The organism is Microbulbifer sp. ABF4_143 (assembly GCF_056160225.1).
Genome location: NZ_JBSWWT010000003.1, coordinates 115,343 through 170,654, shown reverse-complemented (window position 1 = coordinate 170,654; position 55,312 = coordinate 115,343). Strand labels below are relative to the sequence as shown.

The window sequence follows — 55,312 nt, the reverse complement described above, 5'->3', positions numbered from 1 at the left end:
CGCGCGGCCTTCAAGAGCTGGCGCAACACCAGCGCCGCCGAGCGCGCCGCTTTCCTCAACGCCATTGCCGACGGTATGGAAAAGCGCAAGGAGGACCTGATCCAGGCGGTGTCCCAGGCGCTGGGCTGCCCGGCCCATATCACCAAGTGGCTGCACGTGGACGGCCCCATCTACGCGGTGCGCTACTATGCCGAGCGCACCGGCATCATGGAGCAGACCGAGAAGGTCGGCCACTCCCTGCTGATCCGCGAGCCCATCGGCGTGTGCGGCTTTATCACCCCCTGGAACTACCCGCTGCACCAGTTCGTCGGCAAGGTGGCGCCGGCGCTGGCGGCCGGCTGCACCATGATCGCCAAGCCGTCCGAGATCACCCCGCTGCAGGACTATGTGATGGCGGAAATCATCGACTCCGCCGGCCTGCCCCCGGGCGTGTTCAACCTGGTGCCCGGCGCCGGCCCCATCGTCGGCGCGGCCCTGTCGGCGCACCCGGATATCGACATGGTGTCCTTCACCGGCTCCACCCGCGCCGGCGTGGAGGTGGCCAAGGCCGCCGCGCCCACAGTCAAGCGCGTGACCCAGGAGCTGGGCGGCAAGTCGCCGCTGATCATCACTCCGGACGCGGATCTGGAAGCCGCGGTGCGCTGGGGCTGCGAGGATGTATTTATCAACAGCGGCCAGACCTGCACCGCCCTGACCCGTATGCTGGTACCGGCGGAGCGCTACGAGGAGGCGGTGCAGATCGCGAAAAAGGTCGCCGAGGAAGTGGCACTCGGCACAGGCCCCGACGCCTTTATGGGGCCGCTGTCGTCGGCACGCCAGCGCGACATAGTGCGCGGCTATATCGAGAGGGGTGTGGCCGAGGGCGCGCGCCTGGTAACCGGCGGCGCCGAGGCGCCGGAGGGCTTCGAGAGGGGTTTCTATGTCAAGCCGACGGTGTTTGCAGACGTCAGCAACGATATGGCCATCGCGCGCGAGGAGATCTTCGGGCCGGTCACCTGCCTGATTCCGTACCGGGACATGGACGAGGCCATCGCCATCGCCAACGACACCGAGTACGGTCTCTCCAGCGGCGTCTGGGCCAAGGACGCCGAGAGTGCACTGCCGATCGTGCGCCGCATCGAGGCGGGCCTGTGCTTCGTCAACGGCGGCGAGTTCAATTACGATGCGCCGTTCGGCGGCTACAAGCGTTCCGGCAACGGGCGCGAATTCGGCGAAGCGGGCCTGGAAGAGTTTATCGAACTGAAATCCGTGCAGCTTCCCGCATAAAATCCCACGCCACCCGCCCGCAGGGTGGCGCGGTTGACGGCCCATCCCCGCCCCGCTATCTTTGCCCCCACATCCAGAGAGTGGCTGACGCCAACGCCAACCTGCCGACCGGGGCAAGGTGGTTTCCCTTTCGCAGTATGCAGAGGGGATGGGACTCGACAGTGCCAATTGAAGGCACCGGGTAATCCAACCGGATAAGCGAACCGCAATTCGCCGCTTCCACGTCAGCCCTCCAAGCGTTTTACTCAAAATATGAGTATTGGAGGGAGCATGTCCGAATCACAAATTTCCGGCAACGCCAGTCACAGAGACGTTATCGAAATCCAGATCGCCACCCAGCGCGAACGCACCGCCGTGCGCGCCGTGCGACGGGCCGACCGGCAGCTGCTGTGGCAACTACTGTTCGACACCGCGGAAGAGGCCTTAAAATTCGCCACCAACTGCCGCGCCAGCGAGCAGCCGGTAACGGCCCAAAAGGCCTGCGAACTGGCGGGATGAACTAGAATCGATGGGCACGCTTCGCTTTGCCCATCCTGCGCCCCGTCCCTCTTGTAGGACGGGCAAAGGAGCGAAGCGACCTGCCCATCAAGTGCCACAAGCACGCCCAGCTAAGAAAGCGCTAAATCGAGGAGCCGATAACAACACCATGTCCAAGCCAGAACAATTCTTCCAGCACCTGCGCGACGAACTGAAGCAGATAGAGGCGGACGGCCTCTACAAGCGCGAGCGCATCATCACCTCCCAGCAGGCCGCGCAGATCCAGGTCAACAACGACACCGAAGTGCTGAACTTCTGCGCCAACAACTACCTGGGCCTGGCCAACCACCCGGACCTGATCCAGGCGGCCAAAGACGGCCTCGACCAGTACGGCTTCGGCATGGCGTCGGTGCGCTTTATCTGCGGCACCCAGGACATCCACAAGGCGCTGGAATCGCGCCTGTCGGAATTCCTGCGCACCGAGGACACCATCCTCTACACCTCCTGTTTCGACGCCAACGGCGGCCTCTTCGAGACGCTGCTGGGCCCGGAGGACGCGATTATCTCCGACGCCCTGAACCACGCCTCTATCATCGACGGCGTGCGCCTGTGCAAGGCCAAGCGCTACCGCTACGCCAACAACGATATGGCGGACCTGGAAAAGCAGCTGCAGGCGGCGGACGCCGAGGGTGCCAAGACCAAGCTGATCGCCACCGACGGCGTCTTCTCCATGGACGGTGTTATCGCGGACCTGAAGCGCATCTGCGACCTGGCGGACAAGTACGGCGCCCTGGTGATGGTGGACGACTCCCACGCGGTGGGCTTTCTCGGCGAGCACGGCCGCGGCACCCACGAGTACTGCGATGTGATAGACCGCGTCGATATCATCACCGGCACCCTGGGCAAGGCCCTCGGCGGCGCCTCCGGCGGCTTTACCTCCGGGCGCAAGGAAATCGTCGACATGCTGCGCCAGCGCTCGCGCCCCTACCTCTTCTCCAACTCGGTGGCGCCGGCGATCGTCACCGCGTCGCTGAAGGTGCTGGATATGCTGATGGAGGGCGGCGAGCTGCGCGAGAAGCTGCGCGAAAACTCCACCTATTTCCGCAAGCGCATGAGTGAGGCCGGCTTCACCCTGGCCGGCGCCGACCACCCGATTATCCCGGTCATGATCGGCGACGCGGCCCTGGCCCAGCAGATGGCCGACAAGATGCTCGAGCGCGGCATCTATGTGATCGGCTTCTTCTACCCGGTGGTACCCAAGGGCCAGGCCCGCATCCGTACCCAGATGTCCGCCGCGCACACGAGAGAACAGCTCGATCAGTGTATCGACGCCTTCGCGGAAGTGGGCAAAGAGCTGAACATCATCTAATTCCGATCGCGGCCATGGGCCTCTTCTTGTAGGAGCGGCCCATGGCCGCGATCAACTTATTCGCACGGCACCGAACAAATGAAAGCACTCTCAAAATTAAAATCCGAGCCGGGCATCTGGCTCACCGAGGTCGAGCCCCCGGTCCCCGGCCACAACGACCTGCTGATCAAGATCCGCAAGACCGCCATCTGCGGCACCGATATGCATATCTACCACTGGGACGAGTGGTCGCAGAAAACCATTCCGGTGCCGATGGTGGTCGGCCACGAGTATGTGGGCGAAGTGGTGGGCATGGGCCAGGAGGTGGCCGGCTTCGAGATCGGCGACCGCGTCTCCGGCGAGGGCCATATCACCTGCGGCCACTGCCGCAACTGCCGCGCCGGCCGCCGCCACCTGTGCCGCAATACCTACGGCGTGGGCGTCGACCGCCAGGGCGCCTTCGCCGAATATCTGGTAATCCCGGCCCTGAACGCCTTCAAGATCCCGGACAATATCTCCGACGACCTGGCGGCCATCTTCGATCCCTTCGGCAATGCGGTGCACACGGCCCTGTCCTTCGACCTGGTGGGCGAGGATGTACTGATCACCGGCGCCGGCCCCATCGGTATTATGGCCGCGGCGGTGGCCCGCCACGTGGGCGCGCGCCATGTGGTGATCACCGATATCAACGACTACCGCCTCGAGCTGGCGAAGAAAATGGGCGCGACCCGCACCGTCAATGTCAGCAAGGAGAAGCTGCCGGAAGTGATGAAGGAAATCGGCATGACCGAGGGCTTCGACGTGGGCCTGGAGATGTCCGGCGTGCCGGCCGCCTTCCGCGATATGCTCGCCGCGATGAATCACGGCGGCAAGATCGCGATGCTCGGCATTCCCGCCGGCGAGATGGGTATCGACTGGAGCCAGGTGATCTTCAAGGGTCTGATCATCAAGGGCATCTACGGCCGCGAGATGTTCGAGACCTGGTACAAGATGGCCAGCCTGATCCAGTCCGGTCTCGACCTGACCCCGATCATCACCCACCAGTTCGATATCGACGACTTCCAGAAGGGCTTCGACACCATGGGCTCCGGCGAGTCCGGCAAGGTGATCCTGAACTGGCGGTAACCCTACCCCGATCGCGGCCCATGGCCGCGATCCAACTGCCCGCATCCGCGCCCACCTTTACCCCCTTTGCATTTCCCGCTGCGGATCGCCCCAAATGAACCTCCGATGCGGGAGCACAAATCCCGGCGATGCAACAGGAGTTTTCAAAAAGCTGCTGCCGGACAATCCCCTGCTATCGGATCAGTGACACCTGTCGCTCGTAGGTGTAGGTCTGCAGACCGAAATGCCCGTAAGTATAGGTATAGGTGGCGTCCTCCCCGGCAATTCGGCTGGCGTGCACCCCGCCCACGGTGCAGTAGCCGGTCGCGCAGACTATCTGGTCCGACCAGCTCTTGATGGAATAGACCCTGCCGGCGATAGGCTTGCCGTAGAGCCAGTCGAGAAAGGGACTGGATACCGACAGACCGTCACGGCCGCAGGTGCTGGTGTAAACGTTGAACGGATAGGTGCCACAGCTCCACAGGCCTCGGTAGGCGCCGGCGACGCCGACAAACGCATCCACCTGATCCTGTGCGCCCAGCTTGATGATCTGTTGCGCCGCCAGGGTCACGCCCATGGAATGCCCGATCACATCGATCTTCCCGGTGCAGGATGTGGCTATGGCGCTGCTGATCGCATCGCGCACCGGGGTTTCCTCCGAACCGCTGTGATCGTTGCAGGCCGCGCAGCTCTTGGATCCCCAGCTCGGGCGGTGGATCTGGCTGTCGTTGTAGCCCCAATCCGTCAATTCCCGATAGGTATTGTCCCAGTCCGATGGCGAACCGGTATTGCCGTGCACCAGCACCACACTGTCGACACAGGCGGCCTGCACCGCGCTGGCGTACAAAATTGACAGGAGCGAAATCAGGTATCCGGCGCGGACACCCACGAGGGACAGGAGTTTCATTATTTTTCTCTCTTTTGTTGTCGCCCTGTCACCGCATTTATCCCGGGCGACGTCGATGGATGGAGATCGACAACACAGCCCCACACCCGCGGGGCGCAACTACACTCTGGGCAATGGAGCGCGCCCGGGCTATACGACCAAGGTTGTAGGGGCGTACTGGTGCAAGCGGGGAATCAAATAATGGCAAGAGTAATCGGGGTAATCGCCTTCGCGATACTGCTGCTCAGCGCGGCCGGCTACCTGTACTTTTCCGGCAGGGACTACCAGATCAGTATTCCGGAGTCGCAGATACAGGCGAGGCTCAGTGACAAGCTGCCGCTGACCCGTACCTATCTGCGCGTCTTTGCCCTCACACTGGACAGGCCGCGGGTCGAGCTGCTCGAGGACAGCGGCCGTATCCGGGCGGGGCTGGACCTGACGCTGAATATCAAAGTCGGCAGCCAGGACAGGCCACTGAACGGCTCGGTGGACGCATCGGGACGCCTGAAATATATGCCCTCAGAGGGCCGTTTCTATCTGGCCGACCCAGTCATAGAGCAGCTGTCGATACAGGGGCTGCCGGAAAAATACGCCGACAGGGCCGGCAGGGTCGTGGAAATGGCCCTGGCCGAATACTACGCGACGCGCCCGGTCTACACCCTGAAGCCCGGGGATGCGAAACAGCGTGCGGCCAGACTGGTGTTGAAGGATGTGACAGTCAGCGGCGACAAGCTGGTGGTCACCCTGGGTATATGACAGCGCCGGCAAAAGCCAGGCGCAGCCGCGCCCCCATGCCCTCTGACCGATATCCACCTGAAACCGCCAGCGGACCCTCTATTCAAATTTAATCCACTATTCGGCCTGTTTTTTTCAATCGTGGATAAATTTCTTTTTCTTTGTCACATTCCATCCTTCCCATCCGTCATCCCAATGACGAGACGACAAGCGACCGCAACGGATTAGACGAGCAGTAGATGAACGACACAGATTGGCTGGCCAAGCGCTTTGAGGAATCCCGCAACCACCTGACAGCGGTGGCCTATCGCATGCTCGGCTCAGCCGGCGAGGCCGAGGATGCGGTTCAGGAGACCTGGATCAGGCTCAGCCGATCCAAAGCGGAAAGCATTGACAACCTCAGCGGCTGGCTCACCACGGTTGTGGCGAGAGTGTGTCTGGATATGCTGCGCTCCAGGAAATTGCGGCGCGAGGAGCCGCTCAGCGGAGAGGCCCGCGAAGAAGCCCCGGCAGAGACGGCGAAAAAACCCGAGGCAGACTTCGCGATGGCGGACTCGGTCGGGCAGGCACTGATCCTCGTTCTCGACCTGCTCACTCCCTCCGAACGGATCGCCTTTGTCCTTCACGACCTTTTCGACCTGTCCTTCAAGGAAATCGCCCCGATCATCGACCGCAGCGAAGCGGCCACACGCCAGCTGGCGAGCCGGGCGCGCAGGCGCGTCAGGGGCAACAGCGCGCCGCAAGAAGATAGCGGGCACCGGCGGGCACTGGTCAGCGCATTCCTGTCCGCGTCGAGGAACGGCGACTTTGAAGCGCTGATCAGGCTGTTGCACCCCGACGTCACCCTCAGGGCCGATGAAACCGCGATCAAGATCTCGGCGGCCAACAAATCCAGGGGTGCCCCGCAATTCAAGCGCGAAATCAGGGGGGCGGATGGCGTGGCCGACACCTTCAACGGCAAGGCGAAAGCCGCTCAGCTCGCCCTCGTCAACGGATCAGCCGGCGCGACCTGGGCACCGGGAGGAAAACCCCTTGTCGCTTTCTGCTTTTCCATCGAAGGCGGAAAAATATCGGCGATCGAAATTGTTATGGATCGCGACAGGCTGGCCGATTTTGACATTGAAATTGTCGATATGGAGGTGCCGGCACATTCATAGCAGCTACCCAACAGAAAACCAAAGTCACCTTTTCAATTCCGCAACAGAGGCAAACCGTGAATATTCTCCTGTGGACTCTTCAAGCCATTCTCGCGCTGCATACCGCCACGGGTGCACTGTGGAAGCTTTCCAATCCGGCGCAGACAGTGCCCTCCCTCCAGGCGATTCCCCATGGGGCCTGGCTGTCGATGAGCGCCCTCGAACTGCTTTTCAGCCTGTGTCTGATCGCGCCGCTATTTCTCAGACCCCTTAGCATCCTGGCCCCGATCGCTGCCCTGTGCATAGCCGCTGAAATGCTGGTTTTTTCCGCGCTGCATGTCTATTCCGGTGATCCGAACTACGGTCCCATGGTCTACTGGCTTGTCACAGCTGCACTGTGCGCCTTTATTGCCTACGGCAGGCTTGTACTAAAGCCTCTACATATTTGAGAGAGGGAAAAAAATGCGCACACAGAAAAGCTCCGCACAGGAAGGCGAGTCACCCTCGCGGAGGATCGATGCGAGAATCGCAGAGCTGGATGACTGGCGGGGCTCACTACTCAGCCGGCTGCGGACTTTAATCCAGGAAGCCGTTCCCGAAGTCATCGAGGAGTGGAAGTGGAGAGGGGTTCCGGTGTGGTCGCACAACGGAATTCTCTGTACCGGCGAAACTTACAAGGACAAGGTGAAGATGACCTTCGTCAAGGGAGCGGCCCTCGAGGATCCATCGGGCCTCTTCAACGCCAGCCTCGAGGGGAACACCCGGCGCGCCATCGACTTCCAGCGGGGAGCGCCGCTGGACGAGAAGGCCCTGAAGGCGCTGGTTTGCGCCGCCGCGGCCCTGAACGCGTCCAAAAGCAAAAAGCACTGAGCTGCCCACCTGGCCGGGGAGGGCAATCCCGGCTCAACGACTGCTGCTTTTCTGCAACTTGCCGATCAGCCAGCCGCTGCTGGTACCCTGTACCAGCAGCGAAAACAGCACTACACCAAACACCATCGACTGCACCGTCCACCAGTAGGGCAATTCCGTCGGCAGCGACAGCACCAGCGCCACCGCGATCACGCCGCGCAAGCCGCCCCACCCCATGATCACACGCCAGGCCTTGGGGATCGGCGGCCCGACAAAATGCGCCATCGGCGCCATCAAAAATATCGCCAGCGCGCGCGCGCCCACGGCCGCGGCGATCGCAATCAGCATCGCCAGCCACTGGTGCGTAAACATCTCGAAGGTGATCGTCAGCCCCATGATCACGAATATCAACGCGCCGAACAGCAGGCCCAGCCACTCCCAGGTGGGCTCGGCGTGCACCAGGTAGGTCTCTAGCTGCTCGCGCAGGCAGGCGCGGGCGACGATGGCGCAGACCATCACCGACATGATGCCGGACACATGCACCAGATGCTCCGCCAGATAGAAGCTGCCGAAGGCGGCCAGTACCAGGGTCATCAGCCCGGCGCCGGCGGAGCGCAGGAAAAGCACGACGATCGCCGTCACCAGCCCGCACAGCAGCCCCACCGCCAGGCCGCCGAAGAAAGTCACGGCAAAATACAGGGCCACATTGCCGGCGCCGTACAGCGGCTCGCCGGTCTCTGCGCCGCCCTCGATCACACTGTGGCTGGCCACGCCCAACATCAGGGAAAAGAGCACCACCGCCGCCGCGTCGTTGAACAGGCTCTCCCCCTCCACCAGCGTCAGCAGATCCTCTTCGGCGCCGCTCTGGCGCAACTTGGCCACCACAGACACCGGGTCCGTGGCCGCCAGTATCGCGCCGGTCAACAGCGCCGCTATCCAGGGGAAGCCGGTCGGGTGATTGATACCGAAATAGGTCAACAGTGCGATCAGCAGCGCGCAGACAACGACGCCCAAGGTCGCGAACAGCAGTATCGGCCCCAGCCAGCGCTTTAATACCCGCGGCTCTATCTGCCACGCGGACTCGAAGATCAGTACCGGCAGTATCACGAAGAACACCAGTTGGTGCAGGTTTTCCGCACGCAGACCGGTATCGAAATCGATCAGCGGCAGTAGCATACCGGCGAGCACACCGGCGATCAGGCAGCCGAGGGTGCTGTCGCTGCGCAGCAGGCGCGCCATGCCCAGGCCGACAACCGCGGCCGAGGCCATATAGAGCCCCTGCCCCACCAGTGTGGTAACCCCTTCCATCACTCCGCTCCACTGTCGGTCGCTATCACCGATTTGGGTTTCACCTCCTCAACCAGCGCGGCGAGGGGCACCGCCATGCCGCGCTCGTCGATCACCTCCACGTGGTGGCGGCGCAGCCCGCGCGGCTCGGCCACGCCGCAGGAATGGGCAATGGTGCCCACCTCGTAGACCAGGTTGCGTGCGTAATTGTAGACGCGCTCCGCCTTGTCCATCGGGTCCAGGCCCTGCTGCAGGTCCGGGTTGTGGGTGGTCACGCCGGTGGGACAGGTATTCCTGTTGCACTGCATCGCCTGGATGCAGCCCAGCGCGAACATAAAACCGCGCCCGCAGTTGACGAAGTCGGCCCCCATCGCCAGCGCCCAGGCCACCATCGACGGCGTCAGCAGCTTGCCGGCGCAGATCACCTTGACCCGCTCGCGCAGGCCGCAGTCCGTCAACATATCCACCACCAGCGGCAGGCTGCGGTTGAGCGGCAGGCCCATATAGTCCATCAGGCTCTGCGGCGCCGCCCCGCTGCCGCCGTCGGCGCTGTCGATGGTGATAAAGTCCGGCGCGTATTCCAGGCCGCGCCGCTGTATCGATTCACACATCTCGCGCAGCCAGTCGCTTGTGCCGATCACACACTTGAAGCCGGTGGGCTTGCCGGTAACGGCGCGGATGTGATGCAACATGTCCAGCAGGCCGTCCACGGTATTGAACTCCGGGTGGCCGTTGGGACTGATGGAGTCCACGCCCACGGGAATACCGCGCACCCGGGCGATTTCCTCGGTGACCTTGATACCGGGCAGTATGCCGCCCTTGCCCGGCTTGGCCCCCTGGGAGAGTTTCAGCTCGAACATCTTCACCTGCGGGCGCGCCGCCAGTTCGCGCAGCTTCTCGTCCGACAGCCGGCCCTCGGCGTCGCGCACGCCGTATTTGGCGGTACCTATCTGGAAGACGATATCGCAGCCTCCCACAAGGTGGTGGTTCGACAGGCCTCCCTCTCCGGTGTTGAGCCAGATACCCGCCCTGGCCGCGCCCATGGACAGCGCAGTCACCGCCGGCACCGACAGGGCGCCGAAACTCATACCGGAGATATTGAAGATAGAAGCGGTCGTGTAGGGCTCCCGCGCAAAACCCTCGCCGACGGTGACCTCCCGCGGCGGCACGGCGTCTTTCTCCAGGGTCGGAAAGGGGTGATTCAGGAATATCACATCGCCGGGCTGGTTCAGCGGCCGGGTGGACCCCAGGGCCAGAGTCGAATCCACATTCTTAGCCGCGCGATACACCCACCTGCGCTGGGCGCGGTTGAACGGCATCTCCTCGCGGTCGAGGGCGAAGAAATACTGGCGGAAGAATTCCCCCAGGTGCTCGAACTTGTAGCGGAAACGCCCCAATACCGGGAAGTTGCGCCGGATGGCCTGCTTGGTCTGGCTGATATCCGACAGGTACATGTAGAGCACATAGAGCGCCAACAGGACCAGCGCGAACGCAAACAGCAGCGCAAACACCTGCAGCACATGAACCGCAAAGTTGCGGATAGCGACCACCGCCTCAAGATCCATCTCACCAATTCCCCTGCCGTAGTGGGTCCCATTGTATGCCTTTGCCGGGAGGCTTGCACAAGCGGGCCTGCCGATCATAGACTGTATATTTATACAGATACCGATACCAGGCCGTGACCAACGAAGACCCCGACAACCCCGCCCGGATACACAAGGGCCGCGGCGCCGCCAGCAACCTGGCCGGGCGCTTCGTGCCCCGGGTCAGCACCCGCGAGAGCGACGGCTGGCAGAGCGAGGCCGAAGCGCCGGAGCGGCTGCTGACCGAGGCCATCGAGGAAAAAGCCAAGACCATTATCGCCAGCAACCGCTCGCCGGACCTGCCCTTCAGCCAATCGATCAACCCCTACAGGGGATGCGAGCACGGCTGCGTCTACTGCTACGCCCGCCCGTCGCACGCTTATATGGACCTGTCCCCGGGGCTGGATTTCGAGAGCAGGATCTTCTTCAAACCGAACGCGGCGGAGCTGCTGGAAAAGGCGTTGCGCAAACGCAGTTATCGCTGCAGCCCCATAGCGCTCGGTTCCAATACCGATCCCTACCAGCCACTGGAGCGGGAGAAGCGCATCACCCGGCGCCTACTGGAAGTGATGCAGCGCTACCAGCAGCCGGTGACCATCGTCACCAAGAGCCAGCTGATACTGCGCGATCTGCCGCTACTGGCTGAGATGGCCGCGGACGGGCAGGCCCAGGTGGCCATCAGCGTGACCACCCTCGACAACGACCTGAAGAGAAAACTGGAACCGCGCACCGCCGGCCCGGCGGCGCGCCTTCGCACCATAGAGCAGTTGAGCCAGGCCGGGATTCCCACCGCGGTAATGGCGGCGCCGATGATTCCGGCATTGAACGACTGCGAGCTGGAAGCGATTCTCGCAGCGGCAAGGGATGCCGGCGCGGCACGCGCGGCCTATATACTGCTGCGCCTGCCGTTTGAGGTGGCGCCCCTGTTCCGCCAGTGGCTGGCCGCCCACTACCCGGAGCGCGCGGAGCACGTAATGAGCCTGGTACAGCAGAGCCGCGGCGGGCGGGATTACCAGAGCGACTTCGCCCGACGGCAGACGGGTACCGGGGTCTTCGCGCAGCTGTTGCAACAGCGCTTCCGCGTCGCGATCAAAAAACTGGGGCTGAACCGGCGCGAGTTGAGGATGGACTGCAGCCGCTTTCGCCCGCCGCCCCGCTCCGGCGACCAGCAGTCGCTGTTTTGAGTCCGGAGGTTTTCCCGCGCCGTTCGCTGATGGACAATAGCCGCGCAGCAACCGTGGGAACAGCACTTTGAGCGACTGGTTTGTCTATCTGATCCGCACCAACAGCGGAGCACTCTATACCGGAATCACCCGCGATGTGGAGCGCCGTTTCGCCGAGCACCAGAGCGGTGGCCCCAAAGCGGCCAAGGCGCTGCGCGGGCGCGGCCCGCTCACGCTGGAATTCCGGCAGGCGGTGGCGGACAAGTCCGAGGCGCTGAAGCTGGAAATGCAAATCAAGAAGTGGCCAAAGGAAAAAAAAGAGGCCCTGATTGCCGGCGGCGTGGGGTTGTCACCGCCGGCAAATGGCTCAGGGCCTCAAGGGGATGGCGCAGAATAGGGTCTGTTCACCCCGGCGCGCTACAGCGGACTGCTGTAAAACTCTGTTTCCAGATCCGGCTCCGAAGTGGCCGGGCCGGTAAATGCCAGTGCGCAGACAAAGATCATCGCAGTGGCGAACAAAACACGCTTGCACATCGCTTACACCTCTCCGTCAATGTCCGGGCGATTTTCCCGCACTGCCGCCGCCATCCGCCTGTATCCGGCGCAGTATATCCGGCAGGGCCGCGGCAAATGCGCCCACCGAAACCGCCGCCGTCAGAATCAGGTAGGTATCCAGTGAACTGTCCATAGCCGCGGCAAAGACCACCAGTACACCGAGGAAATAGCTGGGCACATTGTCCACGCCGGTAATCCATTTCATCAGCTGAATGCTGATCGCGGCCAGGAACAGGGTCGCCGGCAGCGCCATGATGCCGAGGCTCGGGTCCAGCCTGAGCGCCACCGACTGGGCGACTATGCCGAAGCCGAGCCCGGTCACCGCGCAGGCGAGATTGTAGGCACCGTCGCGCAGTGTCGATCCGCGCGTATAGTAGGCGGCCCAGCCCCCGAGCGCGGCCCACACCGGCAGGCCGACGAACAGGCAGAGCGCGGCGGCGCCGGCCAGCAGGGCCGCGGACAGCGGGGTCTTGGCGAGCCTGAAGAATTCGATCTGTTCAGCGCTTTGTTCGCTGGCAATTGCCTGACTCATTGACCATCTCCTTCCGAATGCGAGTTTGCGACAGGTATCCCACTTGCCCAAAAAGGTCCGGGCCTGCCGCAGGGGATTTCAAACCAAGCCCCGCGCGATACGTTTCCGGCCATTGAATTCTGCACACCGGTGCATTTCACCGGTAGCAGAGAACTTCAGAATCCTTGCCCAAAATTCCGGGCGCGGCCGGCTGCAGGGGCTGAAAAGAAGCGGGCGTTCTAACGCGATATCCACGGGTTATATCCGTGGTCGTTTGCAGTCTCGCCCTTTCGACTGACAGCGGCTGTCAGGAGATGTTTTTTTGGTGCCCGGCTCGGGCAAAATAGGCGCCCTTCCGCGCCCCTCTACCGGAATTCAGGCCCGATGGAACTGGCGATTTCGCTGCTGTTGATTTTCTTTGCGGTCGCCATGCTGGAGGGCTGGGTGGACACCCTCGCCGGCGGCGGGGGCCTGGTCACGCTGCCGGCGCTGCTGCTCGCCGGCGTACCGCCGGCCAGCGCGCTGGCCACCAACACGAGCCAGCCTGTCGTCGGCACACTGACGGCCAGCCTGACGCTGTTCCTGAAGGCCGCAAACGGATCCAGCTGGTGATCACCATCTGTTTGCTGATGTCAGTCAGCCAGATGGCCCAGCATTTCGGCTGGATCAGCCTGGGCTAATGGCTGCAGCCGCGGCGTTGGCAGCAATCACCAGGGAATCTCGCTGCCGTCGTAGTTGATAAAACGGCCGCTGTTTTCCGGGTTGGTATCCAGCAGTACCCGCTTCAGCCCGGCCACACTCTCCTCCGCGGAGATCAGCGCCTTGGGGCCGCCCATCGCCGTCTTCACCCAACCGGGGTGCAGCGCAATCACACTGATACCCCGCTCGCGCAGGTCGATGGACAGGCTCTTCACCACCTGGTTCACCGCGGTCTTGGAGGAGCGATAGATATAGCCACCGCCGGAGCGGTTGTCGGCGATGCTACCCACCTTGCTGCTGAGCACCGCGATGACCCGGCGCCGGCTCGCGGCGACATGGTCGGCGAAGGTCTGCGCCATCATATAGGGCGCTATGGTGTTGGACTCCAGCACCCGGCGCCACTCGTCCAGATCCACATGGCCGAAGCCGACGCCCTTGGGGCCGTAGTAGCCGGCGTTGTTCAGCAGAATATCGATGGGCTCGTCCTGCAGGGCCTTGGCCAGTGCCGCCATCTGTCCGTAGTCGGTCACATCCAGCTGGAACAGGCGCAGATTGGGGAACTGCTCACGCAGGGCGCGCAGTTCCGAGGCATTGGGCAGGTCGCGGCAGCAGGCCAGTACCTGCCAGCCGTCGGCGGCGAACTGGCGGCACACCTCCAGGCCTATGCCGCGGTTGCTGCCGGTGATCAGTATGGTGCCGGACACGATGTCTCCTTCGATGGTATTCTTTCTGGCTCAGATGATAGCAACCCCGGTTCGATGTTCTACTCACTCAGCGATCTCTTCTGGCTCTTCCTGCTCGCCCTCGGCGCCTGGTACTTCTGGGCCGGCATGGCGGCCAAGGAGCAGGTGCGCCGCGCGGCGGCGGAACACTGCCGGCAGCTGGGGGTACAGCTGCTGGACGACACAGTGGCGCTGGTGCGCACCCGCCTGAAGCGCGACGGCCTCGGCCAGGTGCGGCTGCAGCGCAGCTACGAGTTCGAGTTCACCTCTACCGGCGAACACCGCTACGCGGGTATCGCGGTGCTGCACGGGCGGCGCATCACCCAGATCCAACTGTCCCCCCACCACCTGGCCTGAAATCGATGCAGCGCGGAATCTATCGCCACTACAAGGGCAACCTCTACGAAGTGCTGGAAGTGGCCACACACAGCGAGAGCGGCGAGAAACTGGTGGTCTACCGGGCGCTCTACGGCGACTACGGCGTCTGGGTGCGGCCCCTGCAGATGTTTACCGAAACGGTGCAAAAAGACGGAAAAGCCATCCCCCGCTTCGCCCTGTTACAAGCGTTTGACTCGCCGTAAATGACGCCATAAGGTTGCGTCACCCAATTCTCCCTACCGATACAACAGACAGGTCACTCGGTGAACAATAAAAAAATAATGATCTACGGTGCCAACGGCTATACCGGCGAGCTGATTGCGCGCGAGGCGGTGGCCAGGGGCTACCGCCCGCTGCTGGCGGGGCGCAACGCGAAAAAACTGCAGCCGCTGGCGGACGAACTGGGCCTGCCGGCGATGGCCATCGGCCTGGATGCGACGGAAACCCTGGAGAGCAGCCTGCGCGATATGGACCTGGTCATCCACTGCGCCGGTCCCTTCTCCGCCACCGCCGAACCGATGATGCGCGCCTGCATCAACGCCGGCACCCACTACCAGGACATCACCGGCGAGATGCAGGTCTACCGCATGGCCCACGCGATGCACGCCCAGGCCAAGGCCGCCGGCGTGGTGCTCTGCCCCGGCACTGGCTTCGATGTGATTCCCACCGACTGCCTGGCCGCGGCGCTGCACAAGGCGATTCCGTCTGCGACCCACCTGACCCTGGGCTTCGATTCGGATTCCCCGTTGAGCCCCGGCACCGCCAAGACCTCCATCGAGAGCCTCGGCGTCGGCGGCGCCGTGCGCCGCAACGGCAAGATCGAGATTATCGGCCACGGCGAGCTGACCCGGCAGATCGATTTCGGCCGCGGCGAAAAGTTCGCCGTCGCCATTCCCTGGGGCGATGTGGCCACCGCCTACTATTCGACCGAGATCCCCAATATCGAGGTCTATATCCCGATGAGCCCGCGCCGGGCAAAGAAACTGAAGCGGCTGAACCGCTTCCGCTGGCTGCTGCGCATGAACTGGGTGCAGAGCTGGCTCAAGGGCAAGGTGGAAAAATCGGTGCGCGGCCCCAGCGAGGAGAAGCGCTCCGCCCAGCAGACCTGGGTCTGGGGCGAGGTGCGCAACGACCGCCGCGGCGAGCGCAAGATAGGCCGGGTGGTGACCGCCAACGGCTACGACGTGACGGTACACGGCTCCCTGGCGGTAGCGGAATTCCTGCTCGACTACCGGGGCGAGGGCGGCTACTTCACGCCGTCGAAGCTGTGCGGCCACGAGTTGGTGGAGAAACTGCCGGGCTCGAGTGCGATCAAGATAGGGATCGACTGAGTATTTGGTGCGCGCGGCGCACCCCACCTCTATCCCCGTAGGAGCGGCCCGTGGCCGCGATCGATCTCAGCCAGTAGCCACACCGGTCGCGGCCATGGGCCGCTCCTACAGCCGTCCCGGAATGTCAGGTTTCACGCTTCTGACATAAATCGGTCAAGTCTGCGCAATATTCGCTTCGTAACTTGGCCGCATGCGAAGCTTACCCCTGACCCTGAAAAGTTTTGACGTATCACTGGTTCTGCATATGGCGGAGCGGGCCGCGCGACCGGCAGCGCGCAGGCGCTACCTGTGGCTGTCGAGAAGTGGCGACGGCTGGCTGTATCTGCTGTCACCGCTGATCGTGGCCCTGTCCAGTTCCGCCGCCGCGGCGGTGCAGTTCTTCTACCTGTGCGGCACCGCCTTCGCGGTGGAGCGCTCCCTCTACTGGGCCATCAAGAACACCACCAGGCGGCTGCGCCCGCCGCAGGCGATTCCCGGCATGCGCTCGGTGATTGTCGCCCACGACCGTTTCAGCCTGCCTTCGGGACACACGTCCGGCGCCTTCCTGTTCGTGACCCTGCTCTGCCAGGCGCTGAGCCCGCTGTGGCTGCTGGGCTACTTCTGGGCCGCCGGTGTGGGCACCTCGCGGGTGGGCCTGGGTGTACACTTCCCCACCGATGTCTGCGCCGGCGCCGCCCTCGGCACCAGTGTCGGCCTATTGATCAGCGGAGCCTTTTTGTGAAGATTCTCTACGGCGTACAGGGAACCGGCAACGGCCATATCTCCCGCGCCCGCGCCATGGCCGCGGCGCTGCAGAAACACCCGGAACTGGAGGTGCAGTGGCTCTTTTCGGGCCGCGCCCCGGAAAAATTCTTCAGCATGGAGCCCTTCGGCGACTACTGGTGGCGCGAGGGCCTGACCTTCGTGCACCGCGAGGGCAGGATAGATTCCGTCGCCACCGCCCGCCAACTCAATCTGAGGCGGCTGCTGCGGGATATCCGCGCACTGCCGGTGCACGACTTCGACCTGGTCATCAGCGACTTCGAACCGGTCACCGCCTGGGCCGCCAGGCGCCGCGGCGTACCCAGCCTGGGCCTGGGCCACCAGTACGCGTTCAACTTCCCGATCCCGGCGCCGCGCTTCAACTGGATGGCGCGCGGTATCATGCGCGCCTTCGCGCCGGTGCAGAACAGCCTGGGCATGCACTGGTATCACTTCGGCCACCCGATACTGCCGCCGATCGCCCAGCCCCACGGTGCGGCGAGCAGCGGCGACCATATCCTCGTCTACCTGCCGTTCGAACACCATGTTCGGCTGCTGGACGAACTGGCCAAAGTGCCGCGGCAGTTTATCCTCTACGGCGCCCCGCTCGACCTGCCGGCGGCGGACAATATCCGCCTGAAGGCGCCCTCGATAGACGGCTTCCGCGAGGACGTGGCGACTTCCACGGCGGTCATCTGCAACAGCGGCTTCGAGCTGATCGCCGAGACGCTGACCCTGGGCAAGCCGATCCTGACCCGCCCCCTGGCCGGCCAGTTCGAGCAGGAGGCCAACGCCCAGGCGCTGCGCGAACTGCAGCTGGCCCAGGTGGTCGACGCGGTGAACGCGGAAACCATCGGCACCTGGCTGGACGACGAGCCCGCCGGCGTGCATATCCAGTGGCCGGACGTGGCCGGCAGCATCGCGCGCTGGCTGTCGGACGGCCGCCGCCAGACGCCCGCCGAACTGGCCGATCGCCTGTGGGAACAGGTGGTGCCGGGGCGCGCCGACAAGGGCGACCAGGCGGCGCCGGCCACCGCGGACTGAGTCTCAGCGGCTGCGCAGATACTGCCCCGGCGCAACGCCGAAATGCCGCTGCACTGATTACAGCCTCACTTCGATTTCCGTGCCGCCCTCGGCGCGCGGCGCCGCGGAGATCTCGCCCTCGTAGCTCTCGACGATATCCATGACCACCGCCAGGCCTATGCCCTGCCCCGGCTGCTGCTGGTCGGCGCGCACGCCGCGCCGGGTGACTCTGCGCCACTTTTCCGCGTCCATGCCCGGGCCGTTGTCGGCAATGCGGATATGCAGCTTGCGCCCGTCGCCGTCGTTCTCGATTTTGACTTTCAGTTCGCCACCACCGTATTTGTAGCCGTTGTCCAGCAGGTTGCCGAGCAGCTCCATCAGGTCGCCCTCGTCGCCGTAGAAAAGCGTCTCTTCATCGCACTGCAGCTGCACCTCGCAGGGTCTGTCCCGGTAGACCTTTTCCAGCGCGTCGAGGATTTTCCGCACCAGCGGCGCCACCGGCACGCCGCGCAGTATCGACTTGGGCGAGCTGGTGACGGCGCGGCTCAGCTGGTAGCTGATGATGCTGTCCATGCGCTGCACCTGCTCCACCAGTGTTTCGTAGGTCTCGCGCGGATTGCCGGAGAAGTTCAACCCTTTCAAAACCGCCAGCGGCGTCTTCAGGCTGTGGGCCAGGTCCGCCAGTGTATGCCGGGTTTTCTCCCGCTGGCGGCGCTCGTTTTCTATCAACAGGTTCAGGTTGTCGGTGAGCGGTTTCAGCTCGCGTGGAAAGCGCCCCTCCAGCCGGTCGCTGCCGCCGCGCTGCATCTCCTGCAGCGCGCGCGCCACCGAGCGCAGCGGCGCCAACCCCCAGCGCAAAACCAGCCACTGGGCCAGTACCAGCAGCAGCGCGCCGAGCCCCAGCCAGCGCCACAGGGTCGAGCGGAACTGTTCCACCTGGGCGGCGAGCGGCGCCGCGTCTTCCATCACCACAAAGGTAAACTGGTTTTCGTTTTCCAGCCCCCAGGCAACCCCCTGGCGGAAGCTGATGTAACGGCCCGCATCGCCGGGCAGCATCACCCGCCCGTAAGCCTGGCGCCCCTGGGGCAGCGGGTGGGACGGCAACTGCGGCAGTGCCAGCGCCGAGGCGGAGCGCCAGATGACGCGGCCGCGCTGGTCCGTCACCGCACCCACGAGGCCGGAGTCCGGCTGGTTGAAGCGCTGTTCCGGCAGGACCGGCGGAAAGCGCAGGCGGTCGCCCTCCGGCTCCGCCACCGCCAGCAGCGTATAGACGTGCAGCTGCAGTTCGCGCCGTTTGGCCTCGTCCAGGGAGCTGCGGTAGGCGTGTTCCAGCGCACCGGAAATCATCAGCAGAAAGGCCACCAGCACGAGGATGGTGACCAGCGAGAGGCGCCCCTTGAGGGACGTAAGCCGGGAGGAAAGCACGGTATTCGCGACCGGGACTTACTGGGGCGCAACGAAGCGGTAGCCGCGGCCGCGCAGGGTTTCGATAGGCTTCAACTGCGCCGCCGCGTCGAATTTCTTGCGCAAACGGCCGATAAATACCTCGATCACATTGCTGTCGCGGTCGCAGTCCTGTTCGTAGATATGTTCGGTCAGAGTCGTCTTGGACACCACCTCGTCCGGGTGCAGCATCAGGTATTCCAGCACCTTGTACTCGAAGGAGGTCAGTTCCAGTTCTGTGTCGCCGACGTTGACCCGCTGCGAGCTGGTATCCAGCACTATGGGCCCGGCCTTGATCGTGGGCGAGGAGAAACCGGCGGAGCGGCGTACCAGCGCGTTCAGTCGCGCCAGCAGTTCTTCGGTGTGGAAGGGCTTCACCAGATAGTCGTCGCCACCGGCCTCCAGGCCCGCGACCCGCTCCTGCCAGTGACCGCGGGCGGTGAGGATCAGGATCGGAAAATGCTTGTCCTCGCCGCGCAGTGTCTGTATCACCTGGATGCCGTCCATCTTCGGCAGGCCCAGATCCATCACCGCGACGTCGTAGGGGTATTCGCGGCCCAGGTACAGCGCTTCCTCCCCGTCCGGCGCCTCGTCGACGGTGTAGCCGGCACCGCGCAGGGACTCCGCCAGCTGCTGTCTCAGCAGCACCTCATCTTCCACCAGTAGTGCGCGCATCTTGCCCCCTCTTTCTGAAACCCTTACGAAATCCAAGCGCCAAATTTCAAACGGGCGCTAACGCATCCACTCGGTTATGCCGAGCACCGCCAGGCGCCCGTGTAGTAGTAATGAAACAGCTTCTAGCGGGAAATGCGCCCGCTCTGCTTGTCCACATAGACCACATAGACCTGGCTTTGATCCGAGAGCCCTTTGACCCGGTACATGCTGCGACCTTTCCGCTGCACTTCGGAGATCGCCAGGATCTTGCCGCCGTAGCGCCGTTTCACGATGGACGCGGCCTGGTCGCGGGAAATTTCCTTTTTCTGCACCCGCAGGTATTCCGGGCGGAAATCCCCCCGCTCGAACACCGCCGCCTGCGACGGCAGGGCGGAAATACCGAGCAGCAGTGCGCATACGGCACAGGCCGTCCGGATTGGGGGGCAGATTGATTTCACTGTGCAGCTCCTGTGATCCCGAAACTCGCTTGTCAACGGCCGAATGCCCGGGCCCGTTAAAATGCCGGCGAGACATCGACGCGGACCCTGATTCTATCGCCAGGGTGATGATCGGTGCGAGTCAAATAGTGGCGACCATTATAGCGGTAGCGCACGTCGTATCCGACCAGCTCGCGGCGGGTGGTGTACTCGTCCACCACCTGGCAGCGCTGCTCGGTGACGAAGTGGGTGGGCGCGTTGGCACGGCTGATCTGGGTACCCACCAGTGCACCGACGGCGGCGCCGGCCACCGTGGTCGCGCCGCGGTGGTGGCGGTGGTAATAGCGGCGCCCGTGGTGGCCGTGCTTGCCGAGGTTGTTGCCGATGGCGGCGCCTATCAAGCCGCCGATCACCGCGCCGGCCGGGGAAGGCGGTTGCCGGTAGGCCACCTGCTCGTCCCAGCAGCGGGTGCGCGGCGTGCGCACCTGCACATCGGTGTACACCGGAGTCACGTCGGTCACCGTGGCGTAATCGTAGCCATCGTCCAGGTAGTCGCCGGGATAGTAACCGCTGTCGCCGGCACTGGCGCAGGCGCTGAACCCGACCAGGGCGGCGACCACGGCGCCGGCGAGAAGCTGTTTGTAGAGGTGCATGATCCATCTCCCGTTGATCATCGACGGGAGCAGGTTAAGGGGGCGGGACTGAATCGAAGCTGAACTGAGGTTTCCCGAGTGCCTCGGCTTGCGCCGGGCCGCGGTTGCGGCCGAGGAAGTCCGGGTCAGCCCCCGCGCCGCAACCTGCGCAGGCGCCGGCGCTGCTCCGGGGTCAGCTGGCGCCACTTCTCGCGCAGTTGGCGCCGCTGCTCCGGCGACATCTGGCGGAAGCGCTTGCGCGCCTCGAGGATGCGCGCGCGCTTCTCCGGCGGCAGGGCCATAAAGCGGCGGTAGGCCTTGCGCAGCTCCGCGCGGCGCTCCGGCGGCAGGGCGCGCCACTTGCGAAATTCTGCGCGGGCGCGGCGGCGCTGCTCCGGGTCCATGGCCGCCCAGCGGCGGGCACCGTTCAGCAGTTTCCGCTGCTGCGCCTCGGTCAGGTCCGGCCAGCGCGCCTCGAAGCGCTGCAGCAGCTTGCGCTCGCTCTCACTGAGACTCTGCCAGTCCGTCGCCGACGCCGAGGCCGCCAACAGGCACAGGGCCAGGCAGACACTCCTGCCCAGTGCGGCGATCAACCCGTTAACCATCTTTGTCCTCCAGCGGCACGCTTTCCCCGCCGGTCTCTCCGGCCGGCGCCGACTCCCCCTGCAGCGACTCAAACTCCGCCGGCGCCACCACTTCCCCGGCCTCATCCACCCATTCATCCAGAAACAACAGGAAATCCTCCTCCAGTGGCGCCGCCTGCTGGCCGGGCGCCGCCGGCGACAGCAACAGAAACCACACCAGCGCCGGGCGGAGGGCCTCAGGAAGAGTGCTCACCCAGTCCCTCCTCCGCGAGCCACTGGTAGAACTCCATCTCTTCGATCACTTCGATTTCCATTTCCTCGTCCAGCAGCCACTCACCGGCGGCCAACATTTCCAGTTCCGGCTGCGGCGCCCGCGGCCACAGCAGCGCAACCACAAGTGCCGCCGCCACGGCCGCGCCCGCCGGCAGCCAAAGCGGTGTCCGCGCGCGCGGGCGCCGCACCGCTTCCGCGCGCATTCGCCGCAGGCGCGACAGCGTCTCGCCATCCAGCGCGCGGTCGCGGCGCGCGATCGCCTCGCGCGCGGCTTCGACCAAGCGCCGGTTCTGCTCGTCGCGGGGGGGCTCCGGTGCCGTCATCGCAAATCCTCCAGGTGTTCGCGCAAACTGCTGAGCGCGCGGGACAGGTGCGTCTTCACACTGCCACTGCTGCAGGACATGGCGCGCGCGGTTTCCGCCACATCGAACCCCTCGACGCATCGCAACAGAAAGGCCTGCTGCTGGCGCAGGGGCAGTTGTTCCACGGCCGAGTCTATCGCGTCCAGCGTGCGCTCACCGATCAGCGCCCGCTCGGGCGCCAGGGCGCGCGGGTCCGGCAGCTCACCGGGATCGATATCCTCTTCGCCGTCGCCGGAGAACTTCTCCCGCAGCAGTTGCCAGCGGGAGATGTTCTTGCGGCGCCGGTGCCAGTCGGTAATGCGGTTGTTGAGGATGGTAAAAAACAGCGGCCGCCACTCGGCACTATCCCGGTCACTGTAATTTTTGACCAGCGCCAGCATGGCGTCCTGCACGATATCGAGGGCGTCATCGCGGCTGCCCACAGCGAGCCTCGCCATAGTGAATGCCCGTCGCTCTACCGAGGCCAGGAATTGGTTCATGGATGCCGATCGACGCCGAAGTACACATGCAGAAACCATTGTGCCGCCGGTGTCTCTCAGCGGCCGTGAACCGCCTCACAGGGCGCGAGCGTCCTGTGAGAAGGCCTGGCAATCAGTGCCCTATGGCCTTGCCGCGGCGGTCGAGACGGCGGTCGATACGCTCGCCCTTGCGATCCAGGCGCCTGTCGATGCGCTCGCCCTTCCTGTCAAGGCGCCGGTCGATGCGATCGCCCTTGCGGTCCAGGCGCTCGGCCAGCCGCTCTCTGCCATTGGCCTCGGCGCGCTCTGCGCGCCGATCCAGACGCGCATCGATACGGTCGCCCTTGTTGTCGAGCCGCTTTTCTATCCGATCGCCCTTGCGGTCGAGGCGCTGCTCGATGCGGTCCCCGCGCTTGTCCAGGGCGTCGCCGCCATCGGCATACAGAGGCGCCGAGATCAGCAGGCCGGCGGTGAGGAGAGTGGACAGGATCAGCTTGTTCATTTTTTGCTCCCTTTCAGTGAAATCGGCTGCACCTAAGCGGTTTAGCCTTGTCACTGATCCATAACGCCGCCGCGCGCAATCGGTTGACGGGCGTTGAAAAAATTCAGCCCTCGATGATCTCCGGCCCGGGCACCTGGTCCCCGAGCCAGCGCTGCGTCAGGGTGCCCGCGGTCATGGCCCCGTTGACGTTCAGCGCCGTGCGCGCCATATCGATCAGCGGCTCCACCGAGATCAGCAGCGCGGCGATGGTCACCGGCAGCCCCATCGCCGGTAGCACCACCAGCGCGGCGAAGGTGGCGCCGCCGCCGACGCCGGCGATGCCGAAGGAGCTGATCACCACCACCGCCACCAGTGTGGCCAGCCATACCGGGTCAAGCACATCGATCCCCATGGGCACCGCCACCATAACCGCCAGCATCGCCGGGTAGATACCGGCGCAGCCGTTCTGACCGATGGTCGCACCGAAGGAGGCGGAAAAGTTGGCGATGGCGGGCGAATTGCGCAGCTCGTCCACCTGGGTCTCCACGTTGAGCGGGATGGTGGCGGCGCTCGAGCGGGAGCTGAAGGCGAACACCAGCACCGGCCACACCTTGGCGAAGTAGTGCAGCGGACTGATGCCGTTGACCAGCAGCAGCAGGCCGTGCACCAGGAACATCAGCGCGATGGCGGCGAAGGAGGCCAGCACGAAATTGAACAGGTTCAGGATATCCGCCCAGCTGGAATTGGCGATCAGGCTCGCCACCAGGGCCATGACTCCGTAGGGGGTGAACGCCATGACCAGGCGCACCAGCTTCATCACCCAAACCTGGGCGACGTGCACGAAGCGCTCTATCTGCGCGCCCTCTTGCGGAAACTCCCGGCGCACCGCCAGCGCCGCCAAGCCCAGCAGCACCGCAAAGATGACCACGGCGATAACGGAGGTATCCCGCGCGCCGGCCAGGTCGGCGAAAATGTTCCTGGGCACGAAGGAGGTGAGCATCTGCGGAATACTGAGGTCGCTCACCCGGCCCATGCGCTCGTTCAGCACATCCACGCGCGCCGCCTCGCGCGCGCCCTCGACCAGCCCGGCGGCGGAGAGGCCGAACAGATTCGCCATCAGCACACCGACCAGCGCCGCTATCGCGGTGGTGCCGAGCAGTACCGCCAGCACCGAAACGCTGATTTTACCCAGCGCCTGGGTGTGACTCACCTTGACCACCGCGGCCAGTATCGAGATCAGCACCAGCGGCATCACCAGCAGGTGCAGCAGATTGACGTAGCTGTCACCGAGCAGATCTATCCAGGGCAACACCTCGGCGAGCTGCACGCCCCAGCCCCTGGCCAGCTGCAGCAGCCCGCCAAACAGCACGCCCAACAACAGGCCGGCGAACACCGCCGGGGCCAGGGACCCCCGCCCCCGGTGCCAGCGGTTCAGGGGCCAGAGGAGCAGAGCGAAGGCAAGCAGGAAAGTGAACGAACTGAAATGCATAAACTGAGAGTCCCAACCTCGGGCGTAAATGGACGGGCACTTTAACAGCGCCGCGCCCGCACCCTATAGTTGCTTTTGTTATGGTTTTATAAACGGCTTTGCTCCAGCGCCGCCCGCAGGCTCTGCGCCGTTTGCGGGCCGACCAGCGTCCGCCGCCAGCGGCCGTCGGGCCCGATGATCAGGGTGGTGGGCAGCACCGTCGGCTTCTCCTGCCCCCAGCGCCCCGCCGGTTCCGCGGCCAGCACCGGAAATTCGATCCCCAGTTTCCTCGCCTGCGCAACCGTTTTCTCCGGCGGCAGCGCATCGTAATTGACCCCGAGCACCAACACATCGCCGCCGCCGGCCAGGTGATTGAGTTCGGGAATCTCCTCCCGGCACGGCTTGCACCACTCGGCCCAATAATTGACGAGCAGCACCTTGCCGCTGACGTCCACGGCGCTGCCGTCAATCGTCGTCAGCCGGTCGCCGTCCCCGCTACAGGCGCTTATTGCGGCGACCAACCACAGACAGGCTGCCCGCCGGATCACTCTCAGATTTCGCTTTGCCTCTGCCGGAACCACGCTTGCCCCCCCCGCGCCTGCCCTTTTCTTCATTTTTACTGCCGTCCGATCCCGCGTCACCCTGCTCCCGATTTGCCGCGGCCTCCCGCTCCATCGCGCCGCGGAACAGCTGTCCCAGGTCCAGCGCCAGCTGCTCGCCGGCGAACCTCTGCGACTCCTCAAAACGCTGTTCGACCTCCGGGTACCACGGCTGGTTATGCAGCTCCCTGTGGCGATAGCCGGGTATCGGCGCCGGGTTGAGCCAGCCGCACAGCTCCATCAGGGAGATCGAATCCAGATCCCGCTGCAGTACATAGTCGTTGCGCTCCGTCTGGGTGATCAGCTTGTGGTCCTGCAGCACCTGCCGTATCCGCCGCCACTGGGCGGGCTTGATGCCCGCGCGGGAGATATCCTGCTCGCGCAGCGGCTGGCCGCGCTGGTACCTCTTGAAAAACTCCCACAGCAACACCAGCGTCGCGACCACGTCCGAATACTTCCTGCCGTGGGTGGCGGCGTGGTAAGCAGTCAGGGTGCGCACCAGCACGCAGCCCGCCAACACGATCATCCACATCAGGTAGATCCAGATCAGAAACAGCGGCACGAAGGCGAAGGCCCCGTAAATGACCTGCACCGAACTGCGCGCGACTATCACCCCAAACAGATACTTTGCCGCCTCAAACGCGAACGCGGTAATCACCCCGCCCGCCAGGCCGTGGCGCAGCGGCACGCGGCAGTTGGGCACGGCGATAAACAACAGCGTGAAGGCGATGGCGGTAAAGACCCAGGGCAGCAGCCGCAGCATCACCGGCAGCAGGCCGAGACTATCCCCTTCGGGCAGGAACATTTTCTGCGAGAACAGATAAGTGGTGGCCGCGAGGCCGGCGCCGAGCAGGATCGGCCCCAGGCTCAGAATGGCCCAGTAGAGCAGGAAACTGGAAACGCCGCGGCGCCCGCGGGGAATATCCCAGATCGCGTTGAAGGTCTCTTCGATATTGCGCAGCATCAGCCCCGCAGTTATCAGCAGTATGCCGATACCGGCACCGGTGAGGCGCTGGGCCTGGGAGGAAAAACTGCTGATGTACTCCTGCACCTCGCGCCCGCTCTCCGGCACGAAGTGGGAGAAGATCTGCTGCTGTAACTTGCTCTCCAGGCCGGCAAAGTCCGGGAACAGCGACAGCATCGCATAGCTGACCGTGACCAGCGGCACTATCGCGAACAGCGTCATATAAGTGAGCGCCGCGGCGCTCTGGCGGCAGTTCTTTTCTTTGAACAGCGTCCACAGGGAAGCGAAGAAGCGACGCCAACGGTGTACCAGTTCCGTCATTTGGAATTCCGTTTTTTGTTGTTGTTCGAGTTCTGAGCGGAGCTGTCCGGGGGCAGCTTTCCGGGACACGCTGTGAATACATCCCTGGCCCCAAAGGGCCTCAACCGGTTTAGAACTCCAAAACATTATTCGGTTAGAATACGCCAAACCTTAACAGGATGCCGCCAATATGTGGACGATTTACCACAACCCCCGTTGTTCAAAATCCCGTCAGACCCTGCAGCTGCTGCAGGACAATGGCATTGAGCCGGAAGTGGTCCTCTACCTGGAGACGCCCCCGTCCCGGGAGACCCTGGCCGATCTGCTGCAAAAGCTCGGCATCGGCGCGCGCGAACTGCTGCGCAGCGGCGAGGACGCCTACAAAGAACTGCAACTCAAAGACAGGAGCCTCAGCGAAGAGCAGCTGCTCGACGCCATGGTGCAGCACCCGATACTGATTCAGCGCCCGATCGTGGTGAAGGGTGACAGGGCCGTGCTCGGCCGCCCGCCGGAAAATGTGCTGGAGCTGATTTGATGGCGCGGGATGCCGAAGCCTATGTGCTGATCCTCTACTACTCCCGCAACGGCGCCACCGCCAGGATGGCCGCGGAACTCGCGCGCGGCGTCGAAGCCGCCGGCATAGCCGCACGCCTGCGCACCGTGCCCAGGGTGTCCCCGGATACCGAGGCCAGCCTGCCGCCGGTGCCGGACGAGGGCGCCCCCTACTGCACCAGCGACGACCTGCGCAACTGCGCCGGGCTGCTGCTCGGCAGCCCCACCCGCTTCGGCAACATGGCCGCGCCGCTGCGCTATTTCCTCGACCAGACCAGCGACATCTGGCTGGAGGGCAGCCTGTCGGGCAAACCCGCCGCGGTGTTCACGGCCACCGGCAGCCTGCACGGCGGCCAGGAGAGCACGCTGATATCGATGATGCTGCCTCTGCTGCACCACGGTATGTTGATCGCCGGTATCCCCTACTCCGAGCCGGCACTGACCCACACCAAGAGCGGCGGCACCCCCTACGGCGCCTCCCACTGGTCCGGCGGCGGCGATGGCGCGCTGAGCGAAGACGAGATCAGCCTGTGCCGCGCCCTGGGCGAGCGTATCGGCAAACTGGCCCGCAACCTGGAGATTCCCGCGTGAGCAGCGCAGGCGACAACTCCGTCGCGCGCAAGCTGCGCATCGCCCGGCGCCTGAACTGGGCCTGTTATATCGGCCTGATGCTGCTGTTCACCGCCTGGAACCTGTTCCTGCCCGGCGGCTCCGTCAAGTGGTGGCTGCTGCAGGTGCTGCCCCTGTTGTTGGTTCTGCCGGGGCTGCTGAAAAGCAATTACCGCAGCTATTTGTGGTTGTGTTTTATCCTGCTGCTGTATATCACCGCCGCTATTGTCGACGTAATGATGCCCGGGCGCGGCTGGCAGCATGGCGTACTATTGGTGTTGAGCCTTACCCTATTCTTCTCCGCGATGATGACCAGCCGCTGGCAGCGCCTGCAGTAACCCCCTGCAGCTGCCCCGGCGCCAAATACAATGTCTGCGCAAAATGTAGCCACCCCGAATGCGCTAAGGAGTTTTGAGGTTGACTGATTCACCCCATCAGAAAGGATTTATCCGCCGCTTCTTCGGCGCCATAGGCGCTACCGTCACCTGGCTGCGCCGCGTCTTCACCAACCTGCTGTTCCTGCTGCTGTTGCTGTTTATCGGCATCGCCATCTTCGGCAAGGAGGAGGCGCTGACGATTCCCCAGGGCGCGGCTCTGCGGGTGGCCCCCAGCGGCTTCCTGGTCGACGAGGTCTCCCGGCCCAGCAGCCTGCCCGCTTTTCTCGGCGGCCCGCCGGGGCCGGTGGAGGTGCGCGTCAAGGACCTGGTGGATGCGATCGACAGCGCCGCCAAGGACAAGCGTATCTCGTCACTGGTGCTGGAACTGGACTATATGGTCGGCGCCAACCTGAGCAAGCTGGAGGAAGTCGGCGCCGCGCTGCAGCGCTTCAAGGCCGCCGACAAGCCCATCTACGCCATCGGCGACAACTACACCCAGGCCCAGTACTTCCTCGCCAGCCACGCCGACAAGATCTACCTGAACCCGATGGGGTCGGTGCTGCTGACCGGCTTCGGCGCCTACCGCAACTACTACAAGAGCGCGCTGGACAAGCTCAAGGTCAACTTCCACGTGTTCCGCGTCGGCGACTACAAGGACTTTATCGAGCCCTACACCCGCGACGATATGTCCCCCGCCTCCCGTGAGAACAACCAGCGCTGGCTGCACGAACTCTGGAGCGAGTACACAGAACAGGTCACCGGCCTGCGCAACCTGCCGCCGGAGAGCATCGATACTTTCATCGACGAGCTGCCGGAAAGGCTGCAGCAGCACGAGGGCAGCTGGGCCGAGGCGGCCCTGGCCAACAAGCTGGTGGACCAGCTGGCCAGCCGCCGCATCGCGATCGACGAGCTTCGGCAGACCATAGGCGCGGAGGAAAAGAAACCGGGCTATAAATCCATCGACGCCCTCGCCTATTTGCGCAACCAGAAGCGCACCCAGATTCCGAAGCCGGCCAAGGACAGCGGCAGGATCGGCCTGATCTCCGCCAGTGGCGCCATCGTCGACGGCGAGGCGCCGGCGGGCCAGATCGGCAGCGAGACCCTGGGCAAGCTGATCGCCAGCGCGCGCGAGAAGAAAGTCGACGCACTGGTGCTGCGCATCGACAGCGGCGGCGGCTCCGCCTTCGCCTCCGAGGCCATCCGCCAGGAGCTGCTCGCCACCCGCGAAGCGGATATCCCGGTGGTCATCTCCATGGGCAGCGTGGCCGCCTCCGGCGGCTACTGGATCGCCACCGGCGGCGACCGTATCTGGGCCTCGCCGTCCACCATCACCGGCTCCATCGGCGTCTTCGGCGCCTTCCCCACCTTCGAGGAATCCCTGGAGAGCCTCGGCATCTACAACGACGGCGTAGGTACCTCGGAACTGGCCGGCACCATGCGCCTGGACCGCCCCCTGCCGGAGGCGGCGGCCAGCGTGCTGCAACAGGGCGTGGAGAACACCTATGCGCGCTTCCTGCGCATCGTCGCCGAGGCCCGCGGCAGCACACCGAAGGAGGTGCACAAGATAGCCCAGGGCCAGGTGTGGACCGGCCGCGCCGCCCAGCAACTGGGCCTGGTGGACGAGCTGGGCAACCTCAACGACGCCATCGCCGACGCCGCGCAACTGGCCGAGGTGGAGCGCTACGAGGTGGTGGAAATACAGCGCGAACTGACGCCGGGAGAAAAGCTGCTGCGCGCGCTGGCGGACAATGTGGACGCCCGCATCGCCGCCGTCTTGTCCGATTCCGTCGGGACCAACCTGCCCCTCGGCGCCTGGCTGAACAGCCTGCAACCGGCACTGGCCCCCCTGGCCGAACTGCAGAGCTACCGCGACCCGCGCGCCCTCTATGTGCGCTGCCTGAGCTGCGCGGCGCCCTGATCCCCCTCCTGATCCCCCTCCTGAGCCCCCTGCAGGAGCGGCCGGTGGCCGCTCCTACGGGGGGCCCACCTGCCCAACCATATTCCCCCCTGCTCTCCGGCAACAGGCCCCACCTCAAACCCTACCGCTTCGGTCGCGGCCGCCCGTACAGCTTCCGCAATTCGTCCTTGGCCGCCTCCAGCCTGCGGCGCCGCTCCGCGGGCAGATTGCGCCCGGCGCGGTTGATATAGAAAGTCAGCATCGACATCGCCGAGCGGTAGGGATCAGACTTGCGCCGCTCACTGCGCTCCGCGGAGCGCTGCAGCGAGCGCGCTATGGCCCCCGGGTCCTTCAGCGTGAAGACCCCGGGCTCCAGATCCAGCGCGTCGCTGGTCTGCGTGACCTTTTGCGACCAGCGCTCCAATTTGACCTTTTTCCCCTGCGCCACCGCCGACTCCACCGTTAAACCGTCGATCACCGAAATATATTGTGCCCGCCGGCGCACCGGAACAGGGCGCGGCGCACCACCGGTGCCCCGGGATCGGCAGTGTTTGAGGGACAAAACCGGTGCAGGCGGTCCCTGTGGCGCCAGATGGCACCGCCCGGGCGCGCCGCTGGCCCATAATGCCCACTTGGCACTGTTTTTGGACGTCGGTAGATGAGAAGGGCTTCACAGGCAAACGACTCAGGCGATGGCAACCCCTAATCCACCCGCGGGCGACTGGCTGATCGTCAGCGATCTGGACGGCACACTGCTGGATCACCACGACTACTCCCACGCCCCGGTAGACGCGCTGCTGCGGCAGTTGGAGACCCGGCGCGTTCCGGTCATCCTGAACAGCAGCAAGACTTTTTCGGAAATACTCGAACTGCGCCGCCGGCTGCGCAACCGCCACCCGTTTATCGTCGAGAATGGCTCCGCGCTTTGTATTCCCAGCGGCTATTTTCCACAGAGACCCGCCGGCGCGCGGACCCGTGGCGATTTCTGGCTGATCGAAACGGGATTGCCGCGGGAGCGATTGCTGAGCTACCTGCGCGCAGATGCAGAAGAGAGGGGCGCTCCCTACCTGAGTTTCTCCGCCGCCTCCTGCGAGGAGATCGCCGAGGCGACCGGCCTGACGCCGGCGCAGGCGCGCGCGGCACAGAGCCGCGACTACTCTGAGCCGCTGCTGTGGCGCGGAAGCGGGGAAGAAAAGCGGGCCTTCGCTTGCCGCGCCCGCGCCGCCGGCCTCGCCACCCTGGAGGGCGGCCGCTTCCTGCACCTGCTGGGGCCGACGGACAAGGGCGCCGCCACACTGAAGCTGCTGGACTGCTACCGCCGCTACCATGAAACCGACTACCGCCTGGTGGCCGCCGGCGACAGCCCCAATGACCTGGATATGCTGGCGGTCGCGGATATCGCCGTCGTCATCCGCGCCCCCCACCGGCCGCCCCCGGCACTGCGGCCGCGCGCGGGCCAGCGCGTGATCGTCAGCGAAGCCCCGGGGCCGAGTGGCTGGAAGGAGGCCATCGGACAGCTATTTTCTATTTCGGAGCAATAGAAGAAGCCACCCGACAACCGGACAGGAGTCTCCCGTGACCGATTTTTTTCAGAACGGATCCATCACCACCCTGCACAACCTGTGCGACCGCCCGCTGGAGGAGATGGAGCAGGAGCTGACGGAGTTCTCCCGCCAGCGCCCCATGTCGCTGCTGCTGCCGTCCCTCTACTCGGAGCTGGAGGGCGAGGCGCTGCCGAAAATCCTCGAGGAACTGGCCCGGGTGCCCTATCTGTCGGAAATTGTGATCGGCCTGGACAGAGCCGACGAGTCCCAATACCGGAACGCGCTGCGGGAATTCGCGTGCCTGCCGCAGCGCCTGCGCGTACTCTGGAACGACGGTCCGCGCCTGCGCGAACTGGATGCCAAGCTGCACGAGCGCGGCCTGGCGCCGGTCGAGCCCGGCAAGGGGCGCAACGTCTGGTACTGCCTCGGCTATATCCTCGCCTCCGGCAGGGGCGAGGCGGTGGCGCTGCACGACTGCGATATCCTCACCTACGACCGGAGGCTGCTGGCGCGCCTGTTTTACCCGGTGGCCAATCCGAATTTCAGCTACGAATTCTGCAAGGGATTTTACTCGCGCGTGGCCGCGGGCAAGATCAACGGCCGCGTCTGCCGGCTGCTGGTCACGCCGCTGATCCGCACCCTGCAAAAAATCTACGGCCACAGCGACTATCTGACCTACATGGACAGTTTCCGCTACGCGCTGGCGGGCGAGTTCTCCTTTCGCCGCGACGTGATCAACAACCTGCATATTCCCAGCGACTGGGGCCTGGAAATCGGCGTGCTGTCGGAGATGTACCGCAACTTCTCCGCCAACCAGTTGTGCCAGGTGGATATCGCCCACTGCTACGACCACAAACACCAGACGGTGTCCTTCAACGACGATCACACGGGCCTGTCGAAGATGTCCATCGATATCGCCAAGTCGCTGTTTCGCAAACTGGCCACCCAGGGCATCGTCTTCTCCAGCGAGATATTCCGCTCCATCAAAGCCACCTACTTCCGCACCGCCCTGGACTTCGTGGAGACCTACCGCAACGACGCTATCATTAACGGCCTGAACTTCGACATTCACCGCGAGGAACAGACGGTGGAACTGTTTGCCAGAAACCTGATGAAGGCCGGCCAGGCGTTTCTGGACAACCCGATGGAAACCCCGTTTATTCCCAGTTGGAGCCGGGTCAACAGCGCCGCCCCGGGTTTCCTGCGCGAGTTGCACGCAGCGGTTGAGGCGGACTTCGAGGAGTACGGCAGCCGATGACCCAGACCCAGCGCCAGGCGTGCGCCCGCGAGGCAATTCTGCGGCGCCTGTGCGACCACCTGGCGGTGATCTATCCGGACAGGGAAGCGGAACCCCTGGCCAAAAAGCTGATGCACCTGATGCGCCTGGACGAGGACTGCCAGAGCCCGCTGCCGCACAAAAACCTGTGGGATGAAACCGATGTGGTGGTCATCACCTACGCCAACAGTATCCTCAGCGAAAAACAGCATCCGCTGAAGGCACTACACCACTTCCTTAAGACCCACTTCACGATGCTGATCAACTGCGTGCATATACTGCCGTTCTTCCCCTATTCCAGCGACGACGGCTTCGCGGTGATCGACTACCGGCGCGTGGATCCCGCCGTCGGGGACTGGAACGATATCCTGCGCATCAGCACCGACTTCCACCTGATGGCGGATCTGGTGATCAACCACTGCTCGTCACAGCACCAGTGGTTTATCAATTTCCAGCGGGGTGTATCGCCGGGCAAGGATTACTTTGTCACCGTCGACCCCAACGAAAACCTCACCGGCGTCGTGCGCCCGCGGACGACGCCGCTGCTGCGCGCCGTTTCCAACGGCTCCTCTTCCAAATGCGTCTGGTGCACCTTCGGCCACGACCAGATAGATCTCGACTTCCGCAACCCGCAGGTGCTGATGGAAATGGTGGACATCATACGTCTGTACCTGGATATGGGCGTGCGCATCTTCCGCCTCGACGCGGTGGCCTTCCTGTGGAAAAAGATCGGCACCAGCTGTATCAACCTGGAGGAGACCCACGAGATAGTGCGCCTGCTGCGCAGCCTGATAGAGCACGCGGACCCGAATGTGGTGATCATCACCGAGACCAATATTCCGCTCAGGGAAAACCTGTCCTATTTCGGCAACGCCAACGAGGCCCACTGGATCTACAACTTCTCCCTGCCCCCGCTGCTGGTCAACAGCCTGGTCAGCGGCAACTGCCAACACCTGAAAAACTGGCTGATGGGCATGCCGCCCGCGCAGAACGGCACCACCTATTTCAATTTTATCGCCTCCCACGACGGCATAGGTCTGCGGCCGGTGGAGGGCCTGCTCAGCGAGGAGGAGCAGGAAACCCTGATCCGGACCATGGAAAACTTTGGCGGGCAGGTTTCCTGGCGCGCGCTGGACGACGGCAGCAGGAAACCCTATGAAATCAACATATCGCTGTTCGACGCGATGAAAGGCACCACCGCCGGCGAGGACCGCTGGCAGATAGAGCGCTTTGTCTGCGCCCACGCGATCATGCTGGCGCTGGAGGGCATTCCCGCTTTCTATCTGCACAGTCTGGTGGGATCCACCAACGACTACCGGCGCATGGCCGCCCAGGGACACAACCGCGCCATCAACCGGCGCCAGTGGCAGGAGTCCGAACTCAACGCAAAACTCGAGGACCCCGACAGCCACCACCACCAGGTTTTCTACCAGCTGCGCCACCTGATCCAGCTGCGCCGCGAGCAGCCCGCCTTCCACCCCAACGCCACCCAGTTCACCCTGCACCTGGGCGAACAGGTCTTCGCCTTCTGGCGCCAGAGCATGAATCAGCGCCAGAATATCTTCTGCCTGAACAATATTTCCGACACGCCGCAGACGCTGCCGCTGTCCAGTATCAATCTGGTGGGTGCGGAGCGCTGGAAAGATCTGATCGGCGGGCAGCTGTTCGAGAATATGCAGGGCTCGGTGACACTGGAGCCCTACCAGACGATGTGGATCAGCAACCGCTGGTAACCCGGGGCGGCGGCATAAATAGACAGGAATCTACACTGCGCTCTGCAGCGGAAGGGCCGGAACCACCCGGTTGCGCCCGCGCTGCTTGGCCTCGTAGAGTTTTTGATCCGCCTCGGCGACCAGTTCGTCCAGCAGCGCCTGGGAGCCGCGCTGGGCGGCGCCGAGACTGATCGACAGGCTCAAGGTTGCGGAGCCGACCACCAGCCTGCGGCCGCCGACGGCACCGCGCAGCCGCTCGGCAAACAGGCAGGCTTGGGCCAGGGTGGTTTCCGGCAGCAGCACGACAAATTCCTCACCGCCCCAGCGCGCCACCCTGTCCCCCTCGCGGCAGTATCTCGCCAACAGCCGCCCCACCTGCACCAGGACCTGGTCCCCGGCCGGGTGGCCGTAGCGGTCGTTGACGGACTTGAAGTGGTCTATATCCAGCACAATCACGCTGAGGGGGCGCTGGTGGCGCACCGCGGTGCTCCAGACACCCGCCGAATCCTCGTAGAAGGCGCGCCGATTGGGCAGGCCGGTCAAGGTATCGATACGGGAGAGCCGCTGTGCCGACCTGCAGGCGTCCTCCTGGACCCGCATCTGGCTGGCCAGCGCCAGCGACAGGAGTGTGGCCTCCAGGGCCATACCGATTTCGACACCGTGAAAGGTCAGTACCGTCATCGGGATAAAGCCGCACACCGACAGGGTCGTGGCGGCGACGCCGAGCATGCTGCACAGGGCCGCGCCGAGAAAATAGCGCCCCTCGCGCTGGCCGTGGCGGACGGACAGCGCTCCGAGCCCGACCATCGCGATCGAAAACAGGATGGCGAAATTGAATGCCAGCAGCGCCGCGTCCACCTGGCTTCCCGCCCACACGAAGCACAGCATCAGTATCAGTGCCGCAGCACAGAAGGCGCCCACCCAGCGCGCCACTGTCGGCGCGTGTTCGCGCAACTTCAGAAAGCGGCCCGCAAACAGTAAACCGCAGCAACCGTAGACCACCATCAACACCAGAATGACGAAGCGCTGGAATTCAGTCCGCTCCGGCCACCACCAGCGGAAGCCGTGGCCCGAATAGGCCAGGCACAGGGCGATAAAACTGCTCAGGTAGAGGGCGTAGTAGAGGTAGCTGCGCGAGCGGAAACCCAGGTACAGCATCAGGTTGTAGCAGATCAGGGCGCAGAGGAATCCAAACAGCAGGCTGTAGCCGTACTGAACCCTGCGCTCGCCCGCCGTCGCCTCTTCCGCCGTGCGCAACCGGGCCGAGAGCACAAAGGGGTCCGCGGTCTGCGCGCGAATAAAAAGCTGGCTCCTGCCCGGCGGAAACCGCAGCGGCAGCTGGTAGCCCACGCCCGGCACCAGCCGCGCGTCGGCCGGGTGGGCGTCGCCGGCTTTCCAGCGGCGCAGCACGCGGCCGTCCTGCACCAGGTAGACATGCAGGTGATCCATCCAGGTCTTGCCCAGGGTCAGGACGCGCGGCAGCGGCCTGTGCGCACCGTTCAGGAATTCCAGCTGCATCCACACGGGGCGCGCCCCTATGCCGTAGCTGGCGATGGCGTAGTCCCCCGGGACGAAGGCGCCGCGCCGCCAGGCCCCGTAGGCGTCCGCGAGACCGAGCGGCGGGCCCGCCTCGAGCAGAAAGGCCCCGCGCCTGCCGAGGGGCTCGCGGTAGTCCCCGTCCCAAAACAGGGGCTCCGCCTGCGCGGTGCCACACAGCAGCAGGGCGACGCAGACCCCGCGCAAAATCCGCCGGCGGATCAGTCCGCCGACACCCGGCGGTATCCGGATATTCATGCGACCACCCGCTCCGGCAGCGGCGGCACCACCCGGTTCCGGCCGCGGCGCTTGGCCTCGTACAGCCGCCGGTCCGCGGCGGCGACCAGTTCGCCCAGCGTCGTTTCGGACTCCAGCTGCGCGACGCCGAGGCTGACCGTCAGGGCCCCGCCCCGGAAAGCGGCGGCGAGGCGATTCTTCTCGATCTCGCGGCGAATCCGCTCGCCAAAGGCGATCGCCTGGACCAGATCGGTTTCCGGCAGCAGCAGCACAAACTCCTCACCGCCCCAGCGCGCCAGGATATCCCCCTCGCGGCAGCAGCGTGACAGCAGCTGCGCCACCCGCTCCAGGATGCGGTCGCCGCGCTCGTGGCCGAAGCGGTCGTTGATTTGCTTAAAACAATCGATATCCAGCAGTATCGCGCTGATCGGGCGCCGGTGGCGCAGCGCTGTGCCGAGGACCGCCGCCGCATCGGCGACAAAAGCCCGCCGGTTCGACAGGCCGGTCAGGCTGTCGGTGCGCGCCAGCTGCTCGGCCTCCTCTCTGTCCCGCCGCTGCCGCCGCATGCGACTGCCGAGCGCGAAGCTGAGCAGAGCCGCCTCCAGCACCAGGCCCAGTTCGACCGCGCCTATGGTCCACACGCTGGCCGTCACGACACCGAAGGCGCTCAACAGGCCGAGCGACAGGCCGGCCATACTGCACAGAATCGCGGGCAGGAACAGGCGTGCGCTCACCCGGTCGCGGCCCCAGGCGAAGAGCCCGAGCAGCGGCATGCCCAGCGTGAACACCGCGAAGGTCGCATAGGCGAGATAGATGGTGGCGAGCTGCCACCCGGCGGCGATCAATACCGCGGCGGCGGCGATGACCAGCGCGGACAGCCCCCCTATCCAGCGCCGCAAGCGGGGGGCCTGCTCCTGCAGGCGCAGGAAGCGCGCCGCAAACAGGAAGCCCGCGCAGGCGTACAGCGCCATCGCCGCAAAAAGGCCGTCGCGCTGCAATCCGGTCTGCTGCGGCCACCACCAGAAGAAGCCGTGGCCCGTGTATATCACGCTGAGGGCGAGAAATCCGCACAGGTACAGGGCGTAGTACAGGTGGGCGCGCTCCCGCAGGCCGGCGTAGAGCATCAGGCTGTAGAGCGCGAAGGCGAGCAGGAAGCCGTAGAAGGCACCGTAGCGGTAGCGGTAGACCTGCTCCGTCGCGGCAAAATCGGAAGGCGGCAGCAGCGAAACCGGCAGGATCAGGGTCTCCGGGGAATAGGCGCGCACGAAGAGCTCTGTGCGCCCGGGCATCAGCGTCACCGGTAGGGCGTAGCCGAGCGCGGGAACCAGGAAGCTGGCACCCGGGCGGCCGTCGCCGCTGTGCCAGTGATTCTGCAGGCGCCCGCCGTGGAGCTGGTAGACATCCAGGCGGTCCAGCCAGGGCTTGCCCAGCAGCAGGCAATAGCGCAGCGGTTGCGCGCCGGGATTGATCAGCTCCAGGCGCATCCACACCGGCGGCGCGGCTATGCCGAATCCGGCGGCGGTGCGACTCTGCGCGCGGAAACTGCCGCGCGCCAGCGCCCGCCGCGCCCCGGCCAGGTCCAGGGGCGATCCCCGCTCCACCAGGTAGCCGGCGCTAGCGCCCAGCGGGCCGGTGCCGCTGCCGTCGACGGTGACGCCTCCCCGCGGGGAATAGGCTTCGGCCGCCGCGGCACTCCCGACAAACAGGGCACAGAGCAGCGGCAGACCGCGCAGCCCGGTCAGGAAATGGCAGAAACTTCCGCGAACTCCTTTCGCAACTGGCGTTTGCAAGTCGGTAGGCCTCTCGGTCAGGTGCCCGCTCGTTGGTGTTATCGGAGGACCTGATATGCGCCGCGGTGACCTGGCAATCCGTTATCGCTGTTATCCGCGCCGGCCGGCACGGCCGGGCTCCGTTAGAGAAGAGTGTAATTCCCATTCGGGCAGGCGGTTAAGGGACTGGCGTGCAATCATTCAAGCAGCGCTGCAGAAGGGCGAAGTCGCTGCAATTTCGCGCAATATGGGGGGGAAATTAGACCGCGCCACTGGCCACTTTGGGCTATACCGGTTGCGCCGTTTTCCGGCGGGCAGCCCCGCCTAACGCCCGTCGCCCGCGCCGAGTTCGACATCCCGCAGGGCCCCGCTCCAGGCCGCCAGCGCGAATGCCAGCAGGCTGAGTATCCCCGCCCACAGCAGCGTGGTCAGCGGCGCGGCGTATTCGCTCAGCACGCCCGCGGCCAGGGCACCCAGGGCGGCGGAGCCGAATAGCGCCAGCTGGTAGATGGAGATGATGCGGCTGCGGTATTCCGCCGGCGCGAACAGCTGCACTATCGCGCGCCCCAGCGCCGCCGAGCCGGCGGCCACCGCGCCCCAACAGAGGCACAGCAGTATCAGGCCGAGGGAGGTTGGTCCGAAGCTGATCGCCACCAGCAGCGCGGCACTGTACAGCAGGCACATCAATATGCCGCGCCCCGGCTGCGCCCCCTGGCCGCGGTGCAACATGGCGGCGGTGGCGGCGACAGTGCCGGCGACAAAGGCCAGTTGCAGCGTGGCGTAGTAGCCGGCACCGCGCCCGTACTGCGCGGCCAGCAGCGGCAGCACCACCAGGAAAACACCGATATGCACAAAGCCGTTGAAGGCCATCAGCGCGATCAGCTCGCGCAGCGCCGGGCGGCGCCAGGCCTGCGACAGGCCTTCGAGAATCAGCGCGTGGGGGCGGCTTTCCGCCGCTTCAGGCGCCCGCCGCTCGCGCAGCGACAGCAGGAAGAGCGCCGCGACCGACAGCACCCCGGCCTGTATCCCCAGCAGTATCTGCGCCCCCCACTGGTCGAAGCGGCTCGCCAGCAGCATGCCCACCGCCTGGCCGCCGTACTGGGCCAGCATCATCCAGGTCACGGTCTTCTGTACGCGGCTCTCGCTGGTCTGCCCGGTCCGGTCGCGGGCGCTGCGCTGCACCAGGTTGTCCCGCGCCGGCTGCAGGAAGGCGGTGCAGATGCCGAGGCAGGCGCCGTAGAGCAGCAGCAGGGCCAGATTCGGCAGGCGATAGGAGAAATACAGCAGCAGCCCCCCGTGGCAGAGCGCCAGGCCGAGACAGGCCAGCGCCGCCACCGAGGCGGGGTCGCGCCTGTCCGCCAGCGCGCCGCCGAACAGCAGGAACACCAGATTCGGCAGCAGCACAGAGGCCTGCACCCAGCCCAGGTGCAGCGCCGGCAGCCCCACCACCGCCACCGCGATCCACGGCAGCAGTATCACCTGCAGGCCGGTGGCCAGCGAGGTGCCGCTGTAGCCGAGGAGGAATTGTTTCAGTCTCGGGGGCATCGTCATCGGTCGCCAGCTCCCGGCTTTCCACTCCCGCGCCCGAACGCGAGGCTCGCTCCGGCCGCTCCAGGTATTCGCGGCGCCTTCGGCCCCACAGACCACTGCCGCAGCAGGCGCCGCAGCTGTTTTTCCGCCGCCGGGTCATCGGCGTAGGCGGCCTTTTCGAACGCGGCGGTGACAAGCTCCGCCATCGGCGCCAGCTGCGGCTTTTCCGCGCGCACGCGGCGGGCGAAATCCCGCGGCGCCTCGCCGGGGCGGCGCGCTATACCGGCGCGGGCCATGCGCCGACAGAACTTCTGGTACAGGCGGCTCGCCACCGGCAGGCGGCGGCCGCGGTTGCCAAACCAGAGCCACAGCAGCAGCCCGAGCAGCGCCAGCGCCACCGGTACGGCGAAAAGCAGCGCCAGGCGCAGCGGCGAGACCCGGCCGAGCAGCCGCTGCAACAGGTTCTGCTGCTTTTCACTGTCGAAACTGACCACCGCCTGGTACCAGCGGTAGTTGATCATGTCCCACTGCAGGCGCAGCCGGTTGAGAAAATCGATGCGGTGCAGCGGCAGCAGCGCGTCCTGCATAAATTCGTCCGCGGCGGCGCTCTGCAGGCCGTCGCGGATGCGCTCCGGCGAGACCGCGGCGGTGGGGTCCACCCGCCGCCAGCCGCGCCCGGGGAGCCAGATCTCCGCCCAGGCGTGGGCGTCGTATTCCCGCACCAGCAGGTATTCCTCCTGTTCCACCCACTCGCCGCCCTGGTAGCCGGCCACGACCCGCGCCGGCACCCCCGCGGCGCGCATCGCAAACACATAGCTGCCGGCGAAGTGTTCGCAAAAGCCCTGCTGGCTGCCGAACAGGAAGCCGTCCACCGAATCCGCGCCCAGCGCCGGCGGATTCAGCGTGTAGGTAAAACTGCGGTTGAAGAACTGCAGTAGGCGCGCGGAGATCTCCTCGGCGCCGAGGCCGGATCTGCGCAACTCCTCCGCCCAGGCCCGCGTGCGCGGGTTGCCCCCCGGCGGCAACTGCAGGTTGCGGCGGCGCTCGAAATCGCCCAGCCGGGCAGCAGCGGGCAGCGTCTCCCGCGGCCAGGAGCGCACCTCGTAGGCGAAGCGGCTGTATACCGGCTGTTTCTTCACGATGCGGTCGTCCGGGGTCTCGCCGACACCGCGGGTATCGGAGACAGGCCGCGCCAGGGCGAACAGCCAGGGACTGTTGCTGGCCTCCTGGATCACGCGGTAGCGGTAGCGCGGCCCGACTTCCGGCAGCCGCTGCTCGCGACCGTTCCAGTACACGACACCGCCGTCGCGCGGATCGACGCCAAAGCCCTGGCTCCAGCGGCGGCCATCGAAATCGGAGTAGACCAGGCCGCGCCAGTAGCGCTGCTCCGGCGGCGGCACCGGGCCGTCGAACGAGATACGCAGGGCCGGCTTGTCGGACTTGGACAGGCGGGTGAAATCCCCCGGCGTCATGGAGTCACTGATGCCGGTGCTGGCGCCGCCGGCGTCCTGGGGCACCGCCCACAGGGGCCCGAGGCGCGGCATGGCGACAAACAGCAGCAACATCAGCGGCGCCGCCTGGGCCAACAGTTTCAGCGACAGCCCCAGGGCGCGGCGCGGGCGCGCGCTGAAACTGCCCAGCTGTGCCGCCAGCGCGGCGGTGATGATCGACACGCAGACGACGCCGTAGAGGGCGTAGGGGATCGTCTGCTCGTAGACGAACAGGGTCGCGGCGACGAAATAGGCCAGCAGCAGGCTCAGAAAGGCGTCGCGGCGGCTGACCAGTTCCAGGTTCTTCAGGGTAAAGGACACCGCCAGCAGCGCCACCATCGGCTCCAGCGCGAACCAGCGCCGGTAGGACAGCGCCAGCCCGGCCACCACCAGGGCCACCACCAGCAGCTTGACCGCGCGCCCGGGGAGATCGCGGCGCCCGCGGTAGACTTCGAGCCGCCAGTAGACGGCGAAGGCCCAGGCGCAGACGATCCACAGCGGCAGGCGCGCGAACTGCGGCAGCAGCGCCGCGAACTGGGCGGCGAAGATCCACAGCAGGCTCTCGCGGGGCAGGCGGTCACGGGGCTGGCTCATAGGGCCCCCTGTAGCGGAAAGAGCGCCAGCGCGGTCAGCAGGCGCCGCTGGTGCTCGGGTCCACAGGCCGGGGCCAGCGTGGTGCCGGGTATGCGCAGACCATAGGCGATCTGGGCCCGCTCCGCTTCCAGCGCCCAGTGGCACAGGTTGCTGAGGCGGGTTTCGACGTCGCGGCCGGCGAGCAGGTCCCAGTCCAGCCACAGGCGCGCATCGGCGCGGCTGTCGTAGTCCTTGCTGTAGAGATCGCGGCCAGCGGCGTATTGCTTCCACGCCAGGTGGCGCAGCGAGTCGCCCGGCTTATAGGCTTTCAGGCCGGCGAAGTCGTCGCCGCCGCTGCGCCGCGACGCCAGCGCGGACTCCCCGTCGCCCGCGCTGGCGCCGATCGGCAGCGGACCGGCGGCAAGCGGGCGCGGGTAGACCAGAAACTCGATATCCAGATCGATCCAGCTCCAGCAGCGGAAAAGCCCGAGCGGAAAGCGGCTCTCGACCCTGAGCCGCGGCGCCCGCACCCGGCCGCGCCCGACCACCGGCAGCGAAACGCGGATATCGGCGCTGTCGCGCTCGACCAGATCCAGGCTGACGCCCTCCTCCGGTGGCCAGCTTATCCGTATCCACTCCCGCGCGCGGCCGCCACTGCGGCTGACGGCTATCTCCGCCTCGGCGTACTCGCCGGCAAAGGCAGGGCGCGTGCCGAGCAGCCGCAACTGCAGGCCGGACAGGTTGGCGAAGGTGTGCACCGGCAGCACCGCGAACAGGCTGACGAGCAGAAAAGTCAGCGCGAAGACCAGGTTGTTCTCATAGTTGGTGGCGAGCAGCCACAGCAGCGCGATCACCAGCAGGAAGCCCATGCCGGCGCGGCTGGGCAGGATAAACAGCCGGCTGTGGTCGAGGCTCACGCTGCGCGACGGCGGCGAGCGGCGGCTCAGCCAGCGCTCTACCAGCCGCTGCCAGCGGCCGGCGGGCGGGGGGGCGATCTTTGCGGACGGGGGCATCGGATCAGGCCGCGATAATATCGACCTGGCGCATCAGCCGCTCCACCAGCTGGCTGCCGTCGCCGCCCTCGCTCTGCAGGCGGTGGCCGGCCACCGACGGCAGCACGGCCTGGATATCTTCCGGCAGCAGGTGGCCGCGGCCGTGAATCAGGGCCCAGGCGCGGGCCGCATGCAGCAGGGCCAGGGCGCCGCGCGGCGACAGGCCGACGGCGCACTCGGGGCTCTGGCGGGTGTGCAGCACCAGCCGCTCGAGATAGTCGAGCAGGCTCTCGGAGGCCTTCACCTGCCCCACCAGGGCCTGCATTTTCTTCAGTGTGGCACCGTCGATGCGGGGCTTCAGCTGGCGCAGCTGGGCGCGCGGGTCGGCGCCCTGGAACAGCGCCCGCTCCGCCTCGCGGGTCGGGTAGCCCAAGCTGATGCGCATCAGGAAGCGGTCCAGCTGGGACTCCGGCAGCGCGAAGGTGCCGGACTGGTGCAGCGGGTTCTGGGTGGCGATAACGAAGAAGGGCTCCGGCAGCGGGCGCGTCTCGCCGTCGACGCTGACCTGGCGCTCCTCCATCGCCTCCAGCAGGGCGCTCTGGGTCTTGGGGGAGGCGCGGTTGATCTCGTCCGCGAGCAGCAGCTGGCTGAACACCGGGCCCTCGTGGAAGCGGAACTGGCCCGAATCGCGCTCAAAGATGGACACGCCGAGAATATCCGCCGGCAGCATATCGCTGGTGAATTGCACCCGCTTGTAGGAGAGCCCCAGCACCTGGGCCAGCGCGTGGGCCAGGGTGGTCTTACCCATGCCCGGCAGATCCTCGATCAGCAGGTGACCGCGGGACAAGAGGCAGGCCAGCGCCAGCTTGACCTGGTGCTCCTTGCCCAACAGGACTTTGCCGATATCGGCGACAATGGCGGAAATAATCTTTTGCACGGCGAATCCATTACTACTCGGTTTTTCTTTGGAGTCCACGGGCAGTTGAGACCTGCACTGACTCCGGAGCGGCTCCGGTGCCGGGAGCTTCGCATTTCGCTTTGTAGGAGCGGGGGGGGGGGGGGGGGGGGGGGGGGGGGGGGGGGGGGGGGGGGGGGGGGGGGGGGGGGGGGGGGGGGGGGAGGAGGGGTGGGGCGTGCGTCCCTTCATCTTTTGTTTCTTTTTTGTTTTGTTTCCCTTCTTTTTGCTTCCCTCCCCCCCCCCCCCCTCCCCCCCCCCCCCCCCCCCCCCCCCCCCCCCCCCCCCCCCCCCCCCGCTCCTACAGGGCACAAATCAATTCGCTAGGCGGCGGTACCAATAGTTAATCATAGGTGTTTGACACAAGAGCTCTGCCCGGCCTGTCACAAACGGCGCCAGTTACAGCTGCGACAGCCCTCGCATCAGATCCTTTTGCAGATCCTCCACATGCTCGAGTCCGACGGAAATACGGATCAGGTTCTCGGTGATGCCGGCGCGGGCCTTGTCCTCTTCGCTGAGGCGGCCGTGGGTGGTGGTGGCCGGGTGCACTATGGTGCTCTTGGCGTCGCCGAGGTTGGCGGTGCAGGACAGGATTCTGCAGCTGTCGATCACCTTCCAGGCGGCCTCCCTGCCACCGCGCACAGTAAAGCTGAGCACGCCGCCGAAGGCGGACTGCTGCTCGGCGGCCAGCAGGTGGCCGGGGTGCTTGGGCAGGCCGGTGTAGTTGACCTTCTCCACCGCTTCCTGTTCGTCCAGCCACCAGGCCAGCGCCAGCGCATTGTTGGAGTGCGCCTGCATGCGCAGCTTCAGGGTTTCAAGCCCCTTCAGAAAAACCCAGGCGTTGAAGGGGCTCATGCTGGGACCGGCGGTGCGCAGGAAGACCACCAGCTCGTCCATGATTTCCTTCCTGCCCACGGCCACACCGCCGACACAGCGACCCTGGCCGTCCAGGTACTTGGTTGCCGAGTGCACGACGATATCGGCACCCAGCGCCAGCGGGCGCTGTAGCGCCGGCGTGCAGAAGCAGTTGTCCACCACCAGCAGCGCCGAGGCGGAGTGCGCCAGATCGGCCAACTGGCGGATATCGGCCACTTCGCACAGCGGGTTGGACGGCGTTTCCATAAACAGCAGCTTGGTGGCCCCGTTTACCGCGCCCTTCCAGGCTTCCATATCGGTGAGGTCCACATAGCTCACGCGCACACCAAACTTTTCCATATAGCGGCCGAACAGCGCGGTGGTGGTACCGAAGACGCTGCGCGAGCAGATCACGTGGTCGCCGCTTTTCAGCAGCGCCATACACAGGCTCAGGATCGCGGCCATGCCACTGGAGGTGGCCACCGCCGCCTCACCGCCTTCCAGCGCCGCGATGCGCTCCTCGAACATGCGCACGGTGGGATTGGTGTAGCGGGAGTAGACGTTGCCCTGGCTCTCGCCGGAAAAGCGCGCCGCGGCCTCGGCGGCGGAGGGGAAAACGTAGCTGGAGGTCAGGAACATCGCCTCGGAGTGCTCCCCTTCCGGTGAACGCGTCTGCCCGGCGCGCACCGCCAGGGTTTCCAGGGAATAGCCTTCGTCTTCGAACATAAACCGTCCCGGGTTTGTTTGAATTGGAAATGCTGAATGATGAAGGATGGAGAGGGATTAATAAAGCGTGGAGACTGGATGCGATTGACGAAAGGGATTGGAAATTGATCGGAGCCCTGAACTTGATACTAACCCCGCTAGCGGGGCCGCCATGAAACCGGATAAGTACGCGGTTGGGAGCGGGCCTGCGGCCCGCGAGCCGAGCCGAAGCCCGGCGTTCCCGGGTTATAGAGAGCCCTGGTCGCCCTTGCGCTGCTTGGCCTCGTCGTTGCGCTGGGCGTGCAGGTTTTCCAGGTATTCGTCATCCACATCGCCGGTGACATAGTTGCCGTCGAACACCGAACAGTCGAACTGCTTGATGTTTTCGTTGCCCTCGGCAGAGCTCGCGATCAGGTCTTCCAGGTCCTGGTAGATCAGCCAGTCGGCTCCGATCTCCTTGCACACCTCCTCGGTGGTGCGACCGTGGGCGACCAGCTCGCTGGCGGACGGCATATCGATGCCGTAGACATTGGGATACTTCACCGCCGGCGCCGCGGAGGCGAAATAAACTTTGGCAGCGCCCGCTTCGCGGGCCATCTGGATAATCTGCTTGCAGGTGGTGCCGCGCACGATGGAGTCGTCCACCAACAGCACATTCTTGCCGCGGAATTCCAGTTCGATCGCGTTGAGCTTCTGGCGCACGGACTTCTTGCGCTGCTTCTGCCCCGGCATGATGAAGGTGCGGCCGATATAGCGGTTCTTCACCATGCCCTCGCGGAACTTGACCCCCAGGCGGTAGGCCACCGTCTGGCCGGCGGTGCGGGCGGAATCGGGAATCGGAATCACCACGTCGATATCGTGATCCGGGCGCTCGCGCAGGATCTTCTCAGCCAGGTATTCGCCCTGGCGCAGGCGCGCCTTGTGCACGGAGACACCGTCCATGATGGAGTCCGGGCGCGCAAAGTAGACATGCTCAAAAATACACGGGGTCAGGGACGGGTTTTCCGCACACTGCTCCGCATGCACTGTGCCGTCCAGCTCGATATAGATCGCCTCGCCCGGCGCCACGTCGCGCACCAGGGTATAGCCGAGCACGTCCAGAGCGACGGACTCGGAGGCCACCATATACTCGGTGCCCTTGTCAGTTTCGCGCTTGCCGTATACCAGCGGGCGGATACCGTGCGGATCGCGGAAGGCGACGATACCGTAGCCGACGATCAGCGCCACACAGGCATAGCCGCCGCGCACGCGTTTGTGCACCGCGCGCATCGCGGTAAAGATGTCTTCCGCCGTCGGCTGCAGTTTGTGCTGCACGAGCAGCTCGTGGGCGAAGACGTTCAGCAGTACCTCGGAGTCGGAATCGGTGCTGATATGACGCAGGTCCTGCTGGTAGATTTCCTCCATCACCTGGTCTTTGTTGGTGAGGTTGCCATTGTGGGCCATGGCGATGCCGTAGGGGGAGTTGACGTAGAAGGGCTGGGCCAGGGCCGGGCCGGAACCGCCGGCGGTGGGATAGCGCACATGGCCGATACCGAAGTTGCCCTTCAGGCGCTCCATATGCCGCGCGCGGAAGACGTCGCGCACCAGGCCGTTGGCCTTCTGCTGGTTCAGCCGGTCTTTGTCGCAGGTGACGATGCCGGCTGCGTCCTGGCCGCGGTGCTGCAACAGAGTGAGCGCGTCATACAGCTGCAGATTGACGTCACTCTTACCGACGATTCCGACAATTCCACACATAGTCTTGGCCCTATTGGTCGAGAGGGGCGCGGGCGCCCGTTAAAACAATTTTACGAAAAAGCCCTTGATGGCCTCGGCCGCGTCCCGCGCACTGTCCTCGAAGGCGAGGAAGTGGGGAATCAGCGCCGACTCCCGCCACCAGCTGTCCTGCTCCACCGGCACCAGTGCCGGCGCCAGTATCAGCAGCGCCACCACGATGATGGCGCCGCGCAGCAACCCGAACACCATGCCCAGCACCCGGTCGGTGCCGGACAGGCCGGTCGCCTCGACGAAGGCCGACAGAGTCATGTTCAGGCCGGCGCCGGCCAGCAGCGTGAAGAGAAACAGGATGGCGAAGGCGGCAATGGCCTGCAGCGATGGTGTATCCACCAGGTTGGAAAGCAGCGGCGCCAGCTGGTCGCGGAACATCATCGCGACCACGAAGGCGGCGACCCAGGTAAGCAGGGACAGGGTTTCACGCACAAAACCGCGACTGAGACCGATCAGCGTGGAAATGGCCACGATTGCCAGAATGGTCCAATCAGCCCAGTTCATTCAACCCTACCTGCGTGGCGGCTGTTGCCGCGAAGAGCGCGCATTCTAACTGAAGCGTTCCAGCGCGTGAAGCTGTTCGCAGATCCGTTCGAAATTAGGATGGAATGCCGGCGCCGCGTCAGGCCTTGAAGCGCAGCACCAGCGTCTGGGCCTTCAGCAGCTGGTCCAGCTCCCGCTTGACCGCCTGCGCATCGGCCTTGCTGACCTTGGGGCCGACAAAGACGCGCACGAAGCGCCCCTTGTCGGTTGTCACGGCGCGGGTGTAGGCCCTGTAACCCTCGTCCAGCAGGCGGCCGCGCAATTTCTCGGCGCGCGCCGCCTCGCGGTAGGAGGCGACCTGCACCACCCAGGCCATCGGCAGCCCGCTGTCGTCGAGCACCGGAGAGGTATCTTTTTGCTGAGGCTGCGGCTCCTCGGCTTTTTCGGCCTCATTTGGCGCGGCCTGCGCGACCGCATCCACCTTTTCCGGTTCCGGATTGGAACCCTGTTCCACCAACTGCGGCTGGAACAGCTGCTCCGGCGCCGGTGCCGGCGCGACGTCGGCCACCGGCTGCGGCGGCGCTATCTCGATCGGCTGGATATCCGGTGCCGGCGGAATCTGACTGGTCACGTCGATATAGCGCGCGCCCTCGCGGTCGAACAGGGTCGGCAGGAAGATGACCGCGAGCGCGGCCAGCACCAGCGCACCCACGATGCGCTGCTTGAAGCCGTCGTTCAGCCGCCCTCCGCGGGCGGGTTTATGTTCGCGAGCCGCCATCGCCGCCTTCTCGTATCCGCTGTAAAACCGCTGCAACAGTAAAGAAGGATCCGAACACAAGCAACCTGTCTTGCGGCCCGCTCTCCGCCAGCAGCCGCTCCAGCCCCTCGGCCACACCGGGGCAGCGCCCGTCTATCCGCTCCTGTGCCACGCCGGCCCGCTCGAGGCCGGCCAGCAGCGCCTCGCGGTCCGCAGCGCGCTGATTGCCCGGCAGCAGCGCCGGATGCCAGGAATCCACGAGATGCCGCAGGGGGGCGAAGAGCCCCGGCAGGTCCTTGTCCGCCATGGCCGCGACCAGCGCGTGGGTATCGCCGGCAACCGGGTGTGCCTGCAGCCAACGCGCCAGGTATTGCGCCGCGGCCGGGTTGTGCCCCACATCCAGCAGCAGCTCGCGGTGGCGCCAGTGAATCCGCTGGCAGCGGCCCGCCAGGCGCACCTCCGCCAACGCCTGCTCGAGCCCGCGCTCCGGCAGCGCCCCCCGGACCGCCAGCGCAGTGATCGCGGCGGCGATACTCGGCGGCGGCAGGCTGAGCGGCGGCACCGCGATCCGCAGGTCGCCGAACCGGTAGTTCGAGCCGCCGCTACCAGTACCCTCAGCCTCTATAAAAAAGTCGCGCCCGATAAAGTAACTGGGAGCCGCGAGTCCCCCGGCCGCGGACACCACCGACAGCGGCGGTTCCGGGTCGGCGCAGACAAAGGGACTGCCCGGGCGCAGTATGCCGGCCTTCTCGCGGCCGATGGCCTCCCGGTCGCTGCCGAGCCACGCCTCGTGGTCTATGGCCACGCTGGTGATCACGGCCAGGTCCGCGTCCACCAGATTGACCGCGTCCAGGCGCCCGCCGAGCCCCACTTCGAGCAGCGCGTAGTCGACACCCGCCTCGCGGAACAGCCATAGCGCCGCCAGCGTCGTGAACTCGAAATAGGTCAGGCTGATCTGGCCGCGGGCCGCCTCCACCGCCTCGAAAGCGCGCACCAGCGCCGCGTCTTCCACCTCGGCCCCGCCGATGCGCACCCGCTCGTTAAAGCGCAGCAGATGCGGCGAGCTGTAGGCGCCCACAGAGCGGCCGGCGGCGCACAGCAGCGCCTCCATAACCGCGACACAGGAGCCCTTGCCGTTGGTACCGGCGACGGTAATGACATTCGGCGCCGGCTTTTCCACGCCCAGCGCGCGCGCGACTTCCGCCACGCGCTTCAGGCCCAGTTCTATTTCGGTAGGGTGCAGCTTCTCCAGGCGGGAGAGCCAGTATTGAAGAGAAGACATAGGCGCGAATGCTACTCAGAAGTTCAATGAGAAGGCACTGATAGCGGTGCTTGTTTGCGAGACTGTCGGCCGGAGGGACCCGGCCGACAAGCCTCCAGGGATGGATTCACGGCGTGTCCCGCAAACAAACACCGGTAGCAGTGCCGCCACCGGACCTGCAACGAGCACCCGTTCCTGCAGCTCGAAAGAGTCAGGCTCCGGACAGCTTGCCCAGCAGCCGCGACACCGTTGCGCGCATCTCCTTGCGCGGAATAATCATATCGATGGCGCCGTGCTCCAGCAGGAATTCACTGCGCTGGAAGCCTTTCGGCAGCTTCTGGCGAATGGTCTGCTCGATGATGTTGGGCCCGGCGAAACCGGCGCGGGCACCGGGCTCGGCGGCGTTGATATCGCCGAGCAGCGCCAGGGACGCGGACACGCCGCCGTAGACCGGGTCGGTCATAATGGAGATATAGGGCACGCCGGCCATCTTCATCTTTTCCAGCACCGCGGAGGTCTTGGCCATCTGCATCAGCGAGATCAACGCCTCCTGCATGCGCGCGCCGCCGGTGGCGGAGAAGCACACCAGCGGAATCCGCTCCTCCAGCGCGCGCTGGGCCGCGCGGGTGAAGCGCTCGCCGACCACATAGCCCATGGAGCCGCCGTGGAAGGCGAACTCGAAGGCGGCCGCCACCAGCGGCCTGCCCTCCAGGGTGCCGCGCATCGCGATCAGCGCGTCCTTCTCACCGGTGGCCTTCTGCGCCTGGGTCAGGCGATCCTTGTATTTCTTCACATCCTTGAATTTGAGGCGATCCACCGGCTCCACATCGGTGGCCAGTTCCTCGCGCCCGTCCTGATCGAGGAAGATATCCAGGCGGCGGCGGGCGCCGATACGAAAATGGTGGTCGCACTTGGGACACACGTCCAGGTTGCGCTCCAGCTCCGGGCGGTACAGCATCGCGTCGCACTTGACGCACTTCTTCCACACGCCCTCGGGCACCTTGCTGGCGCCGGTGCGGCGCTCCGTGCGGATCACCGCGGGAACAATCTTTTCTAACCAGCTCATTGCGTTTCCAAATCCCGATGCTTTTTATCTGCCGGCATTGTACCGGCCTGTGGCTTTCTGGCTGCGAATTAAAACACTAAGCGGCACTTCAGACCCGGCCAGATCAGCCGCTGTTTTTGGCTTTCTGGCCAGCCGGTCACGCGCTAGCGGTCGAGCGCGGAGCGGATTTCACCCACCAGCGACGCGACCCTGTCTGCGGCCGCCGCCGCGTCCGGCGCCTCGCCGATCGCCGAAACCAGCACACTGCCCACCACGGCGCCGTCGCCGTGCTCGCTGACCGCCCTGGCGGAGGCGCCGTCCTTGATACCGAAGCCGACGCACAGCGGCAGGTCGGTAAAGCGGCGGATCCGCGCCAGGTTATCGCGCACCGAATCCGGGTCCAGGTGCCCGGCGCCGGTCACCCCTTTCAGGGACACATAATAGACAAAGCCACTGGCGAGGCGCGTAATCGCCTGAATCCGCTCCTCGCTGGTGGTGGGCGTCAGCAGGAAGATATTGCGCAGGCCGCGCTCCGCCAGCAGGCGGTTCAAGGGCTCCGCCTCCTCCGCCGGCAGGTCGACGGTCAGCGCGCCGTCGACACCGGCTTCGCAGGCCGCGTCGGCAAAAGACTCCGCCCCCATCTTCTCGATCGGGTTGGCGTAGCCCATCAGGATCACCGGCGTCTCCGCGTCCTGCCGGCGGAACTCCGCGACCAGTTCCAGGCACCTGCGCAGCGACGCCTTGTTGGCCAGCGCGCGCTCGTGGCCTTTCTGGATCACCGGCCCCTCCGCCATCGGGTCGGAGAAGGGCACGCCCAGTTCGATCAGGTCCGCGCCGCTGGCCACCAGCCGGTGCATCATCGGCACGGTATTTTCCAGACCGCCGTCACCGGCAACGATATAGGTTACCAGCGCCTTGCGGCCCTCGGCGCGCAGCCGGGCGAAGCGGCGGTCGATTCGGTTTTCTTGACTCACAGCATCCCCCTTAAACTTCGATGCCGTCGATGGCGGCGACGGTGAAGATATCCTTGTCGCCGCGGCCGGACAGGTTGACGACGATATTCTGCTCCGCGCCCATGGTCGCGGCCAGTTTCAGCGCATAGGCCACCGCGTGGCTGGACTCCAGCGCCGGCAGTATGCCCTCGGTGCGGGTCAGTCTGCGGAAGGCGTCCAGCGCCTCGCGGTCGTCGGCGGTCACATACTCGACGCGACCGATATCCTTCAACCAGGCGTGCTCCGGGCCCACCCCCGGATAGTCGAGGCCGGCGGATACAGAGTGGGTCTCGATAATCTGACCGTCCTCGTCCTCCATCAGATAGGTGCGGTTGCCGTGCAGCACGCCCGGCACACCGTCGTTCAGCGGCGCCGCGTGGTGCCCCGTCTCCAGGCCCTCGCCACCGGCCTCGACACCGTACATCTTCACGCCGCTGTCGTTCAGGAAGGGGTGGAAGAGCCCTATCGCATTGGAGCCGCCGCCGACACAGGCCACCAGCGCATCCGGCAGCCGGCCGAACTCCTCCAGGCTCTGGCGGCGCGCCTCGCGGCCGATCACCGAGTTGAAGTCCCGCACCAGCTGCGGATAGGGGTGCGGACCGGCGACGGTGCCGATGATATAGAAGGTGTCGTCGACATTCGTGACCCAGTCGCGCATGGCTTCGTTCATCGCATCCTTCAATGTCTTGGAGCCGGACTCCACCGGGATCACCTCGGCGCCGAGCAGCTTCATGCGGTAGACATTCGGGGACTGGCGCTTCACGTCCTCGGCGCCCATATAGACGGCGCACTTGAGTCCCAGGCGCGCGGCGACGGTGGCGGTGGCGACGCCGTGCTGGCCGGCACCGGTCTCGGCGATGACACGGGTCTTGCCGCTGTGCTTGGCCAGCAGCGCCTGGCCGACGGTATTGTTTACCTTGTGCGCGCCGGTGTGGTTCAGGTCCTCGCGCTTGAGCCAGATGCGCGCGCCACCGGCCTGCTCGGTCAGGCGCTCGGCCAGATACAGCGGCGACGGGCGGCCGACATAATGTGCCAGGTCGTGATCGAAGGCCGCGATAAATTCAGGATCGTCCTTCAGGCGCGTATACATCGCCTGCAGTTCGTCCAGCGCGCCGATCAGCGTCTCCGACACAAAGCGGCCGCCGTAGGGGCCGAAGTGCCCGCCGGCATCCGGGTAGGCGGAAAAATCTATCGCACCTTGCTTACTCACTGAATCACTCCATGCTTTGTTACTGTTGACCTGGCAATCAAATATTTCGTCCTGAAATATTTGATTGTCGCCCTTGAAATACTGGCGAAGATGCGCGGATCTTCTGGAATTTCAAGGGCTCGCGCCGGCCTGCGGCCGGCGGCGGCACATCCCTGTGCCGCATTAACCCGGCAATCAAATATTCCGTCCTGAAATATTTGATTGTCGCCCTTGAAATACTGGCGAAGATGCGCGGATCTTCTGGAATTTCAAGGGCTCGCGCCCGAGCTGCGCTCGGCGACGGCACATCCCTGTGCCGCATTAACCCACGCAGATTTCAGTTGCCGGGTTAATAGTCACTCACCACTAACCCTTGGCCGCGCGAATAAAATCGGCCACCTTCTTCGGGTCCTTGACGCCCGGCGACGCCTCGACACCGCCGCTGACGTCCACCGCCTGGGGGGCTGCGGCCTCGATTGCCCGCGCCACATTGTCCGGGGTCAGGCCGCCGGCCAGCACTATCGGCCGCCCGCTGTGCCTGGGTACCCGCTGCCAGTCGAAAGTCTCGCCGGTGCCGCCGGGCACGCCGGGACGGTAGGCGTCCAGCAGGAAACCGCGCGCGCGCGGGTGGGCTTTCATGGCCGCGAGAACATCCAGATCGTCTTTCATACGCAGCGCCCTGATATAGGGGCGCTGGAACCGCTCGCAGTAGGCGGCGTCCTCGTCGCCGTGGAACTGCAGCAGGTTCAGCGGCACGCTTTCGAGCACCGAATCGACTTCCGCCGCCGCGGCGTTGACGAACAGGCCGGTCAAAGTAACAAAGGGCGGCGCGGCCGCGGCGATTGCGGCGGCCGTGTTTGTATCGACAAAGCGCGGGCTGCCGGGGTAGAACACCAGCCCCAGCGCATCGGCGCCGGCGGCGACGGCCGCAGTCGCGTCTTCGATACTGGTGATACCGCAGATTTTTACTTGCATCGCGCTTGCTTCTAACGGCCCGACCGGCGGTTCAAAAAAGTGAGGGGCCCGCGATACTAGCAGATTGGCGCGGGGCGCGAAATGCGCTCACCCCGGCACCGGCAGACCGCCGAGCGGCAGGGGCACCAGCAGCGGCCCGGGCGCCGACCGCGGCAACTGGAATTCCTCCGGGTACTGCACATCCACCAGGTAGAGCCCGTAGGGCGGCGCGGTGACGCCGCCGGCGCTTCTGTCGCGGGCCTCCAGCACCTCTCTCACCCATGTCGGCGGCCGCTCGCCGCGCCCCACCGCCATCAGTACGCCGGTGATATTGCGCACCATATGGTGCAGGAAGGCGTTGGCGCTCACTTCCAGCACGATCAACTGGCCCACCGGCGCTATATCCAGCCGGGTGATCTCCCGCACCGGGCTCTTCGCCTGACACTGGCTCGCGCGGAAGCTGGTGAAGTCGTGGCGCCCCAGCAGGAATTTCGCCCCCTCGCGCATGGCGTCCAGGTCCAGCGGGTGCTGGGTCCAGGTGACCTCCGACACGGCCTGCGCCGAGCGGGTCGGCGCGCTGTGAATCAGGTAGCGGTAGCTGCGCGCGCGCGCGGAGAAGCGCGCGTGGAACTGCGCCGGCACCTCGCGCGCCCAGTGCACGCGCACCGCGTCCGGCAAACGGGTATTGACCCCCTGCACCCAGGCGCGCTGCGGCCGTTGCGCGCGGGTATCGAAATGGACAACCTGGTTGGTGGCGTGCACGCCGGCATCCGTGCGCCCGGCACACACCAGGGTCAGCGGTTCCGCGGCGATACTGGACAGGGCCTGCTCGAGGTGGGCCTGTACCGTCTCCGCGGCGGACTTCTGCTTCTGGAAGCCGTGCAGCCGGGCACCGCAGTACTCGACGCCGAGGGCGATACGGCGCACCCCCTCGGGCAGCTGTTCACCCGGGGGAATTTCGCCGTTGGGTTTGTAAATATAGTCTCGTTGCATTGCCTTGCTCAGGATTCGATCGCGGCGAACGGCCACTCCTACAGGGTGGGCGCTGTTGGAGCAGGTGCAGACGGCCCCTATCCCGCGCCGCGACCATAAAAAAACCCCGCAGCCAGTGCGAGGTTTTTTGAAGCGGAGCGCGGCTTTACGCCATGCGCTCCAGCATTTCCTCCGCGCGCGCCTTGTGCTCGCCACTGCCCTCCTGGACCACCTCGCTGAGGATATCCTTGGCGCCGTCCTTGTCGCCCATATCCAGATAGGCCTGGGCCAGTTCCAGCTTGGTGCTGACTTCGTCGCTGCCCTCGAGCAGGTTCAGCTCCGAATCCAGGTCGCTCTCCAGATTGAAGTTGAGGTCGCCGAGATCCGCCTCGCCGTCACTCACCGCGGACGGCTCGGCCGCCTGCACCGGTTGCGCCTCGGGCTGCTCGGTGAGCGCCGGGTCACCGTCCCGGGCCAGCTCCTCTTCGGAAACCAGGCCGGAGATATCGTCCAGGTCGATCGCGTCGAGATCCAGGCCGCCGTCCAGCTCGCCGCCGATCGCTTCCAGGTCGTCGTCGGAAATATCGTCCAGCGACAACTCCGCCCCGCTATCAGCCGGTGCGTCAACCGCGGCCGCCTCTTGCGACTCCGGCGACAGGTCACTGCCATCGTCCATCGGCGACAGGTCGAGGTCGAACTCCAGGCCGCTGTCCGCGCCGCTTTCCGCATCGGCGCTGTCGGACTCGGGGGTTTCGTATTCGATCGGCGCCAGCTCCGCCTCGGCCTCGGAAGCGGCGGCCGGGCTGTCTTCAGCGCCCAGTTCCAGATCACCCAGAT

58 protein-coding genes (2 of these 58 cut by a window edge) are annotated in these 55,312 nt (G+C 65.3%); 23 read left to right on the top strand and 35 right to left on the bottom strand.

Annotated features, from left to right (window positions below; genetic code table 11):
• From ACXAF3_RS03775 to tdh, 4 genes are all read left to right on the top strand, one after another.
• Nucleotides 1-1,266: the 3' portion of an aldehyde dehydrogenase family protein gene (locus tag ACXAF3_RS03775; protein WP_475110950.1), read on the top strand. 168 nt of this gene lie to the left of the window's left edge; 1,266 of the gene's 1,434 nt are visible here — the last part of the coding sequence; the start codon falls outside the window, past its left edge; the stop codon is at nt 1,264-1,266.
• 270 nt (nt 1,267-1,536) lie between these two features.
• Nucleotides 1,537-1,764 (top strand): hypothetical protein, encoded by a 228-nt coding sequence (locus ACXAF3_RS03770; protein WP_475110949.1) that lies wholly within the window; start codon nt 1,537-1,539, stop codon nt 1,762-1,764.
• Nucleotides 1,765-1,912: 148 nt separating this feature from the next.
• Nucleotides 1,913-3,112: a glycine C-acetyltransferase gene (locus tag ACXAF3_RS03765; protein ID WP_475110948.1), complete on the top strand. Its 1,200-nt coding sequence runs from the start codon at nt 1,913-1,915 to the stop codon at nt 3,110-3,112.
• A gap of 78 nt (nt 3,113-3,190) precedes the next feature.
• On the top strand, nt 3,191-4,216 hold the full coding sequence (gene tdh / locus ACXAF3_RS03760) for an L-threonine 3-dehydrogenase (RefSeq protein WP_475110947.1): 1,026 nt from the start codon (nt 3,191-3,193) through the stop codon (nt 4,214-4,216).
• A 172-nt stretch (nt 4,217-4,388) separates the two neighbouring features.
• On the opposite strand, the gene ACXAF3_RS03755 is transcribed toward tdh, so the two are convergent.
• Nucleotides 4,389-5,102, bottom strand: a complete 714-nt coding sequence (locus ACXAF3_RS03755) for an alpha/beta fold hydrolase (RefSeq protein WP_475110946.1) — start codon at nt 5,100-5,102, stop codon at nt 4,389-4,391.
• Nucleotides 5,103-5,282: 180 nt separating this feature from the next.
• Here ACXAF3_RS03755 and ACXAF3_RS03750 point away from each other — a divergent pair, with 180 nt between their 5' ends.
• The 4 genes from ACXAF3_RS03750 (at nt 5,283) to ACXAF3_RS03735 (ending at nt 7,822) form a co-directional block, all read left to right on the top strand.
• Nucleotides 5,283-5,837 (top strand): DUF1439 domain-containing protein, encoded by a 555-nt coding sequence (locus ACXAF3_RS03750; protein WP_475110945.1) that lies wholly within the window; start codon nt 5,283-5,285, stop codon nt 5,835-5,837.
• Between the two features lie 218 nt (nt 5,838-6,055).
• A complete protein-coding gene (locus tag ACXAF3_RS03745) occupies nt 6,056-6,973 on the top strand; it encodes a sigma-70 family RNA polymerase sigma factor (RefSeq protein ID WP_475110944.1) in 918 nt (305 codons plus the stop codon).
• A gap of 56 nt (nt 6,974-7,029) precedes the next feature.
• Entirely contained in the window at nt 7,030-7,401 is a 372-nt protein-coding gene (locus ACXAF3_RS03740) for a hypothetical protein (protein WP_475110943.1), read from the top strand.
• A gap of 13 nt (nt 7,402-7,414) precedes the next feature.
• Complete coding sequence (locus ACXAF3_RS03735; RefSeq protein ID WP_475110942.1) at nt 7,415-7,822, top strand: DUF1801 domain-containing protein; 408 nt, start codon at nt 7,415-7,417, stop codon at nt 7,820-7,822.
• 33 nt (nt 7,823-7,855) lie between these two features.
• On the opposite strand, the gene ACXAF3_RS03730 is transcribed toward ACXAF3_RS03735, so the two are convergent.
• Both ACXAF3_RS03730 and ACXAF3_RS03725 read right to left on the bottom strand, forming a co-directional pair.
• Nucleotides 7,856-9,109: a cation:proton antiporter gene (locus tag ACXAF3_RS03730; protein ID WP_475110941.1), complete on the bottom strand. Its 1,254-nt coding sequence runs from the start codon at nt 9,107-9,109 to the stop codon at nt 7,856-7,858.
• Complete coding sequence (locus ACXAF3_RS03725) at nt 9,109-10,653, bottom strand: FMN-binding glutamate synthase family protein (protein WP_475110940.1); 1,545 nt, start codon at nt 10,651-10,653, stop codon at nt 9,109-9,111. The genes ACXAF3_RS03730 and ACXAF3_RS03725 overlap by 1 nt, the downstream gene beginning before the upstream one ends.
• A 113-nt stretch (nt 10,654-10,766) precedes the next feature.
• Here ACXAF3_RS03725 and ACXAF3_RS03720 point away from each other — a divergent pair, with 113 nt between their 5' ends.
• Nucleotides 10,767-11,855: a PA0069 family radical SAM protein gene (locus ACXAF3_RS03720; protein WP_475110939.1), complete on the top strand. Its 1,089-nt coding sequence runs from the start codon at nt 10,767-10,769 to the stop codon at nt 11,853-11,855.
• Nucleotides 11,856-11,922: 67 nt separating this feature from the next.
• A complete protein-coding gene (locus ACXAF3_RS03715) occupies nt 11,923-12,231 on the top strand; it encodes a GIY-YIG nuclease family protein (RefSeq protein WP_475110938.1) in 309 nt (102 codons plus the stop codon).
• 153 nt (nt 12,232-12,384) lie between these two features.
• On the opposite strand, the gene ACXAF3_RS03710 is transcribed toward ACXAF3_RS03715, so the two are convergent.
• Nucleotides 12,385-12,921 (bottom strand): DUF1097 domain-containing protein, encoded by a 537-nt coding sequence (locus tag ACXAF3_RS03710; protein WP_475110937.1) that lies wholly within the window; start codon nt 12,919-12,921, stop codon nt 12,385-12,387.
• A gap of 363 nt (nt 12,922-13,284) precedes the next feature.
• Here ACXAF3_RS03710 and ACXAF3_RS03705 point away from each other — a divergent pair, with 363 nt between their 5' ends.
• The gene (locus tag ACXAF3_RS03705) at nt 13,285-13,512 is read left to right on the top strand and encodes a hypothetical protein (protein WP_475110936.1); all 228 of its coding nucleotides are present in this window, start codon (nt 13,285-13,287) and stop codon (nt 13,510-13,512) included.
• Nucleotides 13,513-13,607: 95 nt separating this feature from the next.
• On the opposite strand, the gene ACXAF3_RS03700 is transcribed toward ACXAF3_RS03705, so the two are convergent.
• Nucleotides 13,608-14,303: an SDR family oxidoreductase gene (locus ACXAF3_RS03700; protein ID WP_475110935.1), complete on the bottom strand. Its 696-nt coding sequence runs from the start codon at nt 14,301-14,303 to the stop codon at nt 13,608-13,610.
• A gap of 54 nt (nt 14,304-14,357) precedes the next feature.
• Between ACXAF3_RS03700 and ACXAF3_RS03695 the strand changes: the two genes are divergently transcribed.
• From ACXAF3_RS03695 to ACXAF3_RS03675, 5 genes are all read left to right on the top strand, one after another.
• On the top strand, nt 14,358-14,678 hold the full coding sequence (locus ACXAF3_RS03695; RefSeq protein ID WP_475110934.1) for a DUF3301 domain-containing protein: 321 nt from the start codon (nt 14,358-14,360) through the stop codon (nt 14,676-14,678).
• Between the two features lie 5 nt (nt 14,679-14,683).
• A complete protein-coding gene (locus ACXAF3_RS03690; protein ID WP_475110933.1) occupies nt 14,684-14,902 on the top strand; it encodes a DUF1653 domain-containing protein in 219 nt (72 codons plus the stop codon).
• 60 nt (nt 14,903-14,962) lie between these two features.
• Entirely contained in the window at nt 14,963-16,030 is a 1,068-nt protein-coding gene (locus ACXAF3_RS03685; RefSeq protein WP_475110932.1) for a saccharopine dehydrogenase family protein, read from the top strand.
• A 190-nt stretch (nt 16,031-16,220) separates the two neighbouring features.
• Nucleotides 16,221-16,751 carry a phosphatase PAP2 family protein gene (locus tag ACXAF3_RS03680; RefSeq protein WP_475110931.1) on the top strand — a complete coding sequence of 177 codons (531 nt, stop codon included), beginning with the start codon at nt 16,221-16,223 and terminating at the stop codon, nt 16,749-16,751.
• Entirely contained in the window at nt 16,748-17,815 is a 1,068-nt protein-coding gene (locus tag ACXAF3_RS03675) for an MJ1255/VC2487 family glycosyltransferase (RefSeq protein WP_475110930.1), read from the top strand. Before ACXAF3_RS03680 ends, ACXAF3_RS03675 begins: the two co-directional genes overlap by 4 nt.
• A gap of 57 nt (nt 17,816-17,872) precedes the next feature.
• On the opposite strand, the gene ACXAF3_RS03670 is transcribed toward ACXAF3_RS03675, so the two are convergent.
• The 12 genes from ACXAF3_RS03670 to ACXAF3_RS03615 form a co-directional block, all read right to left on the bottom strand.
• Complete coding sequence (locus ACXAF3_RS03670) at nt 17,873-19,219, bottom strand: ATP-binding protein (protein ID WP_475110929.1); 1,347 nt, start codon at nt 19,217-19,219, stop codon at nt 17,873-17,875.
• 18 nt (nt 19,220-19,237) lie between these two features.
• Complete coding sequence (locus ACXAF3_RS03665; protein WP_475110928.1) at nt 19,238-19,912, bottom strand: response regulator transcription factor; 675 nt, start codon at nt 19,910-19,912, stop codon at nt 19,238-19,240.
• Nucleotides 19,913-20,034: 122 nt separating this feature from the next.
• Nucleotides 20,035-20,349 (bottom strand): PepSY domain-containing protein, encoded by a 315-nt coding sequence (locus tag ACXAF3_RS03660; protein ID WP_475110927.1) that lies wholly within the window; start codon nt 20,347-20,349, stop codon nt 20,035-20,037.
• A 56-nt stretch (nt 20,350-20,405) separates the two neighbouring features.
• Entirely contained in the window at nt 20,406-20,981 is a 576-nt protein-coding gene (locus ACXAF3_RS03655; protein ID WP_475110926.1) for a glycine zipper 2TM domain-containing protein, read from the bottom strand.
• A gap of 125 nt (nt 20,982-21,106) precedes the next feature.
• A complete protein-coding gene (locus tag ACXAF3_RS03650; protein WP_475110925.1) occupies nt 21,107-21,565 on the bottom strand; it encodes a DUF3106 domain-containing protein in 459 nt (152 codons plus the stop codon).
• Entirely contained in the window at nt 21,558-21,797 is a 240-nt protein-coding gene (locus ACXAF3_RS03645; RefSeq protein WP_475110924.1) for a hypothetical protein, read from the bottom strand. Before ACXAF3_RS03645 ends, ACXAF3_RS03650 begins: the two co-directional genes overlap by 8 nt.
• Complete coding sequence (locus tag ACXAF3_RS03640) at nt 21,781-22,140, bottom strand: hypothetical protein (RefSeq protein ID WP_475110923.1); 360 nt, start codon at nt 22,138-22,140, stop codon at nt 21,781-21,783. Before ACXAF3_RS03640 ends, ACXAF3_RS03645 begins: the two co-directional genes overlap by 17 nt.
• Complete coding sequence (locus ACXAF3_RS03635) at nt 22,137-22,658, bottom strand: RNA polymerase sigma factor (protein WP_475110922.1); 522 nt, start codon at nt 22,656-22,658, stop codon at nt 22,137-22,139. Before ACXAF3_RS03635 ends, ACXAF3_RS03640 begins: the two co-directional genes overlap by 4 nt.
• 112 nt (nt 22,659-22,770) lie before the next feature.
• A complete protein-coding gene (locus ACXAF3_RS03630) occupies nt 22,771-23,139 on the bottom strand; it encodes a hypothetical protein (protein ID WP_475110921.1) in 369 nt (122 codons plus the stop codon).
• 103 nt (nt 23,140-23,242) lie between these two features.
• Nucleotides 23,243-24,607, bottom strand: a complete 1,365-nt coding sequence (locus ACXAF3_RS03625; protein ID WP_475110920.1) for an L-cystine transporter — start codon at nt 24,605-24,607, stop codon at nt 23,243-23,245.
• Between the two features lie 86 nt (nt 24,608-24,693).
• Nucleotides 24,694-25,107, bottom strand: coding sequence for a TlpA family protein disulfide reductase (locus tag ACXAF3_RS03620; protein ID WP_475110919.1), 414 nt, complete (start codon nt 25,105-25,107; stop codon nt 24,694-24,696).
• Complete coding sequence (locus ACXAF3_RS03615) at nt 25,082-26,470, bottom strand: YihY family inner membrane protein (protein WP_475110918.1); 1,389 nt, start codon at nt 26,468-26,470, stop codon at nt 25,082-25,084. Before ACXAF3_RS03615 ends, ACXAF3_RS03620 begins: the two co-directional genes overlap by 26 nt.
• A gap of 169 nt (nt 26,471-26,639) precedes the next feature.
• Here ACXAF3_RS03615 and arsC point away from each other — a divergent pair, with 169 nt between their 5' ends.
• The 4 genes from arsC (at nt 26,640) to sppA (ending at nt 29,905) form a co-directional block, all read left to right on the top strand.
• Complete coding sequence (gene arsC / locus ACXAF3_RS03610) at nt 26,640-26,984, top strand: arsenate reductase (glutaredoxin) (protein ID WP_475110917.1); 345 nt, start codon at nt 26,640-26,642, stop codon at nt 26,982-26,984.
• Nucleotides 26,984-27,592, top strand: a complete 609-nt coding sequence (gene wrbA, locus ACXAF3_RS03605; RefSeq protein WP_475110916.1) for an NAD(P)H:quinone oxidoreductase — start codon at nt 26,984-26,986, stop codon at nt 27,590-27,592. Before arsC ends, wrbA begins: the two co-directional genes overlap by 1 nt.
• Nucleotides 27,589-27,948, top strand: a complete 360-nt coding sequence (locus ACXAF3_RS03600; protein ID WP_475110915.1) for a DUF2069 domain-containing protein — start codon at nt 27,589-27,591, stop codon at nt 27,946-27,948. Before wrbA ends, ACXAF3_RS03600 begins: the two co-directional genes overlap by 4 nt.
• A 79-nt stretch (nt 27,949-28,027) precedes the next feature.
• Nucleotides 28,028-29,905, top strand: coding sequence for a signal peptide peptidase SppA (gene sppA / locus ACXAF3_RS03595; RefSeq protein WP_475110914.1), 1,878 nt, complete (start codon nt 28,028-28,030; stop codon nt 29,903-29,905).
• 121 nt (nt 29,906-30,026) lie between these two features.
• Here the strand turns inward: sppA and ACXAF3_RS03590 are convergent, their stop codons facing one another.
• Nucleotides 30,027-30,362 (bottom strand): DUF3175 domain-containing protein, encoded by a 336-nt coding sequence (locus ACXAF3_RS03590; RefSeq protein WP_475110913.1) that lies wholly within the window; start codon nt 30,360-30,362, stop codon nt 30,027-30,029.
• Nucleotides 30,363-30,576: 214 nt separating this feature from the next.
• Here ACXAF3_RS03590 and ACXAF3_RS03585 point away from each other — a divergent pair, with 214 nt between their 5' ends.
• Genes ACXAF3_RS03585 through ACXAF3_RS03575 form a run of 3 tightly spaced genes read left to right on the top strand, consistent with a single transcriptional unit; the run spans nt 30,577 to nt 34,437 of the window.
• Nucleotides 30,577-31,425 carry an HAD-IIB family hydrolase gene (locus ACXAF3_RS03585; protein ID WP_475110912.1) on the top strand — a complete coding sequence of 283 codons (849 nt, stop codon included), beginning with the start codon at nt 30,577-30,579 and terminating at the stop codon, nt 31,423-31,425.
• Between the two features lie 34 nt (nt 31,426-31,459).
• Nucleotides 31,460-32,686, top strand: coding sequence for a glycosyltransferase family protein (locus tag ACXAF3_RS03580; RefSeq protein ID WP_475110911.1), 1,227 nt, complete (start codon nt 31,460-31,462; stop codon nt 32,684-32,686).
• Complete coding sequence (locus ACXAF3_RS03575; RefSeq protein ID WP_475110910.1) at nt 32,683-34,437, top strand: sugar phosphorylase; 1,755 nt, start codon at nt 32,683-32,685, stop codon at nt 34,435-34,437. The genes ACXAF3_RS03580 and ACXAF3_RS03575 overlap by 4 nt, the downstream gene beginning before the upstream one ends.
• A 30-nt stretch (nt 34,438-34,467) precedes the next feature.
• Here ACXAF3_RS03575 and ACXAF3_RS03570 read toward each other — a convergent pair whose 3' ends face one another.
• From ACXAF3_RS03570 to ACXAF3_RS03490, 17 genes are all read right to left on the bottom strand, one after another.
• A complete protein-coding gene (locus ACXAF3_RS03570) occupies nt 34,468-36,210 on the bottom strand; it encodes a sensor domain-containing diguanylate cyclase (protein ID WP_475110909.1) in 1,743 nt (580 codons plus the stop codon).
• Nucleotides 36,207-37,979 carry a sensor domain-containing diguanylate cyclase gene (locus ACXAF3_RS03565; protein ID WP_475110908.1) on the bottom strand — a complete coding sequence of 591 codons (1,773 nt, stop codon included), beginning with the start codon at nt 37,977-37,979 and terminating at the stop codon, nt 36,207-36,209. The genes ACXAF3_RS03570 and ACXAF3_RS03565 overlap by 4 nt, the downstream gene beginning before the upstream one ends.
• Nucleotides 37,980-38,282: 303 nt before the next feature.
• Entirely contained in the window at nt 38,283-39,509 is a 1,227-nt protein-coding gene (locus tag ACXAF3_RS03560; protein ID WP_475110907.1) for an MFS transporter, read from the bottom strand.
• Nucleotides 39,506-41,572, bottom strand: a complete 2,067-nt coding sequence (locus ACXAF3_RS03555) for a transglutaminase TgpA family protein (protein WP_475110906.1) — start codon at nt 41,570-41,572, stop codon at nt 39,506-39,508. Before ACXAF3_RS03555 ends, ACXAF3_RS03560 begins: the two co-directional genes overlap by 4 nt.
• The gene (locus ACXAF3_RS03550) at nt 41,569-42,564 is read right to left on the bottom strand and encodes a DUF58 domain-containing protein (RefSeq protein WP_475110905.1); all 996 of its coding nucleotides are present in this window, start codon (nt 42,562-42,564) and stop codon (nt 41,569-41,571) included. Before ACXAF3_RS03550 ends, ACXAF3_RS03555 begins: the two co-directional genes overlap by 4 nt.
• 4 nt (nt 42,565-42,568) lie before the next feature.
• Nucleotides 42,569-43,480 carry an AAA family ATPase gene (locus ACXAF3_RS03545; RefSeq protein ID WP_475110904.1) on the bottom strand — a complete coding sequence of 304 codons (912 nt, stop codon included), beginning with the start codon at nt 43,478-43,480 and terminating at the stop codon, nt 42,569-42,571.
• Between the two features lie 417 nt (nt 43,481-43,897).
• Nucleotides 43,898-45,079, bottom strand: coding sequence for an O-succinylhomoserine sulfhydrylase (locus ACXAF3_RS03540; RefSeq protein WP_475110903.1), 1,182 nt, complete (start codon nt 45,077-45,079; stop codon nt 43,898-43,900).
• A 225-nt stretch (nt 45,080-45,304) separates the two neighbouring features.
• Nucleotides 45,305-46,792, bottom strand: a complete 1,488-nt coding sequence (purF, locus tag ACXAF3_RS03535; RefSeq protein WP_475110902.1) for an amidophosphoribosyltransferase — start codon at nt 46,790-46,792, stop codon at nt 45,305-45,307.
• A gap of 39 nt (nt 46,793-46,831) precedes the next feature.
• A complete protein-coding gene (locus tag ACXAF3_RS03530) occupies nt 46,832-47,326 on the bottom strand; it encodes a CvpA family protein (RefSeq protein ID WP_475110901.1) in 495 nt (164 codons plus the stop codon).
• A 118-nt stretch (nt 47,327-47,444) separates the two neighbouring features.
• Entirely contained in the window at nt 47,445-48,083 is a 639-nt protein-coding gene (locus ACXAF3_RS03525) for an SPOR domain-containing protein (RefSeq protein ID WP_475110900.1), read from the bottom strand.
• Nucleotides 48,064-49,344, bottom strand: a complete 1,281-nt coding sequence (gene folC / locus ACXAF3_RS03520) for a bifunctional tetrahydrofolate synthase/dihydrofolate synthase (protein ID WP_475110899.1) — start codon at nt 49,342-49,344, stop codon at nt 48,064-48,066. Before folC ends, ACXAF3_RS03525 begins: the two co-directional genes overlap by 20 nt.
• Before the next feature lie 190 nt (nt 49,345-49,534).
• Complete coding sequence (gene accD, locus ACXAF3_RS03515; protein WP_475110898.1) at nt 49,535-50,389, bottom strand: acetyl-CoA carboxylase, carboxyltransferase subunit beta; 855 nt, start codon at nt 50,387-50,389, stop codon at nt 49,535-49,537.
• Between the two features lie 143 nt (nt 50,390-50,532).
• Nucleotides 50,533-51,342 carry a tryptophan synthase subunit alpha gene (trpA, locus tag ACXAF3_RS03510; RefSeq protein WP_475110897.1) on the bottom strand — a complete coding sequence of 270 codons (810 nt, stop codon included), beginning with the start codon at nt 51,340-51,342 and terminating at the stop codon, nt 50,533-50,535.
• Between the two features lie 10 nt (nt 51,343-51,352).
• Nucleotides 51,353-52,570, bottom strand: a complete 1,218-nt coding sequence (gene trpB / locus ACXAF3_RS03505) for a tryptophan synthase subunit beta (protein ID WP_475110896.1) — start codon at nt 52,568-52,570, stop codon at nt 51,353-51,355.
• A gap of 345 nt (nt 52,571-52,915) precedes the next feature.
• On the bottom strand, nt 52,916-53,524 hold the full coding sequence (locus tag ACXAF3_RS03500; protein WP_475110894.1) for a phosphoribosylanthranilate isomerase: 609 nt from the start codon (nt 53,522-53,524) through the stop codon (nt 52,916-52,918).
• A gap of 87 nt (nt 53,525-53,611) precedes the next feature.
• The gene (gene truA, locus ACXAF3_RS03495; RefSeq protein ID WP_475110893.1) at nt 53,612-54,496 is read right to left on the bottom strand and encodes a tRNA pseudouridine(38-40) synthase TruA; all 885 of its coding nucleotides are present in this window, start codon (nt 54,494-54,496) and stop codon (nt 53,612-53,614) included.
• Between the two features lie 145 nt (nt 54,497-54,641).
• A protein-coding gene (locus ACXAF3_RS03490) for a motility hub landmark protein FimV (RefSeq protein ID WP_475110892.1) crosses the window boundary here: on the bottom strand, nt 54,642-55,312 show its final stretch. Its footprint extends 2,278 nt past the window's final position; the window shows 671 of its 2,949 coding nt (coding positions 2,279-2,949); its start codon lies beyond the right edge, outside the window; it ends in the stop codon at nt 54,642-54,644.

What these genes read in the sequence shown, in the direction of transcription:
- ACXAF3_RS03770 (WP_475110949.1), top strand. Translation starts at nt 1,537, where the DNA reads ATGTCCGAATCACAAATTTCCGGCAACGCCAGTCACAGAGACGTTATC.
- ACXAF3_RS03765 (WP_475110948.1), top strand. Translation starts at nt 1,913, where the DNA reads ATGTCCAAGCCAGAACAATTCTTCCAGCACCTGCGCGACGAACTGAAG.
- tdh (WP_475110947.1), top strand. Translation starts at nt 3,191, where the DNA reads ATGAAAGCACTCTCAAAATTAAAATCCGAGCCGGGCATCTGGCTCACC.
- ACXAF3_RS03755 (WP_475110946.1), bottom strand. Translation starts at nt 5,102, where the DNA reads ATGAAACTCCTGTCCCTCGTGGGTGTCCGCGCCGGATACCTGATTTCG.
- ACXAF3_RS03750 (WP_475110945.1), top strand. Translation starts at nt 5,283, where the DNA reads ATGGCAAGAGTAATCGGGGTAATCGCCTTCGCGATACTGCTGCTCAGC.
- ACXAF3_RS03745 (WP_475110944.1), top strand. Translation starts at nt 6,056, where the DNA reads ATGAACGACACAGATTGGCTGGCCAAGCGCTTTGAGGAATCCCGCAAC.
- ACXAF3_RS03735 (WP_475110942.1), top strand. Translation starts at nt 7,415, where the DNA reads ATGCGCACACAGAAAAGCTCCGCACAGGAAGGCGAGTCACCCTCGCGG.
- ACXAF3_RS03730 (WP_475110941.1), bottom strand. Translation starts at nt 9,109, where the DNA reads ATGGAAGGGGTTACCACACTGGTGGGGCAGGGGCTCTATATGGCCTCG.
- ACXAF3_RS03725 (WP_475110940.1), bottom strand. Translation starts at nt 10,653, where the DNA reads ATGGATCTTGAGGCGGTGGTCGCTATCCGCAACTTTGCGGTTCATGTG.
- ACXAF3_RS03710 (WP_475110937.1), bottom strand. Translation starts at nt 12,921, where the DNA reads ATGAGTCAGGCAATTGCCAGCGAACAAAGCGCTGAACAGATCGAATTC.
- ACXAF3_RS03705 (WP_475110936.1), top strand. Translation starts at nt 13,285, where the DNA reads ATGGAACTGGCGATTTCGCTGCTGTTGATTTTCTTTGCGGTCGCCATG.
- ACXAF3_RS03695 (WP_475110934.1), top strand. Translation starts at nt 14,358, where the DNA reads ATGTTCTACTCACTCAGCGATCTCTTCTGGCTCTTCCTGCTCGCCCTC.
- ACXAF3_RS03690 (WP_475110933.1), top strand. Translation starts at nt 14,684, where the DNA reads ATGCAGCGCGGAATCTATCGCCACTACAAGGGCAACCTCTACGAAGTG.
- ACXAF3_RS03680 (WP_475110931.1), top strand. Translation starts at nt 16,221, where the DNA reads ATGCGAAGCTTACCCCTGACCCTGAAAAGTTTTGACGTATCACTGGTT.
- ACXAF3_RS03665 (WP_475110928.1), bottom strand. Translation starts at nt 19,912, where the DNA reads ATGCGCGCACTACTGGTGGAAGATGAGGTGCTGCTGAGACAGCAGCTG.
- ACXAF3_RS03655 (WP_475110926.1), bottom strand. Translation starts at nt 20,981, where the DNA reads ATGCACCTCTACAAACAGCTTCTCGCCGGCGCCGTGGTCGCCGCCCTG.
- ACXAF3_RS03650 (WP_475110925.1), bottom strand. Translation starts at nt 21,565, where the DNA reads ATGGTTAACGGGTTGATCGCCGCACTGGGCAGGAGTGTCTGCCTGGCC.
- ACXAF3_RS03640 (WP_475110923.1), bottom strand. Translation starts at nt 22,140, where the DNA reads ATGACGGCACCGGAGCCCCCCCGCGACGAGCAGAACCGGCGCTTGGTC.
- ACXAF3_RS03635 (WP_475110922.1), bottom strand. Translation starts at nt 22,658, where the DNA reads ATGAACCAATTCCTGGCCTCGGTAGAGCGACGGGCATTCACTATGGCG.
- ACXAF3_RS03630 (WP_475110921.1), bottom strand. Translation starts at nt 23,139, where the DNA reads ATGAACAAGCTGATCCTGTCCACTCTCCTCACCGCCGGCCTGCTGATC.
- ACXAF3_RS03625 (WP_475110920.1), bottom strand. Translation starts at nt 24,607, where the DNA reads ATGCATTTCAGTTCGTTCACTTTCCTGCTTGCCTTCGCTCTGCTCCTC.
- ACXAF3_RS03615 (WP_475110918.1), bottom strand. Translation starts at nt 26,470, where the DNA reads ATGACGGAACTGGTACACCGTTGGCGTCGCTTCTTCGCTTCCCTGTGG.
- arsC (WP_475110917.1), top strand. Translation starts at nt 26,640, where the DNA reads ATGTGGACGATTTACCACAACCCCCGTTGTTCAAAATCCCGTCAGACC.
- wrbA (WP_475110916.1), top strand. Translation starts at nt 26,984, where the DNA reads ATGGCGCGGGATGCCGAAGCCTATGTGCTGATCCTCTACTACTCCCGC.
- ACXAF3_RS03585 (WP_475110912.1), top strand. Translation starts at nt 30,577, where the DNA reads ATGGCAACCCCTAATCCACCCGCGGGCGACTGGCTGATCGTCAGCGAT.
- ACXAF3_RS03575 (WP_475110910.1), top strand. Translation starts at nt 32,683, where the DNA reads ATGACCCAGACCCAGCGCCAGGCGTGCGCCCGCGAGGCAATTCTGCGG.
- ACXAF3_RS03570 (WP_475110909.1), bottom strand. Translation starts at nt 36,210, where the DNA reads ATGAATATCCGGATACCGCCGGGTGTCGGCGGACTGATCCGCCGGCGG.
- ACXAF3_RS03560 (WP_475110907.1), bottom strand. Translation starts at nt 39,509, where the DNA reads ATGACGATGCCCCCGAGACTGAAACAATTCCTCCTCGGCTACAGCGGC.
- ACXAF3_RS03555 (WP_475110906.1), bottom strand. Translation starts at nt 41,572, where the DNA reads ATGAGCCAGCCCCGTGACCGCCTGCCCCGCGAGAGCCTGCTGTGGATC.
- ACXAF3_RS03550 (WP_475110905.1), bottom strand. Translation starts at nt 42,564, where the DNA reads ATGCCCCCGTCCGCAAAGATCGCCCCCCCGCCCGCCGGCCGCTGGCAG.
- ACXAF3_RS03540 (WP_475110903.1), bottom strand. Translation starts at nt 45,079, where the DNA reads ATGTTCGAAGACGAAGGCTATTCCCTGGAAACCCTGGCGGTGCGCGCC.
- purF (WP_475110902.1), bottom strand. Translation starts at nt 46,792, where the DNA reads ATGTGTGGAATTGTCGGAATCGTCGGTAAGAGTGACGTCAATCTGCAG.
- ACXAF3_RS03530 (WP_475110901.1), bottom strand. Translation starts at nt 47,326, where the DNA reads ATGAACTGGGCTGATTGGACCATTCTGGCAATCGTGGCCATTTCCACG.
- ACXAF3_RS03525 (WP_475110900.1), bottom strand. Translation starts at nt 48,083, where the DNA reads ATGGCGGCTCGCGAACATAAACCCGCCCGCGGAGGGCGGCTGAACGAC.
- folC (WP_475110899.1), bottom strand. Translation starts at nt 49,344, where the DNA reads ATGTCTTCTCTTCAATACTGGCTCTCCCGCCTGGAGAAGCTGCACCCT.
- accD (WP_475110898.1), bottom strand. Translation starts at nt 50,389, where the DNA reads ATGAGCTGGTTAGAAAAGATTGTTCCCGCGGTGATCCGCACGGAGCGC.
- ACXAF3_RS03500 (WP_475110894.1), bottom strand. Translation starts at nt 53,524, where the DNA reads ATGCAAGTAAAAATCTGCGGTATCACCAGTATCGAAGACGCGACTGCG.
- truA (WP_475110893.1), bottom strand. Translation starts at nt 54,496, where the DNA reads ATGCAACGAGACTATATTTACAAACCCAACGGCGAAATTCCCCCGGGT.